Raw genomic sequence first — 57,671 nt, forward strand, 5'->3', positions numbered from 1 at the left:
CCTCTTCCAATCGCCGTTTGTCCATATTCCAGAATGTACACCACAAGTCAAACCTCTTTTATAAAAATTGTCCCAGTTTTAAGAAACAATTCACCTTTTTTTTATGAGGAAAGATCGAACTTTCGGCATGGAAAAAGATTTAAAATGCAAACCAAATCTATGGATTCACAAAGATATCAGACAAAGATCACATATAGAGAAACAAAAAACGAACTTTGTTTCCGACCAATTCTCGGCAGCAAAATAAACTTAACACAAGTTATTCTCTCATCCGCCTTTTAGAATCCAACCAAACAAAGATAACCTTTCTCTTTTATCAAAAAAGAATAGGAAAATAAAACTTGACCAACCGAAAATCTGGTTTCTTTAGATGAACCTTACGAAAAGACCAAATTACCAATCGGGCAAAGGAATCTTATGAATGTTATTTCTAAAACAATATTCCTCTTTTGTCTTTATTTCTTTTGTTCTTGTTTCTGGAATCCAAACGGAAACTCAAAGTTAGAGAATGGAATTTTGAATCTAGAAAACCACTCTTTCCAAGAAGAAGGTATTCTTCCTTTAGAAGGCGAATGGAAATTCACACCTAACAAATTCACGCTGAGCGAGACACAAGATACCATCCTTGTATCCATTCCAGACTCCCCCAACTGGAACTCGTATAACAGAAGGGAAGACGGTAAAAAAGGATTTGGGATTGGAAGTTATCATTTAACGATAAACCTTCCCAAAGAAAAAATTCCTTTGGCTCTTGATTTTGATGTTATTTTTTCTGATTGCGAAGTTTTCCAAGACCAAACCAAAATCGGCTCTCTTGGATCTGTTGGAAATGCCAATGAAAGTATTGATATCAAACCCCAACTGATCTATTTATTACCTTCCGACAAAAACCAAATCCAAATCACTGTGTTTGTAAAAAATCGTTTTTATAGATCTGGAGGAATTCGAATTCCGCCAAGTCTCGGAATCCAGAAATCACTCAAAACCTCTCGCGAAAAAGACATTCTAAAAGAATCGATTGTGATCGGTGGATTATTTTTTTTGGGTTTCTACCAATTAGGAATGCACTATACTAGAAAAAAGATCATAGGTTCCCTTTACTTCTTTTTCTTTTGTTTGATCATGTCTTTTCAAATCCTTACAACTGGACAGAAAACTTTATTTCTCTTTTTTGAATCCAATCCAAGCGAACTTGTTTATAGGATCGATTTTTTTACCCAATATGCTAGCGTTATATTAGGAATTCACTATATCCACTCTTTAACAAAAGAATACCTCTCCAAACAAATTATATACATTTCATCTGGTATATTAATCATACCAACAATCATTACAATTTTTGGTTCGGTTTATTTGATTAGTTCATTACACTTGTATGTGTTATGTGTAATTATCCCTATTTTGACAGTTGCAATCTATTTAATTTTTCGGTATATTAGAGACAAACGTTCCGGGTTTATCTATCTGGGTTTATCAATCCTTCTTTTAGTTGGGTTTGCAAGCCACGACATAACCATATCACTACTTGGTAGGACAAAACCATTATTACTCAATTACGGAATGTTACTCTTCGTTTTCTTTCAGTCTATTTTTTTATCCAAACATATTTCTGGTGAAATTGTTTCTGCCGAATTAAAATTCAAAAACGCATCACAACAATTAATTCACTCTGAAAAACTATCCTCTTTGGGGGTCATGGTCGCAAGTGTGGCTCATGAAATTAACTCACCACTCAGTGCAGTGATTATGACTAGCGATTCTATCAGAGACAGCATCTCTACCTTTTTTAAAGAGTTACCATACTATGAGCCAATTCCCAAAGATTGTTATCCTATTTTGGTATCTCTGATTGATTTTTCACTTTCCCAAGTTGAACTTCTTTCCGGGAAAGAATACCGCCTTCAAAAACAAGAAATCAGTCAAACGCTCCAAAACTTAAGAATCGATGAATCGGAAAGAATGGCCGACTTACTCGTGAGTTTGGGTTTAAAAAATATTCCCGACGAATGGGCTTCTGTATTTTCTGAAAAAAGATCGGACTCTCTTCTTGTTTTAGCAGAAAAGGTTGTTAAAATTTTACAAGACACTAACACAATTCAAATTGCTGCAAACCGAGCCATCAAAATTGCCCAAGCACTAAAGAACTTCACTCACTTCGACCCAAAAGAAGAAAAAAGAACCATTCATTTAGCGGACTCAATACAAAACGTAATCGCAGTTTTAGCAGGATACTTTAAACAAGGAATTCAAATCACCACAAACTTCCAACAAATTTCACCTATTTCATGTTATCCGGATGAGTTAAATCAAGTTTGGGCAAATCTAATCCAAAATGCCATCCAATCTATGAATGGAAAAGGCGAACTAAAAATTGAGATCGGACAAACCCAAAAAGACGGTATAATTTATGTTTTTGTTTCCATTCAAGATTCAGGCCCAGGCATTCCCAAAGAAATCCTGGATAAAATTTTTGATCCTTTTTTTACAACAAAACCTGTGGGACAAGGTACGGGACTTGGACTTTACATTTCCAAACAAGTCATAGAAAAACACAACGGAATCATTGAAATCAATTCAAAACCCAAAAATACAAAGTTTACCATTTTTCTACCTTACGAGGAATAAAAGAAATGGAAGTTTTGACTGGCGCGTTTTAGTTACTTTTAATTTCCATAAAATTACCTAGGAGCCGGCAAACGAAAACTAACAACCGTTCCCTTACCTTTTTCACTAGTTGCCCAAATTTCACCACCATGTAATTTAATAAATTCACTACAAAGGATGAGACCAAGTCCAGTCCCCTTTTCACCTTCCAATCCAATACTCGTTACTTGTGCATCAACCCGGAATAATTTCTCTAGATCCGAACTACCCATCCCAATTCCATTATCATGGCACTCCACACGAATCCCGTCTTCATCTTGTTTTACAATGATCTTAATTTCACCGTTTTCATTTGTAAATTTGATTGAGTTGGTAATTAAGTTGCGAAGTACAGCCTGAATCATTTCAGAATCTGCATACACATAAGCCGACTCTTCTGCAATATCCGTAGTGATGCGGATGGATTTTTTTTTGATCAAGGAATCCACTTGGTCAGTGATTTTTGTGACAAGATGGATAAGATTGACTTGTTTGGGCCGAAATGGCATATTTCCTGTTTGGGTTCTTGCCCAATCCAAAAGCTGCTCTAGTAGTCCATAGAGTAAAGATGCGGAATTTTGAATTTCAAAGATAGTGTCTTTTTTTTCTGCATTCGTATGTGAGTCAAAGTCTTCATATAGAATTTCTGTTAGCTGCTTAAAAGCTCCTAGCGGATTTCTTAAATCATGGGCAATGATAGAAAAAAATATATCCTTTGTGTGATTGGACTCACTTAAGAGTTTTTCAGAAGTGTGTAAGGCTTCTATGGCTTTGTTCTTTTCAAAAACTTGTTTTCTCAGTAGTTTCGTTCGGTCAAAAACCTTTTTTTCCAATTCAAAACGATAAGTGATGAGACGTTGGTATTGTAAGGTAATGAACTCAGACAAAATAGAAAACGGAATTAGAAAAGAAATCAGATAAATATAAGAATCAAAAACTCCCTTGTATACAAATGGGCCAACTCCCATCCTTGTCATCAGTATACTGGATAGGTATAAAAGAAATACACCTAAGGTAACACCGCGGACCTGGAACCGATAACCTAAATAAATCAGAATTAAAAAAGATAAAAAGAAAAGATAAGGGAAGTGATAAACAATCACTGCCTGCACGAGAATAAAAGCTGTTGTCCATAAAATCAGTTTACTAGACAGATCCTCAAGTCGAAATTTCCTCCAAGCCATAAAGAATGGTACGGTGATAAAAATTCCAATTGTATCTCCAAAAATGATAACGAGTAAGGTTCTAACAATTTCAGAAAAATTTAATTTATAAAAATACCCGAAATAATAGAGAACTCCTCCCAAACATAAAATGGAAATTGCACTCGATAAAAAAGATACATAAGCAACGAAATAAAAATTATCTTTCGCGGAATTCAGGTTCTTACGAATTTTTTTCTGCCAAAAGGTATAAGCCAATGTTGATTGAAATGTATCTACCCCAGCGGTAAGACAAATACTAAGATACAAATCAAACTGGCTCAAACCATGTTGGCTACTGATGAGCCCATCCTGATTCGCAAGGAAACTGGCAAGCCAAACGACAGGTAAAAAACGATATCCAAAAAATAAACAACCAATAAGACCAATTCCAGAAGGGATCCAGAGGACGGCCAAGTTCATAGGTTGGAAAGAGAAAAATTCCATTCCCAATTTGGCAGTTCCAATATAGAGTAGAAATAAAATGAATCCCTTTAGGAATTGCTTCCAGTTCATGCGGATAGAATAAACGAAGGACAATTGGAGAAAAGCGAAATTATCCTTAGAATTTACCTGAAAATCGGAGATTAATTTCCAGAGAGAAGAGACTGAAAATCTTTTTTTATGTCCTTACTTTTCATAAAGTAAGTGCCAATTAACATAGAATCAACGATCCCTTTGTATTTTTGCCAATCATCATAACTTTTGATTCCAGATTCAGCAACACGAATGATGGAATCATCTAGTTCAGGAGCAATGTCCTCAATTAGGTTTTGATGAATTTCAAATGTATCCAGATCTCTAGTGTTGATACCGATAGTAGTGGCTCCAGCATCAAGGGCTGTTTTTACTTCTTCACGATTATGTGTTTCCACAAGAATCGAAAGTCCTAAGTTTTTTGCATGTTGCAGTAAGGAAGTTAAGTCACGGGGAGAAAGGATTCTTACAATGAGTAAAATGGCAGAAGCACCATAAGAATAGGCTTCATCAATTTGAACAGGATCTATGATAAAGTCTTTTCGAATCACAGGAATAGATACGGACTCCGCGACTGATTTGAGATCATTTAAAGATCCAAAAAAATACTGTGAATCAGTGAGGACAGAGATCGCCCCTGCTCCTGCAGATTCGTAAATGGATGCAATTTCAACAGGGTGGTAATCAGGGCGAAGGATTCCAGAACTAGGGCTTCCTTTTTTGCATTCCGCAATGACTGAAATGGAATTTGTTTTGAGTCTTGGCTCCCAAGGCCTTATGGGAATGACACGAGGAGGAAGAGTCTTCCCCCTGGACAAACGAACTTCTTCGTGTTTGGTCTCTACAATCTTATGTAAAATAGGGTTCACGGATTTATGCTTAAAACGCTTTTAGCGCAGCATCTTCCGAGTCATAAATATCAAAAAGAGAAGTAAGTTCAATAACATCAAAGATACGTTTGACAGCAGGTTTGATGTTCGAAATTTTCAAAGATCCCTCTTTGGAATTGAGCTTGCGAAGTGTGGAAATACAAGCTCTGAATCCAGAAGATGACATGTATTCAACATCCTTCATGTTTAAAAGAACTTTTCTATGACCAGCGTTATCGATGAGTTCCATGAGGCCCTCTTCCACTTCATTTGCCACAGAAACGTCCAATCGACCTTCCAGATAAACGACTAGTTTTCCGTCTTTCACTTCGTGTTTTAGCACCGATTTACCCAACCTGATATGATTTTACAAAATCAACGTAATTTAACGGAGTGTCAATCAATGTTTTCTGAATCCATTCCGACAGCTTCTGACCTAGACAGGTTCCAAAATTTCCTCATTTTAGGAGGAGGTTCCTCTGGAGATTCCTCTGCCAAATTATTAAACTCTCTAGGCAAACGGTGTTTGCTTGCAGACAAATTTCCCGACCGCGCCAACAAAGAAATATACACTTCTGTTTTGTCAGACAATTACCCACAGGAAGTTCTGGTAGGAATTGATTGTATCATCAAAAGCCCAGGCATCCTACCTGACCATCCCATCTTGGAAGAAGCCAAAACAAAAGAGATTCCTATTTTGAGTGAAATTTCTTTGGCTCGAATTTTTTTCAAAGGCCGGGTTATTGGAATTACTGGTACGGATGGAAAATCAACCACAACGGCACTTACCTATCACATTCTAAAATCAAAATTTCCAAATTCAAAAATGGGAGGAAATATTGGAATTCCCTTTACCTCTTTTTGTTTAGAGCCCTTGGATTTAGTAGTTTTAGAACTTTCTAGTTACCAACTAGATGATTCACCTAATCTACATTTAACGGCATCAGCAATTTTAAATTTGGCATCTGACCATTTGGAAAGACATCAAACAATGAGATCTTATGCAGAAGCAAAATGGAAAATACAAAACTTAAAAGATCCCAAACATAACTTGTTTGTGAATCCGAACTTTTTCCAATTTTTTCCAGAAGAAAAACAAAAAAATACAAACTTACACTTAATAGGTGAAGGAACAAAATATTTTGTAAGTTTGGATCCTAACCAAATTCATACACCTAACCATGTCTATGACGCTTCCCAGTTTCCTCTAAAAGGAAAACACAACCTGATGAATTTATGTTTTGCCATCGCCCTTAGTGAATCCATGGGAATGGAAAAAAAAGAAATTCAAAAACAATTTGAATCTTTTTATGGGCTTCCGCACCGGTTTCGAAAAATAGAAAACTCAGAGTTTCAAAACCAATACAAAGAAATTCATTTTATCAATGATTCAAAATCCACGAATCTTCATTCAATGCTTTCCGGAATTTCAGGATTTAAAAAAGGAGATGGACTTTTTTTAATTTTAGGAGGAATTCCTAAGTCAGAATCCATAACTCCATTTTTAAATCGATGGAAAGAATTAGAGTCTCCCATTTGGGTTTATGGTAAGGCTGCGGAAGTTTGGAAATCAGAATTTGATAAGACCGGACTTCCCGTTTTGTATTTTCCAGACCTGCCCTCACTCATCACAAACATTAAGAAGGCAATTGATTCTAAAATAGAATCAGAGGGGGATGATAAATCACAAACCCTGTCAGTGATTTTCTCACCAGCAGGTGCTAGTTTTGATTTGTATAAAAATTTTGAAGAACGAGGAAACCATTTCGAAAGTCTAGTAAAAGAAAACTTTACTTAAACATCAGGGACAAAACCAGAACTTTGCATTCTGGTTTATCTTTTATGTAAGATTTTTTCGTAAGCCTTACTCCCGATAAAAATATCGAGAAGGTCCCCATCGATGTGTTGGTCTCGGACTTCCATTTTTAATATATCAAAGGCACGTTCCAAAGGCACTGCCTTTTTATAAGGACGGTCTTGGTCTGTGAGGGCATCAAAGATATCAGCAATGGCCATCATCTTAGCTTGCACCGGAATTTCGACCGCAGAGAGTCCTCGCGGATAACCAGAACCGTTTAGTTTTTCATGGTGACCATGGGCAATGGCAGGAACCATTTTGAGTTCCCGGGTCCAAGGGATCTTGGATAAAAATTGAAAGGTATGTTCTACATGGGATTCAATTTCCCTTCTTTCATCAAAGTCCAAAGACCCGCGACGAATGGATAAAAAATTAAACTCTCTAGGCATAAGGAGATTCAAGTGGTTTCCATCGGTTGTATGGTAACTCATTTTAGAAATCTCTTCTAAAAAGTGAGAATTTCCTTCTTCTAAAATAGAGGGTTCATTTGATTCAGAAATCACTCGCACCATCTCTTCTAGTTTTTCTTTTTCTAAACTATATTCGAGTTGAATGGATTTCTCAAACTCCAAATAACCATTGTTACCATGTTTTTTTAAGTATTCTATTTTCTTTTGAGATAAGTTTGCTTCTACATCTTTTAAGATGAATTGAAAACGCCAACGAATTAAATCTAGTTCATAGTCTTCTAATTTCTTAGCTTTGACTAAAACCTTTTCCCTGACCCCAACCTTTCCAAAGTCATGGAGAAGAGAGGCGTAACGGATTTCTTTTACTTGTGATTCATTAAAATGAACATCTTTAAACCTACCCGCTTGGATTCCATTCACAGACTCAGCAAGTCCCACAGTGTACTGTGCCACCCGAAAGGAGTGACCCGAAGTAGTGGGATCCCTAGATTCAATGGCCGATACACTGGCAGTGACAAAACCTTCAAAAAGGGTTTCAATGTCATGAACCAAATTATTATTTTGGATGGCCACTGCCGCTTGTCCAGCCACAGCCATCACCAATTCTTCCGAATATTTATCATATTCTAAAATAGAATTGGTTTTCATTTCTTCCAAGGTTAGTTTGATTTGGAAATTTTTCTTTCGATTGATAAGTTGGATGACACCCACAACTTCGTCATGGTGATCCTTCATAGGAACCACAAGCATTGACTTTGAATAATAATTACTCATTTTATCAAAATCACTGTTGAATTTGTATTCCTCTTTACCGGACAATTCGTACACATTTGGAATATTGAGTTGTTTTCCAGTAAAAGCAACGTAACCAGCAATACTCTTTTTGTTAATCGGGAGAATGAATTCATCTGAATTCAGATCCAATGCGGAAATTTTAAAACGTAAATTACGAGGATTTCCTCTTTCGTCTTTTTCCACCAAATACAAGGAACCAGAATCTGAATTAGAAATTTCACGAGCAGAGTTCAGAATGTCTCGAAGTAATTTTGTGAAATCTTTTTCGTTGGCAAGGCTAATCCCGATCCTTGTAAGCTTTGAAATTTCATTGGTGGAGACATTGATTCGTTTTTGGAGTTCGAATTTATCCACAACCATCTGCAGGCTCGTAAACGCATTCGCAAGAGCTTTGACTAAAAAAACGAGAGGGGCATCATCCGGAACATTGGTGAAAAACAAATCTTCTTCAATGCTAAGTGCAATGTAACCAGTATAATCAATAGGTGCACGAACAATAAAGTTCGACATGATGGTTGGATGATTCTTTAAAAATTGATGGATCTCTTGGTGTTTATTTTCTAATTCATACCGAGAGATATAGAACAATACCTTGGCGATGCGTCCATGGGAATCCGTCTCAATCTGATCAAGTTCAGATAAAGTCAAAACCTTAGCTTTGATTTTTTTGGAATAATCGGCAACTTTGCCTTCAAAAAAAGGATCGTCTGTGATGATGAATTGCGAATCCGAAGATTTGGTCACAGGCATACTATCGACATGAAAAAATCGACTGTCGATTGTTTTTTTTGGAAAATAAATCTTACTTTTGTTTGATTAAGAGGATGATCCCAAAACTGAGCGAAGCGACCAAATAAAAACTCAAAAAATAGAGAACTTGGACTCCTAACAATACATAGGGTGAATGCACCCATCCGCTTGGTTCCAAGAGTAAAAAAGGAAGGAAAATTCCCAAAATTGAGGGGTACAGAAAGGAAACCACTCCCCGAATCCCAGATTCAGACCATGCCAGTCTGGATAAATAGGAATATAGTAACCTCCCAAAAATTCCAGAGAGCATGGCCAAAGGCAGAACCACCACAATTTCTGCTCCTAAAGAACTAGAAAACGCAAAACCACCAATCCAAATTCCAATCTCCGAGCTAAAAGGAACAATTTCTTTTTTGAACTTTGAAACGATCAAAAATCCAACAAAAGAAGAAATCCCATACATAAGGATTGCAGATACTTGATTGTAAAAATGGACATCCTCTTTCCATGGAGATAAAACAAGAAAGGCTGCTGGAAAAAAACTCAAATAAACAAAACGGGAACTATCTTCACCTAACGATAGGTTTCTTTTGTCTTCACCGGTCCAAAACATTTCCCTTGTCCAAAGAAAAGCCCCAAGAGCAATTGCAAAAGGTAAAATCAAAGTATTATCTTGGACGAGTATTGTATTTTGAAAGAAATGAATTCCATACAATACAGAAACCCAAAAAGAATACAAAAAGACCGAAACAAAGATCCGAAAGAAAGGTTTTAAATTGAATATCCTCTCTTCCAAAGAGGAATAAGAAAGAAAAAGGATAAGATTACTTTTGGTGATATAAGCAAATATAGAATCAGTATTCCAAAGGTCTGACCGAATCCCCCACTTGTTCAAAGACTCTGTAATGATAAAACCAAAAATAGAAATGGTAACCCATCGGAAGATCAAATCACTCCGGTTTCCATCATCAACAATTCTAGATAGAGAATGAAATAAAAAGAATCCGGAAAGGATACAGAAGAGGAATTCTGTTTCTACTAAATTCATGGGTTTAATTCCTCGCTGATAGTATAGGGAAGGATGGAATAAGGAGGTTCCCCATTTCGATCTAAACTTTGAAAGTTATGATGAAATCCTCGAATGGATTGATTGCCAATTAATATAAATTTTTCTTTGCCTGCAGGTTTTAAAAGGATGCTGCGGTTGAAAAAATAAAGAATAGGATTTGTTTTTAATTCTTTCCCAATGTTTTGAAAGTGAGGAAGGATTTTTGTATATGGTTCGTAAATATCGATCGAGTTTGCTGCTCGGACGATAATGGTTTTTCCTTTTAAATTAGGAATGGGGCGATTTCTGAGGATCCAATTTTTAGGTTCGGTATAGATCGTTTGAAACTCACCCACTCCATCGGCAGAAAGAATTCGAATATTCGGAAAAGAATATAACCGATCTTTTAATTCTGGTTTTACTTTTTTCAAGTATAAGTCTACTTCCCCTGGTAACTCCCATAAAACAACTTCCATTCCAGGAAAATGTTTGGCAACTGCCAGAGAAGTCACACCAGGATATTCTGGATGGTTTAAAGCAGGTCCAATATCAAAAAATACAATTTGATTTCCTTTTTCAAACCGTTTTAGATCACCAAACAATGTTTTACGAAGAAATGACATGGGTTTGGAAAGAAAAGCCTTGGCATTTAGTAAATCATCTAAAAATAAATTGGTATCTTCGAGTCTGTTTTCATAGGTCCTTGCACGAATCTCTTCATCTTGTCCATTAAACAAATAACGCCCCGTATACGACCGGATTGTTTTTTCTTCCAACTCTGCAAAAGAATTTTGAACGGGAATTTCCCAAGTATAAGGATAAATTGGTTTACCAATTTCAAAACGATCGTTTGTGGATAAGTCTACAATTTGTCCATAAGGTGATAACCTTGTATATTGTTTGTAATAACTTTCTGTTTGTTCAGGATTATTTCGAAGTTTGGATAGAACGGCTAAATTAAACAAAGCATAACGGTGGTAGGGTTTGTCTTCAATTCCATAAATGGATTTAGCATTCACTAAAGATTCCCAGGTTGATTTAGCAATACTCCACTTGCCTGATTTATAAAGAGAAGCTGCATACAAATTATAAGAATACAAAGCAATGTCATGATTGACAAAACCTTCATCCATAATGATTTTTCTTTGGTCTTGTAACAAAGACAAGCTGGCATCGAAACGACCTAAGTCATAATATACCTTTGCTAAGTTAAAATCTAAATAAATAGACTCTAACCCACTTGGCAAAAGTCCACGAATGGAAGACAATTCATAAGAGGCAAGTTCAGGTTGGACGAGATCGTAAAGAAGAAGGCCATAAAAGTAAGAATTTTCTACAGAACTTGGATCCATAAGTAGACCCAAAGTATCGTAAAGTTTTTTTGCAGAGGTTAAATAATAAACAGCCTCTTCTTTTTTTCCGTCGAGAACTAATGCCTTTCCTAGTAAGGAAATGGTATCTGCATAATCACTATGAAATACTGATTTTAGACTTTCTCTTTCTTTTCTTGCAGCAGAAGCATATTCGATTGTTTTACTAAATTCTTTTTTTGCGAAATAGAACTCAGCAATGTTTTTGGCAACGTAGAACTTCGTGTATGCGGAAAAATTGGAATTTCCACCTACATTTCGCCAAATCTCTTTGAATGACTCATCAGTTCTTTTTTCTAAACTGACAACTAGTTTGAGAAATTGTACATACTCAGAAGGAAACTCAAACGATTTTAAAAGCGAAGTTTTTTCTTCCAGTGATAAATTCGAATCATATTCAGACAGTTTGACAAACTCTGACTCGGAAAGGAATTCATCTTCTGGCGGAAATTTCCATTCGGGTTTTCGCTTCATCAATCGATGCAAACGAATGGTTTCATCCAAAAGATGAGAGAGAGATTGATAAATACTAGAAACTAACTTACCTCGTTCTTCATAAGGAAGATAAACCGGTTTACCCGAATAACTTGCTTTTTGTTCCACCGAACTAAGCTTCGGAGTGAATTCGATTCCTTTTTCTTTCCACTCAAAAGCCCCATATAAAACAAAATTGGATCTATTTTTTTTGGCTAAGGAGAGTGAATCTTCTTTACCGAGATAAACCCCTCCGGTAATTTTTTTGAATTCAAAGTCAATGAGAAGAGAAAGAATTCGAAGGGTTTTGGAATCCGATTCTTTAGTTTGGACTTCCCATTCTCCTAAACTAAAAAAGGAAACAGTTTCTGCTGATTCATAAGTGACAGGCAATGTTTCTTTTTTGATTGCATTACGAATCGAATAGTATAACGGAGCATAGGCGATAAACGCCAAAAGCGAAAAGGTAAGGAGAGTATTTTTTTGAAAGCGAGACAAGTTAGGCAAATTCTAAATAGTTTGGTTTGACCCAGTTTTCTTAGAATTTTGCAGAATTCAAGGAAAAAACGGGGTTTCCCCCGCTCCATCAGAAATCTTATCGTTTGAGACCTAGAACTTCTTGGATCATTTGGTCTGAGGTCACAATGGTTCGGGAGTTGGCCTGAAATCCCCTTTGTGTCACGATCATATCCGTAAACTGGTCAGAAAGATCCACGTTTGACATTTCAAGAAGTCCTGCATTGATCTTTCCACGGCCTTGGCTTCCCGCTTCTCCAATGTTGGCATCCCCTGAGTTCAGAGAGTAACTATACATCGTGTCCCCTTCTTTGTTGAGACCAGCAGGGTTTGTAAAGTTGGCAAGAGCGATCCTTGCGAGTGGTTGGCGCACCCCATTGGAAAATACTCCCGTCACAGTTCCTGTGTTGTCGATGGAGAAAGATTCCATATAACCCATAGGGTATCCGTCTTGTTTCACTGCTTTGGTTGTAAAATCAGAAGAGAACTGAGTGATCCCTCCCACAAGGCCGGCTTCTCCTAAATTCAAACTGAATTTTTGGGCGGTTGGGTTTCCTGGAATTCGGAAAGAAATATCGGCTTTGAGTTTTCCCGTGGTTTGAGAATCCACTCCATCAGAAACAGAAATGATTTTTCCGTCTGGAGTAAAGGAGACTTCTAACTCTTGGTTTCCGGAAACTTTTGTGTTTTCCCCACCTGTTCCGCTGACATCCACAGAAACTTGACTTGCGTCTTCCAATTTAAAACGCATCTTCCATACGTTTTCTCTCATTTTGTAAAACTCAACACCCATTTGGCGAGTGTTCCCAAGTTCATCATAAACATTAATGGATGTTACGTGACCTCTTCTTTGGCGAGGATCTGGATCATTGATATAACGTTGGATGTCTTCTTCTGTTGCGTCCGCGGGAACTGCTGCAACACTAGAATTGAGGTTGGATTGAAAATCTACGTTCTGAGTGGCACGAGCTGGTTCTTTGGAGTAAAGAGGAATCATGATGTCTTCCAAAGATCCTGCGGAGTTGATGTATTTATTTCCTGTTTCATCCAAACGAGAGTTCCAACCTTGTACTTTTAAACCGTTGGCTGGATTTACATAAAATCCATTTTTATCTACGTTGAAAGCACCGGCGCGAGTATAAAACTGTTTGTCACCATCTTTCACAATAAAGAAACCTTCACCCGACACAGCAACATCGGTGTTCTTTCCTGTTGTTTGTAAGGCACCTTGCGTCATGATTTTATCGATAGCAGCGATGAGAGAACCAAGACCCACTTGTTTCGGGTTTGTTCCCCCGATCCTTTCATTTGGTTCAGAAGCACCTTGTAACTCTTGCGAGATCATATCTTGGAAAGTAACTCGCTCCGTTTTAAAACCGTGTGTGTTCACGTTGGAGATGTTGTTACCTATAACATCCATTCTTACTTGGTGGTTTTTCAATCCGGAAACTCCGGAGTAAAGTGATCTCATCATAACGTTATATCCTCTCTTTTTTTATCGACCTTTTTGAATTAATCCTGATAAGCTTCTTGTTTTTTTAATGTATTATTCGGAATGTTCGGTGCGTTCTGGGGACGTTGGAATTCTGGCTCTGGTTTGAGAAGAGATGGATCAGAAATCAAATTGATTTTTGCTACATCAAGCATTCTTCCATTCACACGAACGTAAGTTTTCCCTTCGTTATCAAAAAGAATAGCACCCGCAAGCCCCGTCACATCCTCTCCCGTCACAAGGTCTGGCCCAGAAACAATTTTACCAACGACCGAATAACTTTGTTTAGATTCCATTCTGGCAATCCCAGAAGAAATATTTTTCATCTGTTCGAGTGATGAAAACTGTGCCATTTGTGCGATGAAGTCTTTATCTTGCACCGGGTTTGTTGGATCTTGGTGAGAAAGTTGAGTAAGAAGGAGTTTTAAAAAATCATCTTTCCCGAGCTCCTTTTGTTTCTCACGAATTTCAATTCCTTTAAGCCCACTTGTTTCTTCTTTTTCAAGTTGGTCCAAATGTTTACGAATATTGAAAGTGCGATCCCCTTCAAAGTATTTGGTTCTTGCTGAATTTTGTGTTGAGATGTCTTGCATTCCGTCTGGCATGGGATCCTCTATTTTTCTATATTTCCTAATGATTTATGCAAAAAATTCCAAAGCTTTGGTTTCCGCAAACTCAGGGGAACCAAGTGAGTCAGAAGACTCTTCGAGTCCGAGAGTGTTTTCTGCATTACGAAACCGAGCGGCTTCTACCATAGTTTGGTAGAGTTCATTTTGTTCTTTTCTATCAGTAAGTCCACTTCCATCATCCCATAAATCAATGATGAGAGCTTGTAAATCAAGACCTGATTCTTTTAAGTTTTCTTTGATGGTTTGGATTTCGTTTTGAAGAGATTTTTGCAATTCTTCTGATTCCACAAGGATACGCCCTTCGACTTTTTCGCCGTCCACAGTGACTTTTAAGGTAAGTCTTCCGTATTCTTTAGGATTCATTACGATCTCGGCACTAGACTTTCCATTTTGTACGATATCAAACCTTGCTTGTTTGATGAGTTCGTCTAAGTTTTGTTTGAGATTCGGTTCTTTTGGTTTTGCCGTTTTTTCTGACGAACGAATGTCCTCAGCCTTTTGTATGGATTTGGATTCTAAAGAAGTTAGAGTGAATCCTTGCTTCAAACTTCTTTCCTCAGAAGGACGACCGCCATCTTCTCCTGATTTTGAGGAACCGGAATTTTGAATGGTAGGAATAAAAGCAGCCTCAGTCTGTTTTTGTTTTTCAGCAGGAGTTTGCACTTTCAAATCTTGTTTTTGAAATTCTTTGTCTTTAATTCCAAGAGATCGAATCATTTTATCAGAATTTAAAGTTTGGTTAGATTTTTCTTGTTCAGAAGAAACTTCTGGATTTTCCGATCCATTGTTTGTCTGTTTATTATTTTTTAATTTCCCATCTGTTTTACGAACAGAGTGTTCGAAAGTAAGTTCATTTACTTCTACTTTAATTTCTTTTCCTTTGGCAAATACCAAATCAGAGACCACGGAACCGGAATGGATGTTTTCTTTTTTAGTAGATAAGGAATCTAGTTTTTCGTTTCCTTTTTTATTTTCTAAGGACTTTTTTTCATTCTTAGGAAAAGGAACTAAGTTAGATTCTTTTTCCAAACTCATTTGAGATTTCAGTATGATAGGATCTGTCGATTTTCCAGTTCCCTCTTTCTGAAAAAAACTCATCCCTAATTTTTTAGCTTCATCAATGAATGCGTTTCCTTCTTTCGGAGAATAAGCAGTCGATTTTTCCGCAGACTTTTGTAAGGAAAGTAAAACTGTTTTTTCCTTATTTATGATTTCATTGAGTTGGTTTGCCGAAACCATGGACCGGTCCCAATCCGCATGGGAAGTGGCTAGGCCAATACTATATTCCAATGCCTCACGGTCTAAATCTTCTTCCTCAGTAAGATCTTCTTTTTCTTCTGAAGAAGAGGATTCTTTTGTAATCGATTCGTTTTTTGGGGATTCAGAAGTATCATTCAACTCTTGTTTGGCGAAATCTTCTAATTTTGAAATTTCTGATTGTGAGGAGGACTCCTCTTTTTCTCGCCCGATGGTTTTGTATTCAGAACCAGTTTGTTTTTTTTCAGATTGCACTTGGAATTCTCGTTCCAAAATCTCCCCAAAACTTTCTCGCACCGCAAAAGCTTGGTTTTCGGAACCAGCAGGTTTGGAAGACTTCCAATCAACTTGCGGGAATTGAATTACGTTTTGGTTTGGGACTTTTACGTTCATAAGGTGCCTTCTCCCTTAAGGATCGAACTTCCCCAGATTTCCTTGAGAGAATTATCTTCTTCCTTTTCCGGTTTATGTCGGTAAGGGAAAATAGAGGGTTTTACGAAATAAATTTCGTTTGACAAATATTCACTAAATTGGAGGATGAGTTTGATTTATTAATCAAAAGGGCGCAAAAATGAAAAAATTTACCGAATTTCTCAATCTAAAACCAACAATTTCTGCAATATTGTGCATTTTTATCACGCTAGGGAGCCTCTCTTCCCTACTCGCTGATTCCACTTTCCTGCACGTGTCCTTTGACCCGACCAGGGAATTGTATGAAGAAATCAATAAGGCCTTCTTAAAAGAATGGAAGGCGAAAAAAGGAAGTGAGTTTGCGATCCAACAGTCCCACGGCGGTTCAGGGAAACAAGCTCGAGCGGTGATCGATGGTTTGGACGCCGACATTGTGAGCCTTGCTCTTTCTTATGACATTGATAGCATCTCCACCAAATCAGGGTTAATTGATGCAAATTGGCAAAAAAAACTTCCAAACAATAGTGTCCCTTACTACTCTACCATTGTATTTTTAGTTCGTAAGTCCAATCCCAAAAAAATCAAAGATTGGGATGATATCGTAAAACCAGGTGTTTCCATCATCACACCAAATCCAAAAACTAGCGGTGGTGCTCGTTGGAATTATTTAGCTGCCTATGGGTTTGCAAAACGCAAATACAAGTCTGATGAAAAAGCTACAGACTTCGTAAAAGCACTTTTCAAAAATACATCCGTCCTCGATACAGGAGCTCGTGGGTCCACAACTACCTTTGTCCAAAGAGGGATTGGTGATGTTCTCATCACTTGGGAGAATGAAGCAAAACTTTCTTTAGATGAAGAGAAAAGATCGGGAAAAAATACATTAGAAGTTGTTTATCCTTCTGAGTCCATTCGAGCAGAAACTCCTGTTGCGGTTGTTACTAAAACTGCTACAGAAAAAGGCAATTTGGAAAAAGCAACGACCTACTTAGAGTTTCTTTATACAAAAGAAGGACAATCTATCATTTCAAAGCATTTTTTTAGACCCATTGATCCCGCAATTGCCAAAGCTTCTGCAAAAGAATTTCCCAATATCAAATTATTTTCCCTATCCGATTTAGGGGAAACTTGGGATTCTGCACAGAAAAAACATTTTGCAGATGCAGGCGTCTTTGATGCCATCTACAAAACCCAATAAAATATGCTTATAGAAACCCGGCCGTATAAAAAAATACATTTAGGAATCAGTTTAGGACTGACAGTTTTTTACTCGTCCGCGGTTGTCATCATCCCACTTCTAGGTCTCTTCTTCCATTCCCTTGGGATTGGAGTTTCAGGAATCCTAGAAGTGTTTTCTGATGAAAGAATTCGCTCTGCACTTATTTTAAGTTTTAGTGTGGGGTTAATTTCTGCCCTCATCAACCTCTTTGTTGGATTTTTATTTGCTTGGGTTCTTGTTCGTTACAACTTCCCTTTTAAAAAATTACTCGATACCTTAATTGATTTACCTTTTACTTTGCCAACGGCAGTAGCAGGGATTGCACTCACAACCATCTACTCGCAAAACGGAATGATTGGATCTTTCTTTGACAAATGGGGAATCAAAATTGCTTACACTCCTATAGGAATCGTGATCGCTCTTGTTTTTATTGGATTTCCATTTGTAGTAAGAACCGTACAACCAGTCATTGAAGAGTTGCCAAAAGAACTAGAAGAAAGTGCACGTTGCCTGGGTGCTACTCCCTTCCAAACTTTTTACAAAGTGATACTCCCTGAACTTTGGCCCTCTCTTCTTGCGGGAACAGGTATGGCTTTTGCTAGAAGCATTGGTGAGTATGGATCTGTTGTTTTTATTTCGGGGAACATTCCAGGAAAAACGGAAATCCTTCCGCTCCTTATTGTCACCAAACTAGAACAATACGAATACGAAAAGGCGACCTCCATTGCTCTTGTAATGTTACTAACCTCTTTTGTTTTTATGTTTTTGATTAATTTACTCCAGGAAAGGGCTTCTAAAAAATTATCATGAAGAACAAAATATTCCCTATTTTCCTGGTGATTTTGGCCTATATTTTTGCTGGAATCATTCTTATTTTACCAATATATACAGTTTTTTCAGAAGCGTTTTCAGAAGGTTATACAAAGTATATCGAATCCATCACGAGTGAATATGCACTTTATGCCATTGGACTCACGGTTAAGGTAGCAGTGATCTCTGTCATTTTGAATACAGTTTTTGGTATCACGGCTGCTTTTACGATCACTAGGTTTAATTTTCCCGGCAAAAATATTTTAGTCACCATCATTGATACCCCATTTGCCGTATCACCGGTGGTATCAGGGCTCATCTTTTTATTGTTATTCGGAAGACAAGGTTACTTTGGTGATTTTCTTTCCGCTAATGGAATCAAAATTGTGTTTAATACACCGGGGCTGATCCTTGCGACCGTATTCATCACCTTTCCTTTTGTTGCCAGAGAGCTTGTCCCTCTTATGCAAAGCCAAGGAAGAGAAGAAGAAGAAGCCGGTATGTTACTTGGAGCGAGTTTTCCCCAACTTCTCAAACGAGTCATCCTTCCCAATATCAAATGGGGACTATTATACGGAATCATTCTTTGTAATGCGAGAGCTATGGGAGAATTTGGAGCTGTGTCCGTACTCAGTGGACATATCCGAGGAAAAACAACCACTCTTCCTTTACATATTGAAATGTTATACAACGAGTTTGATTCTGTAGGTGCCTTTTCTTGTGCCACCTTACTCGTATTTCTCTCTCTACTCACACTCATCTTTAAATGGATTTTGGAAAAACGAACCGCGAGTCAAAAAAATGCCGATTGAAATCAATAACGTAAATAAAACCTTTGGGTCGTTCACTGCTCTAAAAGATGTCAACCTTTCCATTCCTGATGGAGAACTTGTTGCTTTACTTGGACCCTCGGGTTCAGGAAAAACCACCTTACTTCGAATCATCGCTGGCCTCGAAGAACCAACCAATGGCAAAGTCGAATTTGTAGGTGAAAATCTTTCTAAGTCCAAAATTCAAAATGGAGAAGTTGGTTTTGTTTTTCAACACTATGCCCTCTTTCGCCATATGACCATTGCAGAAAATATTGCCTTTGGTTTGGAAGTGAGACCAAAAGCCCTCAGGCCTTCCAAAAAAGAAATCCAAGAAAAGATTTCAAAACTACTCACCCTCATCCAACTCGAAAAATTCCATAACCGTTACCCTCATGAGTTATCTGGAGGGCAACGCCAACGTGTAGCCTTGGCCCGTGCCCTTGCCATTGAACCAAAATTTTTATTACTCGATGAACCTTTCGGAGCACTGGATGCCAAAGTCAGAAAGGAACTCAGAAACTGGTTACGAAGGCTTCATGATGAAATTCATATCACGAGTGTTTTTGTAACCCATGACCAAGAAGAAGCTTTGGAAGTAAGTGATCGCATTGTCATCCTCAATCAGGGGCAATTGGAACAAGTAGGGAGTCCTGATGAAGTTTATAACAAACCAAAGTCCCCTTTTGTTTTCCATTTCCTTGGGGATGTAAATCTCTTCCATGGTCGGATTGAAGAAGGAAAAACCAAAATTGGAAATTTGGCTCTCGATAGTGGTGAGCACCAGGATGTAAAAGAGTCGGTAGCGGTGGCCTATGTTCGTCCTTATGATGTGGAAATCGTAAGAGAATCCGACCAAGGAATTGCAGCCGAAATCCAATACATCCATTCGACAGGTAGGAATGTGCGAGTGGAGCTCAAACGAGTGGATACAGGCACTCTCATCGAATCCGTACTAGAACAGGAAACCTATCGCCTTCTGAACCTTTTGCCCGGAGAAACGGTCTATTTAAGGATTAAGAAGGCAAAAGTTTACGTAGAAGACTTCTCTATCTAGTAATTTCCGCTAATATAGTTTACAAATCGTCCAATATACAAAACATTGGATGGTAGGATTGGAAAAATGGGAAATTTGGAAGTTTTGCAAGAAACCTATACCTCCCTCTCACTGGAACAGGGATTAAAACAACTCAGTTTGGATTTTCCAGGAAAGGTCGTGTTCACAACCAGTTTTGGATTGGAAGACCAGGCCATCACTCACGCCATTCTCGCCAACCAAATCGACATTCGCATTGCCACTTTGGATACAGGACGACTTTTTCAAGAAACCTATGATGTTTGGCAAAAAACAAACATCCGTTATGGGGTAAGAATCGAAGCGTTTTATCCCAATGAAAAAGAGATACAGTCCTATGTGGAAGAGAATGGACCCAATGCTTTTTATGATTCCCAAGACTTAAGAAAAGAATGTTGCCGAATTCGTAAACTGGTTCCCCTCGATACCATTTTAAAAGACACAGAAGTCTGGGTCACGGGCCTACGAAAAGACCAATCAGGATTTCGGACAGAAATGTCTATTTTTGAAACTGACACCCAAAGAAATTTAATCAAATACCAACCACTACTTTTATGGTCCTTTGAAGATACTTGGAAGTATATCAGAGAACACAATGTACCTTATAATCTATTACACGATAAAGGTTTTCCAAGCATTGGCTGTGCTCCTTGCACTCGCGCCATTGAACCAGGGGAAGATTTTCGTGCAGGCCGATGGTGGTGGGAACAAGAATCTAAAAAAGAGTGCGGCTTACACTGGGTAGACGGCAAACTCACACCGAAAAAAGGATAATACCAACATGACCGATTTACATCGACTTTCTCATCTAGACCAACTAGAATCGGAAGCCATCTATATTTTAAGAGAGGTAGCAGCTCAATTTGAAAGGCCTGCCCTTCTGTTTTCGGGAGGGAAGGATTCTATTTGTTTAGTCCATCTTGCACTCAAAGCCTTCCGACCTGGAAAATTTCCATTCCCACTCGTTCATATTGATACAGGGCATAACTTTGATGAGGCGCTAAAATTCAGAGATGATTTGGCAGAACGAACTGGAGAAAAACTAATTGTTCGTTATGTGCAAGACTCTATCGACCAAGGAAAGGCCGTTGAAGAAAAAGGTAAATTTCCAAGTCGCAATGCCATCCAAGCGGTGACACTTCTAGATACCATAGCTGAGTTTAAATTCGATGCTTGTATTGGTGGGGCTCGTCGAGATGAAGAAAAGGCAAGAGCCAAAGAAAGAATTTTTTCTGTCAGAGATGAATTTGGATCTTGGGATCCAAAACTCCAACGTCCTGAACTTTGGAATATCTATAATGGAAAAATCCATGTCGGTGAAAATGTTCGTGTGTTTCCTATCAGCAACTGGACAGAACTTGATGTTTGGGAATACATTCGCAAAGAAAAAATAGAACTTCCTTCTTTGTATTTTTCTCACAGGAGAGAAATTGTATGGCGAGAAGACCTAGTATTTCCGGTATCCAAATTCATTAGTTTAGATAATTCCGATAAAGTGGAAACAAGAACGGTTCGTTTCCGAACTGTGGGAGATATGACCTGCACAGCAGCTGTCGAATCCGAAGCCAATTCCATTGACGACATCATTCGCGAAATCCAAGTTTCAAGAACAACTGAAAGAGGCTCACGTCTTGATGACAAACGTTCCGAAGCAGCCATGGAAGATAGAAAAAAAGGCGGATACTTTTAATGGATATTTTACGTTTTATTACTGCTGGTAGTGTGGATGATGGAAAGTCAACCCTCATCGGACGATTGTTATATGATAGTAAATCTATTTTTCAAGACCAATTAGAAGCGATTGAAAAAGCAGGCCAAGTGAATGGTCAAATCAACCTCGCCCTTCTCACTGACGGACTAAAAGCCGAAAGAGAACAAGGGATCACCATCGACGTTGCTTATAAATACTTCTCGACACCCAAAAGAAAGTTTATCATTGCCGATGCACCGGGTCACGTCCAATACACAAGAAATATGGTAACTGGCGCATCTAACTCTGATCTTGCGATCATTTTAATTGATGCTAGAAAAGGTGTGATCGAACAAACCTATAGACATTCCTATATTGTATCTCTACTGCGTATTCCGTATGTTGTTGTTTGTATCAACAAAATGGACTTAGTCGATTTTTCTGAGGAAGTATTTTTAAACATTCAAAAACAATATTTAGAATTTGCAAAAGACCTAGATTTAAAATCAATCCACTTCCTTCCAATTTCCGCACTCAATGGGGACAACGTGGTGGATCTATCAGCATCCATGCCTTGGTGGAAAGGAAAATCACTCCTTGGTTTTTTAGAAGACATTGAACTTCATACAGAAGAAGAATCTCCTGCACCGAGATTTCCTGTGCAAAATGTAATCCGCCCTCAAACGACAGAATACCATGATTACAGAGGTTATGCGGGTCAAATTCGCAGTGGCCATTTCACCGTTGGTGATTCCATTACCGTTTTACCGAGTGGCCTAAAATCCAAAATCAAAGCCATTGATACCTATGCAGGTTCCGTGAATTCTGCCTATGCTCCCATGTCCGTTGCCATTCGGTTGGAAGATGAAATCGACGTGAGCCGTGGGGATATGCTCGTTGTCACTGGACAAGAGCCCACTACCTCACAAGACCTGGAAGCCCATATTTGTTGGATGGACCAAAAGCCGATGACTCCGGGTTCCAAATATTTACTCCGCCAAACCACAAATGCGGTAAAGGCCTCCATTCGTTCCTTGGAATACCGAGTGGAAACAAGCACTCATGAAAAGAAGGAACAGACAAGCCTAGCCCTAAATGAAATAGGAAAGGTCACGATCAGGACGGCAAAACCAGTAGCATATGACCCTTATTCCAAAATTCGAGGCACCGGTAGCTTTGTTTTGGTCGATGAAGGGACCAACCAAACGGTCGCGGCGGGAATGTTATTGTAGAACTTTAGTTCAATATAACAGATTTTTTCTTGCTATAAAATAACGGGGTTCAATAAGATGGCAGTAGTATGAGCCGAGCCACTACGACTGCCACCCATTGGATCCGAAAGTCTTTCATCGGGGAGACAAAACTTCCCATCGTTTATGAACCCGGAGAGGAAAAAGATCTTACAGACCTAACCCACTGGATCCAAAAAAACCAGAAAGAATGGAGAGAGGATCTCAAAACCTACGGAGCCATTCTCTTTCGTGGTTTCCCCATCCATGAAGCAACCGACTTCCAATCTGTTTTGTTCGCCACGGAAGAAAAAAAATTGGGTGAATTCTATTTGGGAACTTCTCCCAGAGATCAAGTCGTAAAACACGTGTTTACTGCAAGTGAGCTCCCTCCTCACTATCCGATCATGCAACATGCTGAGATGAGTTTTCTAGATAACCCACCAAAACTATTATTCTTTTATGCAGAAAAAGCTGCAGAAACTGGTGGTGAATCTCCCATTGCAGATCTTAGAGAAATTTATAAAGATATTGATCCGAAGATCAAAGAAAAAATCCAGAACCATGGAATCCGTTATAGAAGACGTTATGATGGTCCATCGACGAAAGCTAGGTTCTCATTATGGAAAACCAAACGTTGGGACGAAATGTTTGGAACTACCAATCTAGATGAAGTTAAAAAGATCTCAGACAAAAATCGATTCCAATTGGATTGGTTCGGGCAAGATTCCTTAACCATCACCAATGAACAATCGGGTTTTAGAGTTCATCCAGAAGCAAAAACTATTGCATGGCATAACCATTCACAAACTTTCCATTACCAAGCAGCAGTTAGCGAAGTTTGGAAAATATTCAAAAGACAAAAAACATTTAGAGCCCTTGGTGTTGCCCTTCTCCTCACACTCCTAACATTGATCAAACGAATTTCTGGACAGGAATCTCATGACGTACATGTTACCTATGGAAATGGAGAAGAAATTTCAGCAAAAGAAATGAAATCGATTGCCGATGTGTTTTGGAAACATTTAGTCGCAATTCCATGGCAAACAGGAGATGTAATGATCATTGATAACCTGTCTGTTTCACACGGTAGACTCCCCTTTACCGGCCCACGTCGAATTCTTGTAGGATGGTCAGACTAAAATGGATATTAATTCAGTTCGCCTTAATTTTAACAAAGACTCAGTTTACCTAATCAATGCTCTCGTTGGTTTTATTATGTTTGGAATTGCTTTGGAATTAAAACTCCAAGACTTCAAACATCTACTCCGCTATCCCAAACCAGCGTTTGTTGGTCTATTTAGCCAATACATTCTGTTACCAGTAGCCACCCTCCTCATCATTTGGGTGATCAATCCTCATCCAGGTCTTGCTCTCGGTATGGTTCTTGTGGCTGCTTGTCCCGGTGGGAATATGTCAAATTTTTTCACACATTTAGCGAAGGGAAATTTAGCTTTATCTGTGAGTTTAACCACGTTTTCCTCTGCTTTCGCTTTTATTCTGACTCCTATTGGATTTTTCTTTTGGGGAAATTTACTGCCCATCACTCGGGAGTATCTTAAATCGATTTCAGTCAGTCCTTATGAGATTTTAGTTTCCATCACGGTCTTACTTGTCGTCCCACTCATCCTAGGAATTCTCTTTCAAAAATTTTTTCCAAAACTCACACACACTGTGAAACGCGCAGTGCAAAGGATTTCGATTTTATTACTCGGCTTTTTTATTGTAGGAGCTCTCGCGAGTAACTGGAAGTTCTTTAAAGAGTACATCCATCTGCTCTTTGGGCTTGTATTCGTGATGAACTTGGCCGGACTTTCTTTAGGATATTACTTTGCTAAACTGTTTCGTTTACCATTAGGCGATAGAAAAACGGTAGCGATCGAAACAGGAATTCAAAACTCAAGTCTTGGCCTTGCGATTGTCTTCGGTTTCTTTGATGGACTGGGCGGTATGGCAATGATTTGTGCTTGGTGGGGAATCTGGCACCTGATAGCCGGTGCCGCGATTGCTACTTATTGGAATAAAACTGCTCCCAAGGAATTGGAATCTTAATTTAAGATTCCAATTCGATTGATATAATCTCCAAAAGACTCTTTGGAATTTCTTTCTTTTGCAAATTTTCCAAAGAGCCCATCTAATTCAGAAAGAATTGCTGTTTCATCCAAATCTTCTTTATACTTACGATTGAGCCTGTAACCTTCCGCATCTGCTCCCAAATGTAAATTGTACTTTCCATAAGAAGTTCCGACAAGTCCAATCTCAGAAATATAAGGCCGTGCACATCCATTGGGACAACCTGTCATTCGGATCGATACTGGTTCTTCTGCAAGTCCATGTTTTCCAAGGATGGGTTCAATCTTATCAATGAGGCTAGGAAGGTATCTCTGTCCTTCGGCCAAAGCCAAAGAACAAGTACTTAATGCCACACAAGCGATTGAATTTTTACGAATCGGAGAAACCTCTGCCGTTTTTCGATGAACACCAAACTTAACGAGAATGGATTCAATGAGATCCTTATCTTTTGGAAAAATATCAGAAAGAATTAAGTTTTGATTACAAGTGAAACGAAACGTTGCTCTTCTAGTTTTGGAAACTTCTAAAAGTGCTGTTTTTAAGTTGTAACCATGTTCATCACAAACACGACCATTTTCCACAAACACAGTATAATGCCAGTTACCTGCTGCATCTTGTTTCCAACCAAAATCGTCAATCCTTTGTGTGAATTGATAATCTTTTGTCGGTTCAAAACTAATCCCGGTTCTTTTTTCTACTTCTCTTTTGTAAAACTCAACACCCAATCGGTCCAAAGTATACTTCAAACGAGAGAGTTTTCGATCTTCACGATTTCCGAAATCTCTCTGTACGGTTACAATTTCATAAACGACTTTTAAGATATCTTTTTTAGGAATAAAACCAAATACAGTTCCCACTCTTGGATATGTATCTGGATTTCCATGTGTGGTTCCGAGACCACCACCAACGGCTACATTGAAACCAACGAGTTGCCCATTCTCAATGATGGCGATGAGTCCGATATCATTCGTAAAAAGATCTACATCGTTATAAGGAGGAATTGCAATTGCAATTTTAAACTTACGAGGCAAGTAAACATCTTTGTATAATGGATCTTCTGGTTCTTCCTTTTCAGCCAAAAGACTTTCATCGAGCCAGATCTCATAATAAGCTCTTGTTTTTGGCAAAAGGGAACGACTGATTTCCCCTGCATACCCAAACACCTCTTTGTGCAAAGGACTTGTGGCAGGGTTTGAAGTACAAGTTACGTTACGATTGACATCCCCACAAGCAGCAACGGAATCCAAAAACACAGAATCAAACGCTTTGATGGTTGGTTTGATTTTTGCTTTTAAAATTCCATGAAGTTGCACTGTTTGGCGTGTTGTGATTTTAATGGTTCCTGTGGAATTTTCACCAGCCACATTATGTAAGGCTTCCCAGTGGACAGGCCCAATCATTCCACCAGGGATTCGCAAACGAATCATAAAGGAATAAAGTCGTTCTAATTTTTTTACAGCACGTTCTTCTCGACGATCACGATCATCTTGTTGGTACATTCCATGAAACTTGAGTAGTAGTTGGTCATCGGAACGAAGAGAACCAGTATGTTCATCTTTCAAACTTTCTGCAAGTGTTCCCCTAAGCCCTCGACTGAGGCGTTTTACTTTTTCTGCGATTGATTCTTTTTTTTGTTCTGCCATGATTACCTCAGTAAACGTCTTTAATGTAGCGACCGGCCTCTTCTAATTCTTTTAAATAATCAGAAGCATCTTTTCCTGTATCAAATGTTCTTTCCGATAGAATTTCAATGAGTTTGCGGTCAACATCCTTACTCATTGGATCTTTTGACCCACATAGATAAATCACTGCTCCACTTTCGATCCACTTCAAAAGTTCGGCAGCATTTTCTCCCATTCGGTCCTGAACATAAACTTTCTGCTTTGTATCTCTAGAGAAAGCAGCATTTAACTTATGCAATACGCCTGTATCCATTAGTTCCAAAAGCTCTGTTTGGTAATAAAAATCGGAGACAAAATTTCGTTCTCCAAAAAATAACCAATTCTTTCCATTGCCACTGGATTGTTCTCTTTCAAATAAAAAACTTCTAAAAGGAGCAATTCCTGTCCCCGGCCCAATCATAATGATATCAGTATCGGGACTTGGTAACCGGAAGGAATTATTTCTTTGGATGAAGAAAGGAACCACATCCCCTTCTTTTAAATCTGCTAAAAATCCAGAACAAAAACCAGTTTTAATACCAGTAAAAGTTTCGATTTCTACTTCTGCGACTGTTAGATGGACTTCTTCTTCACCGTGTGCTGCCGGGCTAGAAGCAATCGAATAATATCTTGGAACAATTGGTTCCAAGATATCAACAAGTGCCTGAAGTTCTAATTGTTTTTCAGAAGGATATAATGTTAATAAAACATCTAAATCCAATTTACCGGAAGGGATTTCTTTTCCAACAAGACCCGCATATTTTTGGATCACTCTATCAGGTAAAAAACGTGCTGATACTTTTTTACGGAATAAATCATAAGCCATCCAAGTTTCCCCTTTATAAGTAACTCGAGACTCACGATCTGTTTTTAACAAAGACATAATTCTGTTCACTTCATCTTCGCGATTGTATGCTAAGAACCCAGCACTATCGCCTGGAAGATAATCAACAGGAACTGGAGATTTGATTTCGATATGTCTTGTTGATTTACTAGCACCGACATCATTTAAAACAATATTTGTAACAACAGTGCCTTCATAAACAACCTTACCACCAGCTGCTGGTTTGGTTACGGGGCCTTGATTGGGTTTTTGAGTTTGTGTTGTTGCTGTTTTAGAATGTGCATTGAGTTTAGAAATAAGTTCACTCATCCAGGGTTTGGCAACCAAGTCAAAGTCTACATCACATTTTCCTAATGGTTGGATACGTTCTGCACCTAATTTAGCGAGCAGCGAATCAACATCTTCACCGGTTTGGCAGAAAAGTGGGTAACTTGTATCACCTAATCCAAGTACAGCGAATTTAACTTTTGATAATGAATCTTTTGAATCGGTCAAAATTTGAATGAAAGGTTTTGCCGCTTGAGGTGGTTCTCCATCTCCATGAGTTGAAACCACAACAAATAAATATTCTTCTTCTTTAAGATCTTTAGCTTTGTAAGTATCTGTACTTTTTAACTTGGCAGAGACGCCAAGTTCTTTTAATTTTTTAACAAGTTCTGTTCCAAGTTTCTTCGAATTGCCAGTTTCCGTCCCATAAACAACGCTGCATTGGATGGGTTGAGTTTTTAAATTTCCATGTAAAGGGTCTGTTCCCGAATCAATGCTCACAGGAGGTGTGAGGGAGACATCTACACTTCCCCCAATACTTGCCTGAGTGAGCGCTGATAAATATCCAGACATCCACACCCATTCGTCCTTTGTGGATTCCTTCAGTAACTGTAAAAAGCGATTGCGTTTCTCATCGGATAGCATAAAAACCTATTTTTGATTTGGATTCCAGTAAAACATCCAAAAAGTCTGATAAATTGAATCTTCCTCCAGAGATATAGCCCAAGTAAACCAAAAAACTGGAGATTTTGTAGAAATAATTAGCCAATCACTTGACTATTTCGTGCGATATCGCAAGGTATAACAGATATGTCCTCCAATAAGACAGAACATGGGTTTGTCAGTTTTGTGAGCGGTGGCCCCGGTCCCATTGACCTTTTGACCCTCCGTGGGCGAAGCCGCATCGAATCCGCCGAGGTCATTCTTTACGATGCTCTACTCGATCCAGGCTTTTTAGACTTATTTCCTGAGGATGCTCAGATTCTTTACGTTGGAAAAAGAGCAAACGAACATGCCCGCACCCAGTTAGAGATCAACGCCCTACTTGTAGAATTTGCATCACAAGGAAAAAGGGTGGTGCGTCTGAAAGGCGGCGATGCTTCTATTTTTGGAAGGCTTGCCGAAGAGATCCAAAGTTTAGAAGAAGTGGGAATTCCTTTCGAGGTAATTCCGGGAGTGAGTTCCGTAACAACGGGAATGGCTGAATTAGGTCTCTCTCTCACGGTTCGTGGAATATCCAGACAAATCATCATCCTCGATGGTCATACCATTTTAGAAGACGAACGCAGTTGGATCGGGATGGAAAATTTTTTAGGCACCATTGCCATCCTGATGGGAAGTAAAAAAACAAAGGAACTTGCAGAAACGTTAATTCGTAAAGGAATCAAAGAATCAACTCCAGTGGTTCTAGCAGAAAAAGTGGGAAATGGAAATCCCGTTTATACAACATCCACTCTAGGAGAAACTGCCTTGGCTGGAATCATTAAACATTCCGCTGGTCCAGGAATCTTTTATGTGGGAGAAGTGATCCGCCCTCTTTTGAAACGCGAAGAAAAACTCCGAGGCAAAAAATCACAAAATCTCATTTCCAATGAATTATAAAAAATATCCCATCTTCTTAAATTTAGAAAATAAAAATATTCTAATTGTTGGTGGAGGGAATGCTTGTTTAGAAAAACTTTTGGGACTTGAATTTACTGGTGCCAAAATCCATATCATCTCGATTCATTTTAATGCTGAAGTAAAAACTTTTTTAATTAAGTATCCAAACATCATCACAGAAGAACGTGCCGTTAAAGAAGAAGATCTGAACCATCGCGATATTATTTTTTTAGGTACGAATGACCCCGAAACAAATCAAAAATTCCGGACCCTTGCAAAGGCAAAAGGAATTTGGGTCAATTCGGTTGATGATCCCAAAAATTGTGACTTCTATTCATCTTCATCAGTAACAATCGGACCAATTCAATTTGCGATATCCACCGATGGAAAGTTTGCCGGTGTTTCCTCTACTTTACGGAAACTTTTTGAAGAAACCATCCCAGAAGAGGACCATGAGTTAATGGAAACTCTTTTTGAAATGCGTAGGAACTTAAAAGAAATCCTTCCGAGCGAAAAAGAAAGAAGACTCGCTTTAAAGGAAATTATACAAAACTTAAATTCAAAATATTTTCGTAAATCCTAATTCGAATCTGGATAAATTTGAATCGTTGTGATTTGGTGTTCGTTGGACCAAACCGAATGTAAAGGAATATTCACAATCATCTTCTCATTACTATCCAACCTAGCTGTCCATTCACCAGGCGTTCTTGGTTCTGCAAATTTCACTTTTTTGATAGGGAAAGGGAACTGAATCTCAAATTGAATGAACTCCACAAGAGTATTGAACCTAAGTAGATCATCGCGAAGTTTTGCTTCCGTTAGAATAGAATTAATTTCATCCTTATTAATTTCCAATGCCAAAAGAAGTGGAGAAGATTTACTAGTGTCCACAACCAGTTGGATTTCGTGAATTTGATCTTCTGTAAATTCGATAAACCGAAATCCTGGAGGAAGGATATGAGTATAATTTTTAAATTGATAGGCTCTTTCCTTGATGCTGATTTCAAGTTCTCCGACAGGAACAAGTCCTGATCCAAAAAACAAACCAGAAGTTTTTTTAGTAATTTTTTTCTGATACAAAACCAAATCGCCGGAAAGATCAGGTTTGATTTTTATTTTAATATTTCCACCAGCACAGGCAGAAAACAATAAACAGAAAAAAAAGGAGAGTGAGATCAGTTTCATATCGCCAATGGAATCATTTGTGGTAAGATTAAAGAACTAAAAAATGATTTATCCAAAACAGTTTCACGGAAAAGCGAAAGATATTTCGCTCGAATCCCATTTTTATACCCGTTTTTCTAAGGAAATTCGCATTCATTGTAATATCTATTATTCCATAACCCTCATCACTCCCGATGTTCCAATGCGAGAAATCGACTTTCTTGTGATCTCACCCTATGGAGTGATCACCATCGAATTAAAGAATGGAAGGTGGAGGCAACGAAAAGGCGAATGGGAATTTTATAATGTTCGAGAAAGAGATTGGAAATCAGTGGAAGGCAAATCTTATTCTAACCCCATTGAACAAGTGGTGACCCAAAGAGATTTAGTTAGAGAATTTTTTAAAAACCATAACAACTTAACTGATTTATTTCCGGAAGATTATTATGATAGTGCTGTTTTCTTTTTAAAAAATGAAAGAAAGGAATTTCATTTACCTAATGATAAACATCTTTTTGTATTTGGAGGTAAGGAACTAAAAGATGATATTGATTTAAACTCCATCTTGGAAACCATTCTCCAACAACAGAACAGAGAACCATTACCGGAATCTGTTTTGCTAAAAGCACACGAAATCATTAAAAAAAATCTCAACTTCTTTCAAACTTTCCGCTCACAAAAAGAAAAGGAAGAAGAGAATTTATTATTTTTCACAAAAGAACAGTTTGAGTTGGTGGAAGGAATCAATCATTACCCACATAACTTAGTATTTGGAAGTACGGGTTCTGGAAAATCGATCCTGGCCGGAGAGTTAGCTCTACAAAATGCACGAGCCGGTAAAAAAGTTTTATTATGGCAAGGAGCAAAGGCTCTTTATGAGATTTGGAAAGAGGAATTGGCCAACATCCCAGAAAAAACAAATATTGAACTCATCTCAAATCTAAACGAACTAGATCATAACCACATGGATCTTCTCATCGCTGATGGAATCGAAGACATCATCGATCAATTACCAGAGAATGAAGTTTTTTTATATCTCTCAAAATTCTTTTGGGAAAATAAAAATTGGATTCTGTTTATTTCCAGACGGTTCAAATATTCGAAATCAGATTTGCTCAATTATTGGAATTCATTACCTGTTCATATCTGGGACATCACTCGAAACATAAGAAACTCTCCTGAAATTGTTCATTTGGCAAATGCCCTACTCTCAGACTTTTCCGAATCACCTACCCTAACCAATTTTTCTGATATTCAATTCATAAAAGTAGACGATGACATAACAGACCAAATACGATGGTGTTATGGTTATGCTAAAAAAGTTTTAGAAGTAGTTAACGATGAAATTGTTGTGATTTACAAGTCGGAAGAGTTTGCCTCACAAAATGGATTAAAACAATTTCTAGATGAAAACGGAATGAGAAACTATTCTTACAAAGAATTTGCGGGGATGGAAGAAACATGTGGGATCATCATTGGTTTTGAAAACTGGAATCAAACAGAAACTAGAAACAGTCTAGCAGAAACAATTCTAAAAATCAGGAGCCTTGTTTGTGTATTCTACTCACCTAACGAAGAAGAGGTAATTCAAGGTATTCTAAAAAAAGGTGACTCTGGCCCGTAAGCCGGATTCTGTTTTATGCGATCATTTATCTAATGCTCTCTACCCACAACCTGGCGGGACAAACTCATAACGGTTGTTTACTTGAGATTGCACATCGGAGGGTTTACCCGCCTCTACTTTTACAAATAGAGCGGTGGGCTCTTACTCCACCATTTCACCCTTACCTACCGAAGTAGGCGGTATACTTTCTGTTGCACTTTCCGTCTATTAGTTCCATTTCTGGAATCTAACAGCCCAAGTGTTACTCGGTCCGATTGTCCCCTAGTGTCCGGACTTTCCTCCCCTCTCCTTCCAGAAGAAAGGAAAAAGGCGATCGCTCGGCCAGAGTCAGTTTCATTAGAAAGTCAGTATCGAAATCGTCTATGAGTATTTTATCGTATTTGGCACAAATTATGCATTCTATAAGTCGAGAAAGTCTGCGAGGCTTAGATTGTATGACCAAATACCAAACTGCTATATTATTCATCATTTCTTTTGGTTTGCATGCAAATCCAATCTTTGAGGAATCTGCCGAAGACATCTTGCGGAACACGAGGTTGTCTAGAATTCCTTCCGTCATTACGGGACTGGAAGAGAGAGCGATTCAAAAAATGGAATCAAACGACCTCATCTCTGCTAGAGAGGATCTAAAAAAAGCCATCCAACTCAAACATGCAATTGGGATGAAAGAGTCTGAGGGAAATGCTAGCTTACTTTTACAAATTTCTAAATTAGAATCGAGACTGGGCAACCGTTGTGAAGCCAACCAATACTCTCACTTAGCCAAAAGGATTGCTCTCCGAATCGGACTCAACTTGGGCGCGGTTGCCCTGGATCGTGCTGTAGTTCCCGATAGCAGAAAACCGGAAGGTTGCCTGGAAGTATCCTGGTTGAAAGAGTAAGTGACTTACTTTTTCTAGCTAGTAGAAATTTCGCGCGCCTTACCTTTGACAACGCCTTACCTTTGACAACGCCTTACCTTTGACAACGCCTTACCTTTGACAACGCCTTACCTTTGACAACGCCTTACCTTTGACAACGCCTTACCTTTGACAACGCCTTACCTTTGACAACGCCTTACCACTGACCAAAGTAAGCCAATATCCCAAAAAGCTAACTGACTAAAGTTGGTAACATCCTCTCGAACTTTAATTGCAATAACTTATGTAAGGGAATCACATTTACAAACTTAGTTATAACAGACTTACACTTTCAAAAAAAACTCTAATGGGATATCTCTGAATCATAACTTCTTCCTTTAAAAGGGATCCATTTATTCCTTTTGAAATTTCAAAGATGCGGAGTTCACACAATAACGTAATCCAGTAGGTTTTGGTCCATCTGGAAACACATGACCAAGATGTGCTCCGCAGTTTTGACAATGGATTTCTGTTCTTACCATTCCATGACTTTGATCTGACTCTGTTGCTACAGCTTCTTTTTTAACTGGCTCATAGTAACTAGGCCAACCACTACCAGAATCATACTTAGCTTGAGATGAAAACAAGGCCTCTCCACAACAAACACAAAGATATGTTCCTTTCTCTTTATGTTCATAATACTCACCAGTAAACGGCCGTTCGGTGCCTTTTTCTCTGGTGACTTGGTATTGTAAGGGAGTGAGTTTTTCTTTCCAATTTTTTTCGTTCATCATAAACCATTCCTTATTAATTGAGACTTAGTTTCAATATCATATTTTATTTTTTTAGCGACTGACAATCTTGTGACAGTTGGAACTTTGTATTTGGTAGAATAAAATTATGTGGTCGAACCTGATTCTTTTACATTCAAATGATCTCATAGTAAAACCTTTAGACGATAATAGTCTGGAGTTATGGCAAACATGCCAAAGATCCATCGCTTTTAGTGACAACCGCATATTTCCCATTTCGGAATCTGAAAGATTTTATAAAGGATACGAAGTATTTCGTGGTTATGAAGCTTATCGTTTTCTTTTAGAAGTCGTTTCCGGTCTCAGATCCAAACTTTTCGGAGAATCAGAAATCCAAGCACAGTTCCGAGATCGCTTTAGAGAAGAAAAGTTAACTGACTCTACATTTTCCCTTTCTCTACTAAGGCTACGAGATCAGATTTTAGAACATACCAAACAAATTCGTTCCAAGTATTTAACAGGAATTGGGAGACAAACTTATGGTAGCATTGCAGATTCTTATTTGCAAAACCAAAAATCAGTTACCCTTTTAGGGACAGGAAAACTTGCCACTTCCGTTCTTCCTTACTTAGTTACCAAAGGGAGGAATGTCAATCTCGTTGGCCGTGACCATACAAGAATGTCAGAATTGCAAAAAGAATTCCCCATCACGACTTATCATTGGGAAGATTATAAACCAGGTGAAGAAGCCATTGTCATCGCTTCCAGTTTTCTACCATTCAACTGGGAATCGATGATTGAAAGTTCTTCCTTTATTTTAGATTTTAGAGAAATGACTTCGAACAATCATCATTACAAAAACTATACACCTCTTTCAAAAATTCTAATTGATCTGAAGGAAACAGATGAACAAATCCAATCAGTAAAGATGGATTTACAATACTTTCTCACAGAGCTCACAAGGGAACGAGAGGAGGAACAAATACATATTATGAATGGATGGGAAGATTTACTTGTCTGATATTATAAAAATCGGAGGAAGGTCCTCACTTCTTTCTCGAATTCAAATTCTTTCTGTAACCAAAGCCCTCCAAGAAAAAAACAAATCAAAAGTATTCCAAACAGTATTTAGAGAATCAGCAGGTGATAAAGATCTAAAAACACCACTTTGGCAATTTGCTGGCCAAGGAATCTTTACGAAAGACCTTCAGGAAGACTTACTCAGTCATAAAATCGACATTGTCATTCATTCTTGGAAAGATATGGATTTAAGGGAACGTAAAGATACTATTCTTGTTCCCATCTTAGAACGAGAAGACGTTCGCGATGTTTTGTTATTCAAAAGAAATAAATGGATAGCAGCACCAACCGAAATTACTATTCTCACTTCTTCCCCGAGAAGAGAACACCATATCAAAGATTTCGTAAAATCATATTTCCCAACTCCGATCAATTCCTTTCAGGTTAAAATTGAATCTGTTCGAGGAAACATACAAACGAGACTTCGTAAGTATTTAGAACATGAGAACGGTGGAATATTAGTAGCGAAAGCTGCCTTAGATCGTATTTTAAGTTTCGATGATGAAGAAAATCAAATTCCAGAATTAAAAGAAGTAAAACAATTAATCAGGGAAACCATCAATCTTTCACTATTTATGGTCATGCCATCTTCGATTTTTCCTAGTGCACCAGCACAAGGAGCACTCTGTGCAGAAATTCGAAAAGAGGACAAACATTTAGAATCCTTACTTAGAGAAATTACTAACAAAAATGCAGAGAACACCGCAACCCAAGAAAGAAATATTTTATCTCAGTATGGTGGTGGATGTCATCAAAAAATTGGAGTTTCCGTTTTAACAAGAGATTATGGACAAATCACTTTTATTCGCGGGGAAACAGAAGACGGAAAAACCCTCTTCTCAAAAGAATTATCAGGAATTCCAAATTTCAGTTTTAACAAAAATGAAACATGGCCACCAAACGCGAAAATGGCGGCAAGGCAAAGAGAACGACTTACTTATACAATCCCAAAAGATGTAGATGTGTTTGTTTCTCGTGGGTATGCATTCCCCTTAGACTTATCAGTAAATCCAACAAACCAAATTTTATGGTCTGCAGGATTATCCACATGGAAGGATCTAGCACTAAGAGGGTTCTGGGTTAATGGCACCTGTGATGGATTAGGTGAAAGTGAACCACCTTTAATCGATACTCTACTGGGGAGAAAAACAAAATTTGTCAAACTCACACATGTTGATTCAGATAAACAAAATAGTATCTATCCGGTAATCTCTACGTATTTTGTTTCGGCTCCTGAAATTCCAGTTCCGTTTGATACTTCGAACATCAAAGTCGCATATTGGCGTAGTGGTTCCGAGTTTGACATTGTAACAAAGCGGTTCCCTGAGTTATTAGATGTCATTCACTTTGTTGGCCCGGGCTCCACATTCAAAAAAATCAAACAGGTGATAGGAGAAGAGGCAGCCAAAACTAGAGTTTTTGTCTCATTATCTTTTGATTCCTGGGTAGAAAGGTATATAAAGCCATGAAAAAACAAACACTTCGATTACGTTCCAATCAATATTTAAGAAACCTTGGGGAAACAGAATCCTTGAATGTAAAAAAAATGGTCCAACCACTTTTCCTAACGGAAGGAACCACTGACAAAGAACCAATCAAGGGATTACCAAATGTTTTCCGCGATACAAATGAGTCCATCTTCCATCAAATTGAATCCGATTTGAATGCAGGAGTGACTCAATTTCTATTATTCATGGTACCGAAAGATAAGTCTGATACAAGTTTCCCAAAAGATTTTTATCATTCCAATATCAGCGCTATCAAAAAGAAATTCCCTAACATGTTTCTCTGGTTGGATACTTGCATTTGTTCCGTGACAACCACTGGACACTGTTGTCATTTCCATAAATCGGGAACCATCGACTTGGAACTCACCCTCAAACGTCTTTCTGATCTTGCTCTCATTTATGCAGATGCTGGAGCAGATGGAATTGCGCCAAGTGATATGATGGATGGCCGCGTTGGTTCTCATAGAAAAATTCTGGATGCCAATGGTCACACGATGGTACCTATCATGAGTTATTCGACAAAGTTCAAAAGTAATTTTTATGGTCCATTCCGAGGTGCTGCCGATTCTGCTCCTCAATTCGGAGACAGAAGTGGATACCAACTGGATGTTCGCGATCGTGATACTGCCATTCATACATCCATTCGAGATAAAGAAGAAGGTGCTGACTTACTGATGGTAAAACCAGGAATGACGGCGATTGATCTCATTGGACCTATCAAAGAGAAAACAGGACTTCCTACTGGTGCATACCAAGTGAGTGGAGAATACGCTAGTCTTGTTTATTTAGCAAACGAAGGTTTTTTAAATTTCGAAGAAGGCCTAAAAGAAACCTGGGATGTATTCCGAAGGGCTGGGTCTTCTTATCTAATCACTTATGGCGCAAGGCTAGCACAAAGGTTGTATTCATGAATTCTGAAGAACTATTTCAAAGGTCTAAAAATGTTGTTCCCGGTGGGGTTCATAGCCCCGTTCGTTCCTTCGCTTCCGTCGGAGGCACTCCTGTTTTTTTTAGCGAAGCAAATGGCGCCTATCTAAAGTCAGTTGAAGGAAAAGAATATATCGACTATTGCCTTAGTTTTGGCCCTCTCCTCTTTGGTCATAGACATCCTGAAATCCAAGAAGTTGTGGAAGATACCGTCAGAAGGGCTTGGTCCTTTGGAGCTTGTGAACCTTATTCATTAGAACTTGCAGAGTTTATCACAAGTCGTATTCCTTGGGCTGAAAAAATTCGATTTGTAAACTCAGGCACAGAAGCAGTGATGAGTGCCCTTCGTGTGGCAAGAGCGGCAACCGGTCGGAGTAAAATTTTAAAATTTGATGGATGTTATCATGGTCATTTAGACCAGTTACTAGTCAGAGCCGGATCTGGCCTAGCAGGAGAAAGTTCCAGCGATAGCAAAGGAATTGGCCCAGAAATCATTCAAAACACCCTCGTACTACCGTTAGATGATGAAACGGCACTCGAAACTCTATTCCAAGAACATGGAAAAGAAATCGCTTGTCTTATTATTGAACCCATTCCTGCAAATTACGGTCTTCTTCCACAAAGAATCGAATTCTTAAAAAAATGTCGAGAACTGACAACCAAATACGGCACCTTACTTTTGTTCGATGAAGTGATTTCTGGTTTCAGAGTTTCTTTCCAAGGAATGGCGGGACTCACTGGAATTGTTCCCGATCTTGTTTGTTATGGAAAAATCATCGGTGGTGGTTTCCCGGTAGGAGCTTACGCGGGAAAAAAAGAACTAATGGATTTGGTAGCACCAAGTGGCCCCGTTTACCAAGCAGGGACTTTATCTGCAAACCCCATCGGAATGCGAGCTGGTCTAAGAACACTCACAAAAGCCTGGAATGAAAATCCTTATCCTGAATTGGAAACAAAAACAAAAAAACTTACATCCGGGATTTTAAATCTTTTAAAAGAATCTGGAGATGATGGTTGGGAAGCGGTAACTTTCGGAAGTCTTTTTTGGCTCAAAGGAAAAACCAAAGAAAAGGTTCGAACCATCACAGATATTCCGAGTGATCATAAAAAGAATTTCGCCGTTTTCTTTCATAAACTCTTAAAACAAGGAGTTTATCTGGCACCCAGTGGATATGAAGTAGGTTTTTTATCTACTGTTCATAGTGATGAAATCATAGAAGCTACACTAAATAAAACCAAACAGGCATTAAAGGAAAAATAATGATCACCACTCAATTCAGGAATGAAAGATTTTCTAATGCCTTAAAACTAATCCCACAAAATATTCCTCCGATTTGGTTTATGCGCCAAGCAGGAAGATACCACTCCCATTATCGTAACTTAAAAGAAACTTATAGTTTTATGGAATTGTGCAAACAACCAGAACTAGCTGCCGAAGTCGCACTTGGACCTGTGAAAGAATTTGGGTTCGATGTAAGTATTTTATTTTCCGACCTTCTTTTTCCTTTAGAAGCTCTTGGTATGGGTTTAACGTATGATCCAGGCCCCAAGCTCTCATTCTCGCTTACAGCAGAAAAAGATTTATTAAAGTTAAAACCAGTAGATGAAGCAATTGAAGGGCTTAGATTTCAAAAAGACGCAGTGATTCGCACAAGAGAAGTTTTACCAAAAGATGTTTCTCTTATTGGTTTTGTCGGTGGCCCTTTTACCTTAATGACTTATGCGAGTATCGGCAAACATGATGGCAACTTATCTTTTATCAAAACAAATCAAAGTTTTGTGGATAAATTTTATTCCACTTTAGTTCCCCTTATAAAAGAAAACATAAACTTACAACTGGAAGGTGGCGCTGAAGTAGTGATGATCTTCGACACTGCTGCGGGAATGTTAGATCCTTACAACTTCCATCGTTATGTTGTAGAACCCATGACAGAATTTACGAAATCTTTTCCAAACCAAATTGGTTATTATGCCAAAACTTCCACTGAAGAACAAGTCAAACAAATTCACAAAATTCAAAACTTAGCAGGTTTTGGAGTCGACCATCGTTTTTCTATCCAAGAAACATTAAAAACGTTTGGAGGAAAAGGATTCATCCAAGGCAATTTCGACCAAGAACTTTTGTTCGCGGACCAAGCGACACTCAAACGGAAAATTAGAGAATATCTTTTACCAATAAAAGATTTAAATCCAGAAGAAAGAATAGGATGGGTTGCTGGTCTCGGTCACGGAGTTTTGCAGTTTACTCCAGAAGAATCCGTCCACTTACTCATTGATGAAACAAGAAAGGTATTTAGCGAATGAAACACCTACTCGAAAAATACGATATTCCCGCACCAAGGTATACCAGTTATCCGACAGTTCCCTATTGGACAGACTCACCAACACTAGAAGAGTGCATCCAATCTCTAGAAACTCATCTTTCGCCGAAAGATTCTAAACTAGCGATATACCTTCATATTCCATTCTGCGAAACACTCTGTACGTTTTGTGGTTGTAACACTTCCATTACAAAAAACCATACAGTCGAAGAACCTTATGTAGCCGCACTTAAAAACGAATTACAACTTTATACAGAAAAGATCTCTGCTCTTAATGGAAAAAATTTAAGTGAACTCCACTTAGGTGGCGGAAGTCCTACTTACCTTTCTGATTATCACTTACAATCTACAATTGAATTTATTTTAAATAAATTAAATCCATCGGATGATCCTCAGTATTCAATTGAAGTAGATCCAAGACGAACTCGAGTTTCTCAACTAAAACTTTTGCAAAAACTTGGGTTTCGAAGGATTAGTTTAGGAGTTCAAGACTTTGATCCAGAAGTCCAAAGGCTCGTCAACCGCATCCAACCATTTGAACTTACAGAAAACATTACCCTAGAAGCAAGAGCACTAGGATTTGATTCTATAAACTTTGACCTGATCTACGGTTTACCCAAACAAACTTTGGATTCAATGAAATATTCTATTGAACGGACTTTGGAATTAAAACCGGATCGAATTGCTTTTTATTCATACGCACATGTACCATGGATCAAAGCATCACATAGACTATTTACAGAGAAAGACCTACCCGAACCTACCATAAAACGAGAATTGTACGAAATCGGAAGGAGTTTATTAGAAAAAGAAGGATACAGAGAAATTGGAATGGATCACTTTGCGCTCCCTCATGACAAACTTTGGAAAGCTTTTAACCAGAAAAAACTCCATAGAAATTTTATGGGGTATAGTGAATCCAAAACAGATGTGATGTTAGGACTTGGATCCTCTTCCATCTCTGAGACACCAGATATATTCTTCCAAAACCAAAAACTAGAAATGAAATATCGTAAATCTATTTTAGATGGGGTCATCCCCATCCTACGTGGTCATAAACTTTCCGAGTCTGACCAAATTCGAAAACAATTAATTTTAGATTTAATGACCTCTTGGCAAGTGAATGTTCCTACCGATATGAAATCCCATGTTTATCATTTTTTACAAGAAATGGAATCGGATCAGTTGGTTCATTGGCAAGGGGATGATCTTATCGTCACGGAATCAGGAAAACCATTCCTTAGAATTATCGCGATGGCTTTCGATGAAAAATTGCAACTGAACCAACCAACAAAACCAGTATTTTCAAAAGCAATATGAGGGAACCAGTCCATATCATTGGCGGGGGAATCACTGGACTCTTCCTTGCCTATCACCACACAAAACGTGGCGACTCTGTGATTTTATATGAACAGAAAGATAAATTGGGCGGGGTGATTGGAACAAAAACTGTAGAGGAAGGTCTTGTTGAATTAGCTGCCAACGGAGTTTTACTGACAGATGAAATAAAATCTATGTTAGATGAGATTGGACTCATACCTCTTTTCCCAAACAAAGCTGCAAGAAGACGTTACTTTTGGGTGGATCAAAAACTTTCCAGACTTCCTATTTCTATCTTAACAGGAGTTAAACTTCTATTAACTGTTGGATTTAAAAAAATACGGTTCAATGAAAAAGAAAACTTGGAAATCTGGGCAAACAAAACGTTTGGAATTTCGGTCACAAAAAATATCATTGAACCAGCAATCGGTGGAGTTTACGGAACAAGACTCAATGCTTTGCAAGCAGAATCCATCTTTTCCAAATGGGAAGGTTTGGGGAATACTACGATCCTCCAAGAAATAAAGAAAAACAAAAAGAAGTCTTATGGAACTGTTTCCTTTTCAGGAGGAATGGGTGATTTAGTAAATCACTTAGTTCGGTATCTAGAACCAAAAATACAAATCAAAACAAACTTCCAGTTTGAAAGTTTGGATGAAATACTGAAACTGAAAGGAAAAATCAGATTTTCTATTTCGTTAAAAAATCTAATTCATTTACTTAAAGACAAAATAGAAAAGGAAAAACTCCCTAACTTACTTTCCATTACAACCATCACCCGCTTCAGCCACTCTCACCTAACAAAGAAATCATGTTTCGGAATCCTTTTTGCTAAAAATGAAGGGATTCGAGCTCTAGGAGTTTTATCCAATTCAGATATCTTCTCTAATCGAGCTACGGAAGGCCTACATTCTGAGACTTGGATTTATCCAAATGTAGCGAGAGAAAACGAAACTATTTCCTGGGAATCAATTTTAGAAACTGATAGAAAACAAATTACAGGAAAATTAGAATCACCCAAAGCAGTGTATGTAACATCATGGACAGGAGTTTTTCCCGCTTATGATAGGACTTTATTTGAATTTAACGAGTCTTTAGATCTTTTGGAATCTAATTTTTTATCACAGGGAATCGACATTCGTTTTTTTGGGAACTACCGCAAAGGGATTGGACTACGGTCTTTATTTGAATCGACAAGTAGAGAGTGATTCCCCTCCCATTTCCTTACATTGACAATGACGGATGAGAGTATCTCCTTGGGTGACCTTTTTTACTAAAAATTCCATAAATGGAGGATAAATCCCCAAAGCAGGAATTCTAGTAAAAGATTTGGCACCTGATTCCAACGCTAAAGTTTTAAACTGCTCGCCAATTTCTTCTAAGGTTTCCAAATGATCACTCACAAAACTAATTGGATACACAAGGATCGATTTTCCCTCTTTCGAAAGTGATTCAATCATAGACAAGGAACTTGGTTCTGTCCATTTTGCTGGCCCCACCTTACTTTGATAAGAGATGTGAGCGTTCCCTTGATAACCAAGTTTTCGTAACTCGTTTGTGATACCCAATACGGAGGATTCAATTTCCTGCATATAGCGATCACCCTTTCGAATGAGTCGCATAGGAACCCCATGAGCCGAAAAAACCAAATCAGACTCTTTCCAATGGATTGCCGGTTTTTCTTTGGGAAAATGCAAAAAATCTTCTTTTCTTAATAAACCAGTAAAAAACTCAGAAATAAACCTAGCAGTGATTTGGTGAAACTCTGAATCAGAAGCAAAGCTGGGTATAAAACCACCACTTCCGACAGGACATTCTTTAAATTTTTTTTCCAAATGATTTAACGTAGAGAGCACCGTAGAACGAGAGTACTGCGGGTATAGGGGTAAATAAATAGTATCAGGGCCAGGTTTCCCAAACTCAGGCTCTCTAATATGCGGGAAACCACAAGTCATAGCCACTTTTACCGTCCACTGAATAGAGCTTTTTGTATTCAGAAGTTTTTCTAATGATTTTGCTTGTTTTTCTGTTTCTGCAACCAAAGGTGAACCGCCACCAAATCCCATTGATTCATATATCTTTGTAACTTTAGGAGTTCTTTTTTTAGCAATGAAACGAGCGAGAGGCAAACGAACGAATTCCGGTAGAGGTAAATCAAAAACAAAAGGATCTGTAAATAGATCCGTTAAAAAAACTTCAATTTCATCCTTGGTTCTTGGACCACCTAAATTCACAAGGATCAGAGTTTTCTTTTGTTTATGGTTCATAGGTGATGTAGTCACAATGTGGGTAACGGGAACAAAAATAAATGGTTTTTCCGTTTTTACCTAATTTCGTTTTTACTACACCTTCCTTACAAACTGGACAAGTTTTTGCGTTTGTTTGCTCTAAGGGAATGGAAATTCTAGTTGTAGAGGCTTTTATTTTCGCGGAACGATTTGGGTTGGGTTTTTCGAACGAACCAGGGAGAGTTTCTTCTTTGTATTTTGAATGTTTTCTTCCAGCAATCGTATATTTTTTTCTTGGTGTTCGTAACAAACCAAGTAAACTATCATAAAAATTTTGGATCAGACTGATACGCGATGATTTATCTGCGGTGATTTGGTCTAACTTGTTTTCTAAGTCTTTGGTGAAAGATTCACCAATCATCTCTTGAAAATTAAGAAAAAGATATTCATCCACTATCATTCCAAGAGCTGTTGGGCCAATGGACTTATGGTATTCCACAATGTATTTCCTAGTTTTTAAGGTTTCAATGATACTTGCATAAGTAGATGGCCGCCCCACTCCTGTATCTTCCATCTTCTGTACAAGTTTACCTCCTGTGTAACGTACGGGAGGTTCTGTTTGTTTTTCTTCAATGGAATGAGAATTGTATAAAAAACTATCTCCCACCTTCCAATCAAACCTCTTAAAGTTTTTTTTCTTCTCCCCTTTTCCAAAAACTTTAAACCCTGGATCAGTAATGAATTCATTCTTATAAAAAAAGGTATGTTTGTCTTTTTGGAATTCATAAATAGTTTCTTCACCCAATTCCGGTTTCATTAGAGAAACTAAAAAACGTTCCCAAATTAAAGTATAAAGTTTCTTTTCATCCGGAGAGAGATAAGATGATATCGAGTCAGGAGTATAATTGGGATTGATAGGAATGACTGCTTCATGAGCATCTTGAGAATACTTTTTTTGTTTTTTGGGAGTATGACTTTCAGACACTAAACCCGGGAAATGTTTTTTTAAATATATTTCACCTAATTCACGTTTGGAATCCGAAACACGTGTACTATCTGTACGCATATAAGTAATCAGTCCAACCCTTTCTCCTGAACCAATTTGTTTTCCTTCAAATAACATTTGCGCCAGTCTCATTGTTTTTTTCGAATCAAATCCTAAAATCCGAGAACTGGTTTCTTGTAAACTGGCTGTAGAAAAAGCGGGAGGTGGGTTTCTTTTGATATTTTTCTTTTTGATCTGGGATAATAAAATTTCTTTTAAGCGGGCTGGTTCTGGAAAAATTCCTAATTCAGAAACTAAATTTTGAATGGATTTTGAATCCATTTTTTCCTTCGTTTGGTATTCAAGGCTCACCTCGTCCCCCAAAACAGATCCGTTTAGTTTCAATTGGTAATAAATTTCTTTGGAAAAATTTTGGATTTCTTTTTCCCTTTCGCATATCCAATGTAAAACGGTAGATTGTACACGACCCGCTGATAACGAGGAAATTTTCAATTGTTTCCAAAGATCTGGCGAAACTTCAAAACCAAAAATTCGGTCCACGACCCTTCTCGCAATTTGTGATTCTATTTCTGCCAAATCGAGCCCAGACTTTAGCCCAATCTGACGATTTACCTCTTCTTTTGAGATTTCCTTTAATCGAAGTCGGAAAATTGGTTTTTTTAATTTAATGAGCTCATCAAAACAATGTTTGGCGATTATTTCACCTTCTCGATCGGGGTCACTGGCAATATAGATGATGGAGGCTAATTTAGCTTTTGTTTTAATGGCGGAAAAAGCAGATTTTTTGCCTTTTAACCATTCATATTCGGGTTCAAAAGAATTATGGAAATCAATCCCATAGGATTTGGCAGGTAGGTCTTTGATATGACCCTTGGTAGCAACAACAACCCAATCTTTATCTAAATAAGATGCGATTGTTGTTGCTTTTGTCGGTGATTCGACTATTAAAAGTTTGGTGATAGTTAAAACCTACTAAACAAACAATCCTTCAACAGATAAGTATCTTTCTCCTGTATCATAACAGAAAGTAAGAACCTTAGAACCTGCAGGAATTTCTTTTAGTTTTTTAGATACAGCAGCAAGACTCGCACCAGAAGAAGTTCCAATAAAAATTCCTTCTTTTTTTGCCGCAAGAACTGCCATTGTAAAGGCTTCATCTTTACCAACAGTAATGATTCCATCCAGTAATTCTGTTTTACAGTTTTTAGGAATAAAACCTGCACCAATCCCTTGGAGAGGATGAGGTCCAGGTTTACCACCACTTAAAACCGGAGAACCTTCTGGTTCTACAGCAAATACTTTTAGTTTAGGAAATCTTTTCTTTAGATTTTCCGCACATCCAGTGATATGACCACCAGTACCTACACCTGTAATGATATAGTCTAAACCATCTGGAAAATCTTTTGCGATTTCTTCTGCTGTTTTTTCTCTATGGACTTGAATGTTAGCTTCGTTTTCGAACTGTTGTGGCATCCATGCATTAGGATTGGCAGCAACAATTTCTTGTGCTTTTGCAATAGCACCTGGCATACCTTTTTCTCTCGGTGTAAGTTCAAACTTAGCACCATAAGCTGCCATAATCCTACGTCTTTCTACAGACATATGTTCAGGCATCACTAGAGTGATCGAGTATCCTTTAACAGCTGCTACCATAGCTAGACCGATACCTGTGTTTCCAGAAGTTGGTTCTACAATAAAAGAATCCTTTTTTAATTTACCTGATTTTTCTGCTTCTTCAATCATCGCAAGAGCAATCCGATCTTTGATGGATCCACCTGGATTTTGTCTTTCGAGTTTCATATAAACTTCATGGTCGGTTCCAAAAAGTCGCGACAGTCTTACGTGAGGTGTATTTCCGATGGCTTCTAGAATGCTATTTATTTTCATAATTTCTCCGCTCTGTCACATTTTATGAGAAAAAGCGGATTTGTCCACAATGAAAAATAGAAAACTTAAGGAGTGTGAAGAGAAACCAAAAATTGATAATCAGATTTCATCTGTTTTAAAACCTTGGGATCATTCTCAGACTGAATCACCTTTTCTAAGTAAGGTGCCGAGATTCGAAAATCCAATCGTCGGAGTGCATCTGATGCTTTGGCCCGAACCTCTGGATCTTTATCTAAGAGTGATTCTAAAACTGCTTTATAATTTTGATTGGGCAATCGTTCCAACCCAACGAGTGCCGAAAGAATTGAAATTTTTGTATAAGGAACTGTCTCCTTACCTAAGGCTTCTTGTAAGCTTGTGAGTGATTCTCGTTTCCCCGAAAAATAGAGAGCGTCGGCAGCCGCACTTCGTAGATAAAAATTGGGACTTGTCAGTGCTGATTTGATCGTGGTTTCCGATTCAGGAGTCAAAGGTAAGGAGCCAAGAGCTCTTAAGATTTCCCCACATGCTAAGGTAATCGGGATCTCACCATCCTCGTAAAAATAAGGACTAGAGACCGAAGTACGATCGGCCACTCCATCCTTCCAAGTTCGTTTTTTAGGAGGATTGTGTTCCGGAATGTTCGCTGACTCCTTTTTATAAACCTGAATCAAATGGGGAACGGCAATTTTTTCCCCTTTTTTCCCGAGAGCCTGGGCCGCGTAAAATTTCACTGCCGGTGCGTTCCCCGGACTTGCAGGAAAATCAGAAGAACCTTCCATTGCTGAGATAATGTCACGGATTCCTTGATTGGATTTAACAAACGCAAGCTGATCTATAGCATCACGAATTTCAAATACATTGGAGGAAGAAAGTCTGGTGCGTTGGATCTCAAAGAACCTGTCTCCCGTTTCGGCGATGACTACCACCGGTACAATGAGAACAGAGAAATAAATAATAGACTTTCGAATCATTCTAAAACCTCCCTAGTAGGGACGCATATTCTAACCGATTTCTGCTAATTTTCTTTTAATTTTTCTGCGACTTCTTTTAATTTTTCGGAAAGATCCCCGAGGGTAGCTTTGTCTTCTACCAAAATGGATTGGCTGAATTTTTCCAAATCTCTTTGGATTTGTTCCTTCTTTTCGCTGGCTCGGGAGGCCATTTTGCGTAAAAGATCCTCTCTGTAGTGACTGAAATCAGCTTCTTTGAGTTCTCCGAGTTCCACCATAGAGGTAACAATTTTTTCCAAACGTTCCGAGGTTAGATAATTGGCACCGATCCCACCAAGAATCAGTCGTTCGAAAAGTCCAGATACATCTCGTCCCGTTTCACGAATGAGAGAGGTTAACATAAAGTTAGAAAAATCTTCGTTTCTTTGTCCGAGGCTGACTTTGAGAAAGGTTTGGCCCAAAATTTTAGGAGTGATGTCTTCTCCTGTCATATTGTCTTGGACCTTAATTTCTTCTCCTCCGATGATCATCTTGGCCACATCTTCTAAGGTGATTGTGGAGCTAGTTTCTGGATCATAAAGTCTACGGTTTGCGTATCGTTTAAGGAGCTTCATCGGAGATGCTTTTTAAAATGACTTTCAAGCCCAGGGGGTCAACTAAAATACAATCGTAATGGACTCTCTATTCGGTGCTGTTTTGACACAACTTCCCGAGCTTGAAAAAAACCTGATCATAGCATGGTTACAAGTACAAGGATTCGTCGTAAAAGAATGTACACAGAAAACTTGGAAAGACCATCCAGACTCCATTCGATTTTTTTCGAAACCAACACCTGAGATCGCAAAAGAATTATTGGATTGGAGCATTGAACCAGTATTATGTGGTAATTTTACAAAAGAAGACAAAGAAATTTATAAAGAAATGGGAGTTTCCCTATTATGGGAAAAATCATACACAGAAATCCATACTTTCCCTTGTAAAACCTTACCTTTGTCAAAATTGACTTGGGTAGTGTACACAAAGGATCCCATCTTTGACAAACACCTATCTGTATTTTTAAAAGCAATGGGTCAAACTGTATTCACCGAAGGAAATATGGAATACCTAGTCAAAAGGATCCAAACAGGACCTTGTCATTTTCTGATTTTAGATTGGGATATCTCTGATCCAAGAACTGTCGTTTCTGGACTCACAAAACTTAAAAGTGAAAAACAATTTTTGTCCTTAGGGATCAAAGACTTTATGAAAGAACATCTCTATCGTGATTTAAAAACAGGAATTGGAACCATTTCGGAAGTGCTTGTTTCTAAATCAGATTTTTGGAATGTATTATTAGAAAGTTTTCCACTGACAGAAGAATTCAAAACAGGGAATGGTTACAAGGAAACTTCAAAATCTGTTTCTAAACTTAGTTTCACCTTTCAAGAAAAACAAATTCCAGTCACGATGCAATTGATCGAATCTATCTCTCAAAACATTACAGAAACAGGTCCACAAATCAAAAATATTTTAGGTTTATTTAATTGGTTTATATAAGATTCGATTTCATTCAAAAAGTAACATATCATCACTAGAAAGTTCACCAGCACCACGATTGGGAAAAGCTTGTTCAAAAAAAAGTGCGGCGAGTAAATCAAAGTCCTCGTCTTCAACACGATTTTCTAACTCCCAAAGTTCATTCCTACGTTTGATGAGTAATGATACAGTTGCATCTTCCAATGCAAATTCAATCTTCAAACGATTGAGTGTGCGAATGAAAAAATTTAAATTATAAATTACGTAATCTCGGAAATAAGTAAGTCCAGCAATGGTAGGTTCGTATTTTAAAAGTGCCTCGGTCAAATAACAGGCCGTTTTTAAATCTTCTGTGGCACCCGTTTCTTTATAGGCTTTAAAAATATGATGAACCGTTTCATGCATGGAAATGGTAGAATGATAGGAATCCTCAATAAGCCTTATGGCTTCTGGATGAGATTCCATATAAGCAAAAACATCTACGATTTCACGATTGGCCACGGCGCGTTTTCTTTCAGCATCTGCAGGGTCCTCTGTGACTTTGGGATCCACAAGAAGGATAAAAAGATATTTGGTTTCAAAGGCAAATCTAGATTCTTTTGGGATGTAGTATTCGATCCAGATCGGTTCCTTGTAGTACTCGAGTGATTCTTGGAAACTGAGTTCTGGTGTGACTTTGAGAGATTTGAGTTTTTTTACGTCATCGGTGATGACTTTTTTTCCTTCTACCCTAGTTTTACTGCGTTTGATTTGTCGGAGTTCCGACTTATTCAAAAGCGGTTTGGGTTTGAAGGAAGAATCCATGTTATATCATCGACAATTTAGAAGAACCGCAAAAGAAAAGAACGCAACCAAAACCCAATTGGGCTTAAGATTCCCGTATCGGAAAATACAACCTTACCCTCTTCATTCAAAAATACCGTTGTAGGATAAGCAGAAATCCTCCATTCCTTTAACATCCTATAATCAGCTGCATAAATCGGATGTTTGGCATCTGGTGTGAGTTTTGTCATGATGTCTTTGGTTTCTTCCGAATCTTCAGCTTCCAGAACGGAAAGGAAGATGGTAGATTTGGGCAGGAAACTTAAATTGGCCTCTAAAATGGGAGAGTAAGCCTTACAGATGGTGCACCAGGTGGCCCAGAAATAAACAACCTTGGAATGCCCTTTCCAAGAATTTGCCTCCGTAGGAGTAGTGGCCAGAATCTCAATCGGGACACCCGGTTTTGTGTCCCTACCCTTAAAATAAGCAAAACAAAGGGTGGTCGAAAAAAAGAAAACAAAGGCGGAGACCACCTTCCATCCATACGGTAATTGCTTCCAAATCTTCATAGTCTCTATTGTAAGACTGGTGGCTGGCCAGATATGTTCCCAAACATTAAAAATAAGATGAGAAGTAACCAAATGAATCCAGAAACAAGAACACTGACATCCGTGAGAATGGCTTTGGTTGGGTTATGACCCATGTTCTTTATATAAATGATGTAGAGAGAGCGAAAGATCGCATAAACCACAATTGGTACTGTATAAACCATATGAGGTGTTCCTAAACTTTTGGCAGTCTCTGGGCTGACTGCATACATAACGTAGCTAACAAGCGTTAGCGTAGCAACCACAGCCATCATCAAATCTAAAAACTCAATGGAATACTCTTCTAAAATCTTTCGATGTTTTCCAGCATCGGTCTTCAGGATATTGATCTCTCCCCTGCGTTTGGAAAATCCCCAAAACAGAGCCAACATAAAAGTACAAAGCAATAACCAATGTGAAAACTCAACTCCAATGACAACGGCACCCGCAATGGCACGTAACACAAATCCAATGGAGATACTCATCACATCCAAAATCACAATATGTTTTAAAACTTTGCTATATAACATATTAAAAAGAAGATAAAAGATAGTGAGGTAAAAGAAAACTGGGGAAAGTTTATAAGCACCAATGAGCGCTACAGGAAGTATGATTCCCGTAATGGCGAGAGCAATTCCAGAATCCAATTCCCCACTGGCAAGCGGTCTATGTTTTTTCTCTGGATGTTTTGCATCTTCTTTTTGATCCAAAAAATCGTTAAAAACATATTGGCAGCTTGCCACAAGGGAAAAACAAAAAAAGGCCAAACAAACTTTTGTCAGTGAAGGGAGTTCAAAAATCTTTTTTGAAAAAATTAGTCCAGCAAATAGGATCACATTTTTGATCCATTGAGGAACTCGCATTAATTTGAGGTATAAGTAGATCATTTTTTCTTCACTTTATGGGCTTCAATGTATTTCATTTTGAACTTAATGGTTTTGGCATCATTTAGAGTTGGGAATACCAATTGAATTTGCGGATCAGATCCTGTTGTAATCATTTCCACAATCTCACCAGGTGATTGTTTACCAGCAGTTTTGATATCGATAATTTTCAAAAAATCTTGGTAATCTTCTGGTAACAAATTTGGACTCACGACAATTTTTTTAGAATAGATTTCCTTTCCCTTCGAATCCAAGATACTGATCTGATCCAAAACAAATCGAATCCCTCTTTGTTCTAAAGGATCAATTCTAAGACCGCCAAAATTTGACATAGATTCGGTAAGTGCGAATTGAAATTCCACCCAGTCCCCTATGTCTTTTTTTAGGACTGGTAATACAACCATCCTTTCTTCAGAAGTTCCAGGTTTCTCTTTACTGACAAAGGTATAGAGTCGTATGGATTGATCCTTAAATACAGGATATTTGTACTGGTAATAAAAAAATCCGAGAAAACTCAAAACAATGATAGAGGTAAATAAAATGATACGAATCTTTCTGACCAATTGAAACGAATCTAAAGCAGTCACATAACGCACACTAAAGTCTTTTTTGGTTTCATCTAATAGGTATTCGTATGTATCTAAGGCTGATGAAAAATATTCATCTAACTCTTTACTAGAAAGTTCTGCCAGTTTTTCAAAAAACTCCAAAAATCGAAATGGTTTGAATTTTTTATCCGATTCAGGAATGGAAAAATTAGAGAGACTTGCCCCAAATGGAATTTCTTTTTGATTTGTTCTTTGTAATTGGAAATTAACTAAATCATAAGTTAGGTAACGAAAAAGAAGTTTTGTATCATCCCATTTGTCGCTCGACAAAAGGAGTTCTATGGATTCCAAACGAGACTCGATTGATGATAACGTTTTTTTTTGAGAATCCTTTTGTTTCTCTAAGTCAAGTTCAGAAGGACTTAAAACAGGATTCTTCCAGGTTGAAAACAATAAATCTCGAATGCGTAATTTCACAAATACCAAGTTTGGATTTTCCTTAAAATACTAAAACTGATTTTTATCACGATTCTAGCCGACTTGGATTTTCACACCATCGTCAACAGTTCCCATTTTAGGCACCCCAGAGTGACCAGTGGCAGCGATCAGAACCGTAAAGATTCCCACTCTCCCTACATACATCACAGCAGCATAAAATACCTTTTCAATGTCTCCCAATTGAGATGTTAAATTCAAACTAAATCCAACCGTAGAAAAAGAAGAAATCAGCTCAAAAAAGATGACATGTAATGAATGTTGGTTTTGGTCCAAAATTCCAAGAAAAATAAAAATAAAGGCTAAGGCAATGGTCGCAAGGAAGTAAACTCGAATGGCGACAGCCACCGAATTTTTAGAAACAATCTCCCCAAATAACATTACAGGTTTGGAAGGTTGAATCACATTTTTTAAATAAGCAAGTAACAAAACAAAGGTGGTGATTTTTATACCACCAGCCGTCCCTTGGGGACCACCACCGATAAACATAAGAACAATAATGATGATAATACTGGCATCATTGAGATGCCCCAAATCCATTGTAGAAAAACCGGCAGTACGAGAACAAACAGACATAAAGAAAGCATTGGAAATTTTATCGGCCAGAGCTAACCCATGAAAGGTATGTGGATTGGAACGTTCCAAAAAATAAATCCCAACAAAACCAAACAAAAGCAATGCGAAGGAACCATAAACCAAAAGTTTTGACTGAATTCTTGTTGTTTCCCCCCGCAAATGTTTGTTATAATCCTCAATCCTATTTTCTAAGAAAGCAGAGAACTGAGCAGGAAGTAATAATAACCTTGGAACATTGCCGGTTTTTAATGCCTTTTCCATCATCAAAGTTTCGGCCATCACTTCAATCCGATACACAATTCGAACAAATACAGTTAAGAGAAATTTTTCCAAAAGGATGATGACCGGAAATCCAATCCCTCCAAAAATCACAAGGCCAGAAACAATGTATAAAGAAAAAGGATCCAAACGAAGTGCACTGAGATCATCAGTGATAGAAAAACCAGCGTTGTTAAATGAGGAAACAGCAGTGAATAAAGAAAAAAACCACCGAGAGTTTCCCTCTTCCACACCTTCGGGCATATGGAGATAAAGTCCGATCGCTCCTAGAATTTCTATGGAAAATGAAATATTGATAATGGAGAGTAACATCCGATTGACTTCGTTTGTGGCAAGAGATTCCGTTTCTGCTTGGGTATCAATGGCCGCACCGACAAAGGCATTGAAACGAGCATTACGTGAAATTCCTTGGGTGATGAGAAATCCTACAATCACAGTAAAACTAATGATCCCGAGTCCTCCTAGTTGGATGAGAAAAAGCATAATCCAGTGAGTCGATGGATTGAGTCCAGAAAGGGGGACGGGAGAGAGTCCAGTCACACAAATGGAAGAAGCAGAAAGGTAAAAACTATCTACATAGGAAAGTTCCCCCTCCTCCGAAATATAGAGTGCAAAGGAGCCGACAAGGATGGCAGTAAAAAAGCCGAGACAAACCACTCGGGCAAAAGACAATGTTCGAAAAAATCGATTGAAGTGCGCTAGCGGCATATTCCCCTAATCTCTACTTTCTCCAAGATTTTCCCTTTGACTAAAAATCCCAAGTACTTTACAAACGCAGTCCATTTCAGATTTTGGTAGAATCAATTCAAGTTTAACGACTATTTTGAGGAAAATATGACCTCTGCGACAGAAACCAAACGCGACCCTAAACTGGAAAGAATCCGTAACATCGGAATTTCCGCACACATTGACTCTGGTAAGACAACTCTTACAGAACGTATTTTATTTTATACGAACAAAATCCACGCCATTCACGAAGTACGTGGTAAAGACGGTGTGGGCGCCACTATGGACAGTATGGACCTCGAAAGAGAAAGAGGGATCACTATCCAGTCAGCGGCAACTTACGCAACTTGGAAAGACATTACCATCAACATCATTGATACTCCGGGCCACGTTGACTTCACGATCGAAGTAGAACGTTCCCTTCGTGTACTTGACTCTGCTATTATGGTTCTTTGTGGAGTGGCGGGAGTTCAGTCTCAGTCCATCACTGTAGACCGTCAGATGAAACGTTACAGTGTACCTCGCGTTGCCTTTATCAACAAACTTGATAGAACAGGTGCTAACCCTTGGAGAGTGATCGAACAACTTCGTGAAAAACTTCATTTGAATGCACACGCAGTTCAACTTCCTATTGGTTTAGAAAACGACCTAAAAGGGATTGTTGACCTTGTCGAAATGAAGGCCTACTACTTCGAAGGTCCAAACGGACAAGATATCAAAATCACGGAAATCCCTGATGAATTAAAAGACCAAGCGAACGAAAAACGCGAAGCTCTTCTCGATGCGGTTTCTCTTTTCAGTGACGAACTCACAGAAGAGATGTTAGAAGGTGCGCCTTCGGAAGCACGAATCAGAGAAGCGATTCGTCGTGGAGTTCTCGCTCTTAAATTTGTTCCTGTATTTATGGGTTCTGCCTTTAAAAACAAAGGGGTTCAAAGACTTCTTGATGGAGTTGCTGACTACCTTGCATCCCCTTATGATGTAGAAAACAAAGCAAAAGAAATCGGAAACGAAGAAAACGAATTCAATTTAGAATCAGATCCAGAAAAACCACTCGTTTGCCTAGCATTCAAACTGGAAGACGGTCGTTACGGTCAGTTAACTTATGTTCGTGTTTACCAAGGTAGACTCGAAAAAGGTATGACGATCTATAACTCATCAAATAACAAACGCCATAATATTGGACGTCTTGTTCGTATGCACTCTAACGATATGGAAGATATCACCAAAGCAGAAGCAGGAGATATCGTAGCACTATTCGGTATTGATTGTGCGTCTGGGGATACATTCACTGATGGAAAAGCAAAAGTGACTATGGAGTCCATGTTTGTTCCAAACCCAGTGATCTCTCTTACAATTGAATGTAAAGAATCAAAACAACTTCCAAACCTTGCGAAGGCACTCAACCGTTTCACTAAGGAAGACCCTACCTTCCAAACAGAAATCGATAAAGAGTCTGGACAAACCATCATCAAAGGGATGGGAGAACTCCACCTCGAAGTTTATATCGAACGTATGAAACGGGAATACGGTGTGGATCTAGTCACTGGCGCGCCACAGGTTGCTTACCGTGAAACGATTACTAAGTCTGCAGATTTTGATTACACTCATAAAAAACAAACGGGTGGTCAAGGTCAGTTCTCTCGTGTGGCTGGTTTTATCGAACCAATCCCACAAGAAGAAGGAAAAGACTACGAATTCGTAGATAAAATCGTGGGTGGTTCCATCCCTCGCGAATACATCGGATCTTGCGATAAGGGTTTTCGTTCTTGTTTAGAAAGAGGATCCCTCATTGGATTCCCTATCATTGGAGTTCGTTGTGTGATCAATGACGGTGCTTACCATGATGTGGATTCATCTGATATGGCATTCCAAATTGGTGCGCGTTACGGTTTCCGCCAAGGATTCGGTAAAGCAGCTCCGATTATCTTAGAGCCAATCATGAGAGTGGAAGTAGAAGGTCCGACAGAATTCCAAGGAGCCATCCTTGCTTCCGTCAACCAAAGACGTGGTATGATCTTAAACACAACCGAAGAAAACGGTTACGCTAAGATCGAAGCGGAAGTTCCTCTTGCGGATATGTTCGGTTACTCCACTGTGCTTCGTTCTTCTACCCAAGGAAAGGCAGAGTTTGCTATGGAATTTTCCAAGTATGCTCCTGTTCCAAGAAACGTAGCGGACGAGTTGATGAAAAAATACAAGGTCAACAACAAAGAAGAAGAATAAACCCTTCGTTTTGGTTCGATTTTGGAAAAGGCGGGCACTCCCCGCCTTTTTTATTGCCCTCTCTCTTTTACCTGTCGATACTTCTAAAAGAGTCAAGGGATGCGAAAACTTCATTACATTCTAATTTTTTTGGGTTTTGCGCTCCTATTCCCCATTTCTGCCAAACAAAATCAAAAATCAGAAACTCCATCAACGTACCGCGTGACAAAGGGAGATTCCTGGTTTGGAATCGCTCGAAAATTTAAAGTTTCCCCCGAAACCTTAGCCAAGTTAAACGGCCGTACTACAAGTGAAAACCTTTATGAAAGAGAACTGTTACGAATTCCCAAAGGAAATGAAAAGCTAACATTCGCTCCCGAATCAGTCCTCAAAGAAAAACCTTCCAATCCTTTGGATAGGAAAGAGAGAGTTCTAAAAAAGTTTTCCGAACTCACTTACGATCCACACAAAGGAATTCAATTCCAACGCGGTGTTTCTTCCCTTGTGCGAGCAAGTCTTCCCGGTAAAGTAGTTCACGTAGATTATATGGATGGGTATGAAAACTTTGTGATCTTAGAACATCAAAATGGACTCTATTCTGTTTATGGGAATCTGGAACGAATTCAGGTAACAGAAGGCCAACAGGTAAAATCGAAAGATCGTTTAGGAATTTTGGCAAAGGACAAAGGCCTCTATTTCCAGGTGAACCAAAACAAACAAAACCTGAATCCAGAGAAAATTTTAGAGGGAGGAATCTAATGACAAACTCTGTTTTATTTCAATCTGGTTCGGTGTATCGCAATGGAAAATTAGAGGACTTAGACTTACAGGTCGATGGTGAAAAAATTTCCAATATAGATACCAACCTTTCCCCAAAAACAAATACCTTTCGCGTATCCTTAAAAGGTAAAAAACTATACCCAGGTTTTATCAATTCCCATGACCATTTACTTGCAAGTTATCTCCCCAAAGTAGGAGGAAACGAAAAACACAAGTCTTGGTTGTCCTACGACAATCTTTACAAAAGTTCAGGAGTGTTTGCCGAACGCCAACAAGTAGATCCAGAAATTTTATATTATTTAGGCGCTTATAAAAATCTTTTTGCTGGTGTCACAACCGTCTTTGATCATATCCCGCATCAGGTTCAAAATCCATTCCGAGGAATCCTTCCCGTAAAACTCATTTCCGATTACACGATTGCCCACTCGGTTGGGAACTATAGTTTGGGTTGGGGAGAAGGTCCGGCTCTGGAATACCGAATGGCAGAACATGCTGGCCTTCCTTTTGTAACTCACCTGGGAGAAGGTTTAGATGACGATTCTAAACAATCCCTCCGTCAGTTAGAAAAAATGGATGCTCTCGGCGGACATTCTGTACTCGTACACTGTTTACCCTTTGGACCAAGGGAAGTAGAAAAAATTCTAGAAAAAGGTGCCTCTGTTGTATGGTGCCCTACTTCCAACCTTCATATCTTTGGCAAAACAACGAATATCAAACTCTTTCTGGATATGGGAGTTAACGTATGTTTGGGGACAGATTATTCTGCAAGTGGATCGGTAAACCTTTTAGAAGAATTAAAAACTGCCAAATCTATCTATTTTGGATTGTATGGAGAAGAATTACCAGAATCCACATTACTTAAAATGATCACAGAAAATCCAAGAAAGGCGTTTCGCTTAGGAAACCCAGATGCTCTGATGCCAGGTCTTTCCGCAGATTTACTTGTAGTAAACGATGATAAAAATAAATCAGAAATCACTGTGTCCGACTTATCGTGGAAACATATCGATCTTGTTGTCATTGATGGATATCCAATTTACGGATCAGAAGAATATAAGTCTCTCTTTCTCCATTTTGGTTTAGAAACAGAAGAATTATCCATCGATGGTAAAATAAAATTGGTTGCTGGTTCACCAAAAAAACTCTTGAAACAAGTTTCTGACAGTGTCGGTTATAAAAAGAGTTTGGCTTTTTTACCTAATTTTTGAAAATGAAGCGCAAGCGAGGCATGAGTTGTCAGGTCCCA

48 protein-coding genes, 1 other RNA gene and 2 pseudogenes (1 of these 51 running past the window's edge) are annotated in these 57,671 nt (G+C 38.4%); 27 read left to right on the forward strand and 24 right to left on the reverse strand.

The window, feature by feature from the left end:
* The first annotated feature begins 516 nt into the window (after positions 1 to 516).
* Positions 517 to 2,625 (forward strand): ATP-binding protein, encoded by a 2,109-nt coding sequence (locus CH361_RS16895; RefSeq protein ID WP_244279938.1) that lies wholly within the window; start codon positions 517 to 519, stop codon positions 2,623 to 2,625.
* A gap of 53 nt (positions 2,626 to 2,678) precedes the next feature.
* Here the strand turns inward: CH361_RS16895 and CH361_RS16900 are convergent, their stop codons facing one another.
* The 3 genes from CH361_RS16900 to CH361_RS16910 all read right to left on the reverse strand — a co-directional run bounded on the left by CH361_RS16900 (position 2,679) and on the right by CH361_RS16910 (position 5,534).
* Positions 2,679 to 4,361, reverse strand: coding sequence for a sensor histidine kinase (locus CH361_RS16900; protein WP_100792006.1), 1,683 nt, complete (start codon positions 4,359 to 4,361; stop codon positions 2,679 to 2,681).
* A gap of 71 nt (positions 4,362 to 4,432) precedes the next feature.
* On the reverse strand, positions 4,433 to 5,191 hold the full coding sequence (gene trpC, locus CH361_RS16905) for an indole-3-glycerol phosphate synthase TrpC (protein ID WP_100792007.1): 759 nt from the start codon (positions 5,189 to 5,191) through the stop codon (positions 4,433 to 4,435).
* Between the two features lie 10 nt (positions 5,192 to 5,201).
* Complete coding sequence (locus CH361_RS16910) at positions 5,202 to 5,534, reverse strand: STAS domain-containing protein (protein WP_002971981.1); 333 nt, start codon at positions 5,532 to 5,534, stop codon at positions 5,202 to 5,204.
* 60 nt (positions 5,535 to 5,594) lie between these two features.
* On the opposite strand from CH361_RS16910, the gene murD reads away from it, so the two are divergent.
* Positions 5,595 to 6,989 carry a UDP-N-acetylmuramoyl-L-alanine--D-glutamate ligase gene (gene murD, locus CH361_RS16915; RefSeq protein ID WP_100792008.1) on the forward strand — a complete coding sequence of 465 codons (1,395 nt, stop codon included), beginning with the start codon at positions 5,595 to 5,597 and terminating at the stop codon, positions 6,987 to 6,989.
* Positions 6,990 to 7,024: 35 nt separating this feature from the next.
* On the opposite strand, the gene CH361_RS16920 is transcribed toward murD, so the two are convergent.
* The 6 genes and pseudogenes from CH361_RS16920 to CH361_RS16945 all read right to left on the reverse strand — a co-directional run bounded on the left by CH361_RS16920 (position 7,025) and on the right by CH361_RS16945 (position 16,183).
* Complete coding sequence (locus CH361_RS16920) at positions 7,025 to 9,004, reverse strand: HD family phosphohydrolase (protein ID WP_100792009.1); 1,980 nt, start codon at positions 9,002 to 9,004, stop codon at positions 7,025 to 7,027.
* A gap of 52 nt (positions 9,005 to 9,056) precedes the next feature.
* The gene (locus CH361_RS16925) at positions 9,057 to 10,052 is read right to left on the reverse strand and encodes a hypothetical protein (protein ID WP_100792010.1); all 996 of its coding nucleotides are present in this window, start codon (positions 10,050 to 10,052) and stop codon (positions 9,057 to 9,059) included.
* Entirely contained in the window at positions 10,049 to 12,394 is a 2,346-nt protein-coding gene (locus CH361_RS16930; RefSeq protein ID WP_208861464.1) for a tetratricopeptide repeat protein, read from the reverse strand. The genes CH361_RS16925 and CH361_RS16930 overlap by 4 nt, the downstream gene beginning before the upstream one ends.
* A gap of 97 nt (positions 12,395 to 12,491) precedes the next feature.
* Positions 12,492 to 13,886, reverse strand: a complete 1,395-nt coding sequence (flgE, locus tag CH361_RS16935) for a flagellar hook protein FlgE (RefSeq protein WP_100792012.1) — start codon at positions 13,884 to 13,886, stop codon at positions 12,492 to 12,494.
* Positions 13,887 to 13,954: 68 nt separating this feature from the next.
* A pseudogene (locus tag CH361_RS16940) lies at positions 13,955 to 14,497 on the reverse strand (flagellar hook capping FlgD N-terminal domain-containing protein); the annotation flags it as partial.
* A gap of 45 nt (positions 14,498 to 14,542) precedes the next feature.
* Entirely contained in the window at positions 14,543 to 16,183 is a 1,641-nt protein-coding gene (locus CH361_RS16945) for a flagellar hook-length control protein FliK (protein ID WP_100792014.1), read from the reverse strand.
* A 178-nt stretch (positions 16,184 to 16,361) separates the two neighbouring features.
* On the opposite strand from CH361_RS16945, the gene CH361_RS16950 reads away from it, so the two are divergent.
* The 9 genes from CH361_RS16950 (at position 16,362) to CH361_RS16990 (ending at position 25,085) form a co-directional block, all read left to right on the forward strand.
* Positions 16,362 to 17,399, forward strand: a complete 1,038-nt coding sequence (locus tag CH361_RS16950; protein ID WP_100792015.1) for a sulfate ABC transporter substrate-binding protein — start codon at positions 16,362 to 16,364, stop codon at positions 17,397 to 17,399.
* 3 nt (positions 17,400 to 17,402) lie between these two features.
* The gene (gene cysT / locus CH361_RS16955; protein ID WP_100792016.1) at positions 17,403 to 18,230 is read left to right on the forward strand and encodes a sulfate ABC transporter permease subunit CysT; all 828 of its coding nucleotides are present in this window, start codon (positions 17,403 to 17,405) and stop codon (positions 18,228 to 18,230) included.
* Positions 18,227 to 19,042, forward strand: coding sequence for a sulfate ABC transporter permease subunit CysW (gene cysW / locus CH361_RS16960; RefSeq protein WP_100792017.1), 816 nt, complete (start codon positions 18,227 to 18,229; stop codon positions 19,040 to 19,042). Before cysT ends, cysW begins: the two co-directional genes overlap by 4 nt.
* Positions 19,032 to 20,096, forward strand: coding sequence for a sulfate/molybdate ABC transporter ATP-binding protein (locus tag CH361_RS16965; protein WP_100792018.1), 1,065 nt, complete (start codon positions 19,032 to 19,034; stop codon positions 20,094 to 20,096). The genes cysW and CH361_RS16965 overlap by 11 nt, the downstream gene beginning before the upstream one ends.
* A gap of 66 nt (positions 20,097 to 20,162) precedes the next feature.
* Positions 20,163 to 20,888 (forward strand): phosphoadenylyl-sulfate reductase, encoded by a 726-nt coding sequence (locus CH361_RS16970; protein ID WP_100792019.1) that lies wholly within the window; start codon positions 20,163 to 20,165, stop codon positions 20,886 to 20,888.
* 7 nt (positions 20,889 to 20,895) lie between these two features.
* Positions 20,896 to 21,804 carry a sulfate adenylyltransferase subunit CysD gene (gene cysD / locus CH361_RS16975; RefSeq protein WP_100792020.1) on the forward strand — a complete coding sequence of 303 codons (909 nt, stop codon included), beginning with the start codon at positions 20,896 to 20,898 and terminating at the stop codon, positions 21,802 to 21,804.
* A complete protein-coding gene (locus CH361_RS16980; RefSeq protein WP_100792021.1) occupies positions 21,804 to 23,036 on the forward strand; it encodes a sulfate adenylyltransferase subunit 1 in 1,233 nt (410 codons plus the stop codon). Before cysD ends, CH361_RS16980 begins: the two co-directional genes overlap by 1 nt.
* A 68-nt stretch (positions 23,037 to 23,104) precedes the next feature.
* The gene (locus CH361_RS16985; protein ID WP_100792022.1) at positions 23,105 to 24,175 is read left to right on the forward strand and encodes a TauD/TfdA family dioxygenase; all 1,071 of its coding nucleotides are present in this window, start codon (positions 23,105 to 23,107) and stop codon (positions 24,173 to 24,175) included.
* A 1-nt stretch (position 24,176) separates the two neighbouring features.
* Complete coding sequence (locus CH361_RS16990; protein WP_100792023.1) at positions 24,177 to 25,085, forward strand: bile acid:sodium symporter family protein; 909 nt, start codon at positions 24,177 to 24,179, stop codon at positions 25,083 to 25,085.
* Here the strand turns inward: CH361_RS16990 and CH361_RS16995 are convergent.
* Together CH361_RS16995 and CH361_RS17000 are read right to left on the reverse strand one after the other, a co-directional pair.
* Positions 25,082 to 26,749 carry an NADPH-dependent assimilatory sulfite reductase hemoprotein subunit gene (locus CH361_RS16995; protein WP_100792024.1) on the reverse strand — a complete coding sequence of 556 codons (1,668 nt, stop codon included), beginning with the start codon at positions 26,747 to 26,749 and terminating at the stop codon, positions 25,082 to 25,084. The genes CH361_RS16990 and CH361_RS16995 overlap by 4 nt on opposite strands.
* A gap of 7 nt (positions 26,750 to 26,756) precedes the next feature.
* Complete coding sequence (locus tag CH361_RS17000) at positions 26,757 to 28,523, reverse strand: diflavin oxidoreductase (RefSeq protein WP_100792025.1); 1,767 nt, start codon at positions 28,521 to 28,523, stop codon at positions 26,757 to 26,759.
* 165 nt (positions 28,524 to 28,688) lie between these two features.
* On the opposite strand from CH361_RS17000, the gene cobA reads away from it, so the two are divergent.
* Both cobA and CH361_RS17010 read left to right on the forward strand, forming a co-directional pair.
* Positions 28,689 to 29,480, forward strand: coding sequence for a uroporphyrinogen-III C-methyltransferase (cobA, locus tag CH361_RS17005; RefSeq protein ID WP_100792026.1), 792 nt, complete (start codon positions 28,689 to 28,691; stop codon positions 29,478 to 29,480).
* Positions 29,470 to 30,063 carry a precorrin-2 dehydrogenase/sirohydrochlorin ferrochelatase family protein gene (locus CH361_RS17010; RefSeq protein ID WP_100792027.1) on the forward strand — a complete coding sequence of 198 codons (594 nt, stop codon included), beginning with the start codon at positions 29,470 to 29,472 and terminating at the stop codon, positions 30,061 to 30,063. Before cobA ends, CH361_RS17010 begins: the two co-directional genes overlap by 11 nt.
* Here CH361_RS17010 and CH361_RS17015 read toward each other — a convergent pair.
* On the reverse strand, positions 30,060 to 30,665 hold the full coding sequence (locus tag CH361_RS17015) for an LBF_1134 family protein (protein WP_208861463.1): 606 nt from the start codon (positions 30,663 to 30,665) through the stop codon (positions 30,060 to 30,062). The two genes, CH361_RS17010 and CH361_RS17015, sit on opposite strands and share 4 nt — an antisense overlap.
* A 43-nt stretch (positions 30,666 to 30,708) precedes the next feature.
* Here CH361_RS17015 and CH361_RS19905 point away from each other — a divergent pair.
* A pseudogene (locus CH361_RS19905) lies at positions 30,709 to 31,098 on the forward strand (nuclease-related domain-containing protein); the annotation flags it as partial.
* A gap of 1,151 nt (positions 31,099 to 32,249) precedes the next feature.
* On the opposite strand, the gene rnpB reads toward CH361_RS19905, so the two are convergent.
* An RNA gene (gene rnpB / locus CH361_RS17025) (RNase P RNA component class A) lies at positions 32,250 to 32,597 on the reverse strand.
* 105 nt (positions 32,598 to 32,702) lie between these two features.
* Here rnpB and CH361_RS17030 point away from each other — a divergent pair.
* Entirely contained in the window at positions 32,703 to 33,149 is a 447-nt protein-coding gene (locus CH361_RS17030; RefSeq protein WP_100792028.1) for an LEPBI_I1174 family sigma 54-regulated protein, read from the forward strand.
* A gap of 371 nt (positions 33,150 to 33,520) precedes the next feature.
* Here CH361_RS17030 and msrB read toward each other — a convergent pair whose 3' ends face one another.
* Positions 33,521 to 33,901 carry a peptide-methionine (R)-S-oxide reductase MsrB gene (gene msrB, locus CH361_RS17035; RefSeq protein ID WP_100792029.1) on the reverse strand — a complete coding sequence of 127 codons (381 nt, stop codon included), beginning with the start codon at positions 33,899 to 33,901 and terminating at the stop codon, positions 33,521 to 33,523.
* Between the two features lie 106 nt (positions 33,902 to 34,007).
* On the opposite strand from msrB, the gene CH361_RS17040 reads away from it, so the two are divergent.
* Genes CH361_RS17040 through CH361_RS17070 form a run of 7 tightly spaced genes read left to right on the forward strand, consistent with a single transcriptional unit; the run spans position 34,008 to position 42,223 of the window.
* Entirely contained in the window at positions 34,008 to 34,880 is an 873-nt protein-coding gene (locus tag CH361_RS17040) for a Rossmann-fold NAD(P)-binding domain-containing protein (RefSeq protein ID WP_100792030.1), read from the forward strand.
* The gene (gene hemC, locus CH361_RS17045) at positions 34,873 to 36,408 is read left to right on the forward strand and encodes a hydroxymethylbilane synthase (protein WP_100792109.1); all 1,536 of its coding nucleotides are present in this window, start codon (positions 34,873 to 34,875) and stop codon (positions 36,406 to 36,408) included. Before CH361_RS17040 ends, hemC begins: the two co-directional genes overlap by 8 nt.
* The gene (hemB, locus tag CH361_RS17050) at positions 36,405 to 37,358 is read left to right on the forward strand and encodes a porphobilinogen synthase (RefSeq protein WP_100792031.1); all 954 of its coding nucleotides are present in this window, start codon (positions 36,405 to 36,407) and stop codon (positions 37,356 to 37,358) included. The genes hemC and hemB overlap by 4 nt, the downstream gene beginning before the upstream one ends.
* Positions 37,355 to 38,635 carry a glutamate-1-semialdehyde 2,1-aminomutase gene (gene hemL, locus CH361_RS17055; protein ID WP_100792032.1) on the forward strand — a complete coding sequence of 427 codons (1,281 nt, stop codon included), beginning with the start codon at positions 37,355 to 37,357 and terminating at the stop codon, positions 38,633 to 38,635. The genes hemB and hemL overlap by 4 nt, the downstream gene beginning before the upstream one ends.
* Positions 38,635 to 39,678 carry a uroporphyrinogen decarboxylase family protein gene (locus CH361_RS17060; RefSeq protein ID WP_100792033.1) on the forward strand — a complete coding sequence of 348 codons (1,044 nt, stop codon included), beginning with the start codon at positions 38,635 to 38,637 and terminating at the stop codon, positions 39,676 to 39,678. Before hemL ends, CH361_RS17060 begins: the two co-directional genes overlap by 1 nt.
* A complete protein-coding gene (hemN, locus tag CH361_RS17065; protein WP_100792034.1) occupies positions 39,675 to 41,015 on the forward strand; it encodes an oxygen-independent coproporphyrinogen III oxidase in 1,341 nt (446 codons plus the stop codon). The genes CH361_RS17060 and hemN overlap by 4 nt, the downstream gene beginning before the upstream one ends.
* Positions 41,012 to 42,223, forward strand: coding sequence for a protoporphyrinogen/coproporphyrinogen oxidase (locus tag CH361_RS17070; RefSeq protein ID WP_100792035.1), 1,212 nt, complete (start codon positions 41,012 to 41,014; stop codon positions 42,221 to 42,223). The genes hemN and CH361_RS17070 overlap by 4 nt, the downstream gene beginning before the upstream one ends.
* Here CH361_RS17070 and hemH read toward each other — a convergent pair.
* The 5 genes from hemH to CH361_RS17095 all read right to left on the reverse strand — a co-directional run bounded on the left by hemH (position 42,197) and on the right by CH361_RS17095 (position 47,682).
* Complete coding sequence (gene hemH / locus CH361_RS17075; protein ID WP_100792110.1) at positions 42,197 to 43,282, reverse strand: ferrochelatase; 1,086 nt, start codon at positions 43,280 to 43,282, stop codon at positions 42,197 to 42,199. The two genes, CH361_RS17070 and hemH, sit on opposite strands and share 27 nt — an antisense overlap.
* A complete protein-coding gene (gene topA, locus CH361_RS17080; RefSeq protein WP_244279945.1) occupies positions 43,272 to 45,164 on the reverse strand; it encodes a type I DNA topoisomerase in 1,893 nt (630 codons plus the stop codon). The genes hemH and topA overlap by 11 nt, the downstream gene beginning before the upstream one ends.
* Before the next feature lie 57 nt (positions 45,165 to 45,221).
* Complete coding sequence (gene cysK / locus CH361_RS17085) at positions 45,222 to 46,136, reverse strand: cysteine synthase A (protein ID WP_100792037.1); 915 nt, start codon at positions 46,134 to 46,136, stop codon at positions 45,222 to 45,224.
* A 65-nt stretch (positions 46,137 to 46,201) separates the two neighbouring features.
* On the reverse strand, positions 46,202 to 47,089 hold the full coding sequence (locus tag CH361_RS17090) for a HEAT repeat domain-containing protein (protein ID WP_100792038.1): 888 nt from the start codon (positions 47,087 to 47,089) through the stop codon (positions 46,202 to 46,204).
* A 44-nt stretch (positions 47,090 to 47,133) separates the two neighbouring features.
* A complete protein-coding gene (locus CH361_RS17095) occupies positions 47,134 to 47,682 on the reverse strand; it encodes a polyhydroxyalkanoate synthesis regulator DNA-binding domain-containing protein (RefSeq protein ID WP_100792039.1) in 549 nt (182 codons plus the stop codon).
* 58 nt (positions 47,683 to 47,740) lie between these two features.
* On the opposite strand from CH361_RS17095, the gene CH361_RS17100 reads away from it, so the two are divergent.
* Positions 47,741 to 48,604: a hypothetical protein gene (locus CH361_RS17100; protein WP_100792040.1), complete on the forward strand. Its 864-nt coding sequence runs from the start codon at positions 47,741 to 47,743 to the stop codon at positions 48,602 to 48,604.
* A 9-nt stretch (positions 48,605 to 48,613) separates the two neighbouring features.
* Here CH361_RS17100 and CH361_RS17105 read toward each other — a convergent pair whose 3' ends face one another.
* Genes CH361_RS17105 through CH361_RS17125 form a run of 5 tightly spaced genes read right to left on the reverse strand, consistent with a single transcriptional unit; the run spans position 48,614 to position 53,422 of the window.
* Entirely contained in the window at positions 48,614 to 49,387 is a 774-nt protein-coding gene (locus CH361_RS17105) for a hypothetical protein (RefSeq protein ID WP_100792041.1), read from the reverse strand.
* Positions 49,388 to 49,404: 17 nt separating this feature from the next.
* Positions 49,405 to 49,914, reverse strand: a complete 510-nt coding sequence (locus tag CH361_RS17110; RefSeq protein ID WP_100792042.1) for a TlpA family protein disulfide reductase — start codon at positions 49,912 to 49,914, stop codon at positions 49,405 to 49,407.
* Between the two features lie 5 nt (positions 49,915 to 49,919).
* Entirely contained in the window at positions 49,920 to 50,819 is a 900-nt protein-coding gene (locus tag CH361_RS17115) for a decaprenyl-phosphate phosphoribosyltransferase (RefSeq protein WP_100792043.1), read from the reverse strand.
* On the reverse strand, positions 50,816 to 51,841 hold the full coding sequence (locus CH361_RS17120) for a hypothetical protein (protein WP_341864924.1): 1,026 nt from the start codon (positions 51,839 to 51,841) through the stop codon (positions 50,816 to 50,818). Before CH361_RS17120 ends, CH361_RS17115 begins: the two co-directional genes overlap by 4 nt.
* A 54-nt stretch (positions 51,842 to 51,895) precedes the next feature.
* A complete protein-coding gene (locus tag CH361_RS17125; protein ID WP_100792045.1) occupies positions 51,896 to 53,422 on the reverse strand; it encodes a TrkH family potassium uptake protein in 1,527 nt (508 codons plus the stop codon).
* A 126-nt stretch (positions 53,423 to 53,548) separates the two neighbouring features.
* Between CH361_RS17125 and fusA the strand changes: the two genes are divergently transcribed.
* The 4 genes from fusA to CH361_RS17145 all read left to right on the forward strand — a co-directional run.
* Entirely contained in the window at positions 53,549 to 55,666 is a 2,118-nt protein-coding gene (gene fusA, locus CH361_RS17130; RefSeq protein ID WP_100792046.1) for an elongation factor G, read from the forward strand.
* A gap of 99 nt (positions 55,667 to 55,765) precedes the next feature.
* Positions 55,766 to 56,404 carry an LIC_10271 family cell wall hydrolase gene (locus CH361_RS17135; RefSeq protein WP_100792047.1) on the forward strand — a complete coding sequence of 213 codons (639 nt, stop codon included), beginning with the start codon at positions 55,766 to 55,768 and terminating at the stop codon, positions 56,402 to 56,404.
* Complete coding sequence (locus tag CH361_RS17140; RefSeq protein ID WP_100792048.1) at positions 56,404 to 57,633, forward strand: amidohydrolase family protein; 1,230 nt, start codon at positions 56,404 to 56,406, stop codon at positions 57,631 to 57,633. Before CH361_RS17135 ends, CH361_RS17140 begins: the two co-directional genes overlap by 1 nt.
* 25 nt (positions 57,634 to 57,658) lie before the next feature.
* On the forward strand, positions 57,659 to 57,671 hold the 5' end (the start) of the coding sequence (locus CH361_RS17145) for a tetratricopeptide repeat protein (RefSeq protein ID WP_100792111.1). It continues 1,040 nt past the right edge of the window; only the first 13 of its 1,053 coding nucleotides appear in the window; it begins with the start codon at positions 57,659 to 57,661; its stop codon lies beyond the right edge, outside the window.

It is taken from the genome of Leptospira brenneri (genome assembly GCF_002812125.1).
Taxonomy (GTDB): domain Bacteria; phylum Spirochaetota; class Leptospiria; order Leptospirales; family Leptospiraceae; genus Leptospira_A; species Leptospira_A brenneri.

Bases quoted from the DNA above. Each gene is read 5' to 3' on its own strand.
- hemN (WP_100792034.1), top strand. From the start codon at position 39,675: ATGAAACACCTACTCGAAAAATACGATATTCCCGCACCAAGGTATACC.
- CH361_RS17030 (WP_100792028.1), top strand. From the start codon at position 32,703: ATGACCAAATACCAAACTGCTATATTATTCATCATTTCTTTTGGTTTG.
- CH361_RS17015 (WP_208861463.1), bottom strand. From the start codon at position 30,665: ATGAAACTGATCTCACTCTCCTTTTTTTTCTGTTTATTGTTTTCTGCC.
- msrB (WP_100792029.1), bottom strand. From the start codon at position 33,901: ATGATGAACGAAAAAAATTGGAAAGAAAAACTCACTCCCTTACAATAC.
- fusA (WP_100792046.1), top strand. From the start codon at position 53,549: ATGACCTCTGCGACAGAAACCAAACGCGACCCTAAACTGGAAAGAATC.
- CH361_RS16965 (WP_100792018.1), top strand. From the start codon at position 19,032: ATGCCGATTGAAATCAATAACGTAAATAAAACCTTTGGGTCGTTCACT.
- CH361_RS17115 (WP_100792043.1), bottom strand. From the start codon at position 50,819: ATGATCTACTTATACCTCAAATTAATGCGAGTTCCTCAATGGATCAAA.
- CH361_RS17060 (WP_100792033.1), top strand. From the start codon at position 38,635: ATGATCACCACTCAATTCAGGAATGAAAGATTTTCTAATGCCTTAAAA.
- CH361_RS16990 (WP_100792023.1), top strand. From the start codon at position 24,177: ATGGATATTAATTCAGTTCGCCTTAATTTTAACAAAGACTCAGTTTAC.
- cobA (WP_100792026.1), top strand. From the start codon at position 28,689: ATGTCCTCCAATAAGACAGAACATGGGTTTGTCAGTTTTGTGAGCGGT.
- CH361_RS17105 (WP_100792041.1), bottom strand. From the start codon at position 49,387: ATGGATTCTTCCTTCAAACCCAAACCGCTTTTGAATAAGTCGGAACTC.
- CH361_RS17135 (WP_100792047.1), top strand. From the start codon at position 55,766: ATGCGAAAACTTCATTACATTCTAATTTTTTTGGGTTTTGCGCTCCTA.
- CH361_RS17040 (WP_100792030.1), top strand. From the start codon at position 34,008: ATGTGGTCGAACCTGATTCTTTTACATTCAAATGATCTCATAGTAAAA.
- CH361_RS17000 (WP_100792025.1), bottom strand. From the start codon at position 28,523: ATGCTATCCGATGAGAAACGCAATCGCTTTTTACAGTTACTGAAGGAA.
- flgE (WP_100792012.1), bottom strand. From the start codon at position 13,886: ATGATGAGATCACTTTACTCCGGAGTTTCCGGATTGAAAAACCACCAA.
- CH361_RS16925 (WP_100792010.1), bottom strand. From the start codon at position 10,052: ATGAATTTAGTAGAAACAGAATTCCTCTTCTGTATCCTTTCCGGATTC.
- hemL (WP_100792032.1), top strand. From the start codon at position 37,355: ATGAATTCTGAAGAACTATTTCAAAGGTCTAAAAATGTTGTTCCCGGT.
- hemB (WP_100792031.1), top strand. From the start codon at position 36,405: ATGAAAAAACAAACACTTCGATTACGTTCCAATCAATATTTAAGAAAC.
- CH361_RS17125 (WP_100792045.1), bottom strand. From the start codon at position 53,422: ATGCCGCTAGCGCACTTCAATCGATTTTTTCGAACATTGTCTTTTGCC.
- murD (WP_100792008.1), top strand. From the start codon at position 5,595: ATGTTTTCTGAATCCATTCCGACAGCTTCTGACCTAGACAGGTTCCAA.
- CH361_RS16980 (WP_100792021.1), top strand. From the start codon at position 21,804: ATGGATATTTTACGTTTTATTACTGCTGGTAGTGTGGATGATGGAAAG.
- CH361_RS16985 (WP_100792022.1), top strand. From the start codon at position 23,105: ATGAGCCGAGCCACTACGACTGCCACCCATTGGATCCGAAAGTCTTTC.
- CH361_RS16950 (WP_100792015.1), top strand. From the start codon at position 16,362: ATGAAAAAATTTACCGAATTTCTCAATCTAAAACCAACAATTTCTGCA.
- CH361_RS17100 (WP_100792040.1), top strand. From the start codon at position 47,741: ATGGACTCTCTATTCGGTGCTGTTTTGACACAACTTCCCGAGCTTGAA.
- CH361_RS17095 (WP_100792039.1), bottom strand. From the start codon at position 47,682: ATGAAGCTCCTTAAACGATACGCAAACCGTAGACTTTATGATCCAGAA.
- CH361_RS16900 (WP_100792006.1), bottom strand. From the start codon at position 4,361: ATGAACTGGAAGCAATTCCTAAAGGGATTCATTTTATTTCTACTCTAT.
- cysD (WP_100792020.1), top strand. From the start codon at position 20,896: ATGACCGATTTACATCGACTTTCTCATCTAGACCAACTAGAATCGGAA.
- CH361_RS17090 (WP_100792038.1), bottom strand. From the start codon at position 47,089: ATGATTCGAAAGTCTATTATTTATTTCTCTGTTCTCATTGTACCGGTG.
- CH361_RS16995 (WP_100792024.1), bottom strand. From the start codon at position 26,749: ATGGCAGAACAAAAAAAAGAATCAATCGCAGAAAAAGTAAAACGCCTC.
- CH361_RS16945 (WP_100792014.1), bottom strand. From the start codon at position 16,183: ATGAACGTAAAAGTCCCAAACCAAAACGTAATTCAATTCCCGCAAGTT.
- hemH (WP_100792110.1), bottom strand. From the start codon at position 43,282: ATGAACCATAAACAAAAGAAAACTCTGATCCTTGTGAATTTAGGTGGT.
- cysT (WP_100792016.1), top strand. From the start codon at position 17,403: ATGCTTATAGAAACCCGGCCGTATAAAAAAATACATTTAGGAATCAGT.
- CH361_RS17140 (WP_100792048.1), top strand. From the start codon at position 56,404: ATGACAAACTCTGTTTTATTTCAATCTGGTTCGGTGTATCGCAATGGA.
- CH361_RS17010 (WP_100792027.1), top strand. From the start codon at position 29,470: ATGAATTATAAAAAATATCCCATCTTCTTAAATTTAGAAAATAAAAAT.
- CH361_RS16970 (WP_100792019.1), top strand. From the start codon at position 20,163: ATGGGAAATTTGGAAGTTTTGCAAGAAACCTATACCTCCCTCTCACTG.
- CH361_RS17110 (WP_100792042.1), bottom strand. From the start codon at position 49,914: ATGAAGATTTGGAAGCAATTACCGTATGGATGGAAGGTGGTCTCCGCC.
- CH361_RS16920 (WP_100792009.1), bottom strand. From the start codon at position 9,004: ATGCCTGTGACCAAATCTTCGGATTCGCAATTCATCATCACAGACGAT.
- cysK (WP_100792037.1), bottom strand. From the start codon at position 46,136: ATGAAAATAAATAGCATTCTAGAAGCCATCGGAAATACACCTCACGTA.
- CH361_RS17070 (WP_100792035.1), top strand. From the start codon at position 41,012: ATGAGGGAACCAGTCCATATCATTGGCGGGGGAATCACTGGACTCTTC.
- cysW (WP_100792017.1), top strand. From the start codon at position 18,227: ATGAAGAACAAAATATTCCCTATTTTCCTGGTGATTTTGGCCTATATT.